The following is a 57,671-nucleotide window of genomic DNA, read 5'->3' as shown; positions in this document are numbered from 1 at the left end:
ATATGGAAGCGTTAGAAATCTTTCAAAACTATACATCGCATTTTGTTACTGTTCCAGTGGATGAACATGGACTCGACACAGAAATGTTAGAAGAAATGCTAGAGGAGAGGAAAAGGAAAGGAGTCACCCTTCCGCAGTTTTTGTACACGATCCCAACGTTTCAAAATCCAACAGGAACAACGATGTCAACGGAGCGTCGCAAGCATGTATTGAAGCTTGCCGACAAATATGATTTTCTTATTGTCGAGGATGATGCTTACCGAGAATTATACTTTGATAAGCCATCGATACCTTTAAAAGCAATGGATCAGGAAGATCGTGTTCTGTATGTTGGTTCTTTATCTAAAGTTGTCGCAACAGGAATGCGGATTGGATGGGTAGCGGCGTCACCTGAATTTATTACTGCATTATCCTGGTTTAAGAAAGATTTAGGTCATCCGTTTGCTCAAGCGACAATGGCTTCGTTTCTAGAGAATACTGATATGGAGAAACGGCTTAAATCGTTAAGAGAAGCGTACAAAATTAAATGTGATGCGTTACTTTCGGCACTGGAACAATACCTCCCACCGTCGGTTTCCTGGTACGTCCCAGAAGGTGGTTATTTTGTATGGGTCAAAACGGAAGGGATCGATACGTCGGAATTGTTAACGGAAGCGCTCTCTGACGGTGTCTCTTATGTACCTGGTCAATACTTCTTCTTAAATCAGCAAGATGGTAAAGCATTTCTCCGTCTTTCCTTTAGTTATGAGAACCCAAAGGAAATAGATGAAGGAATTCAGAAGCTTGGGAACGTTTTAAAACAAATGCTTTCTGGAAAATGAAGTGGGGATAGTTTTTCTCATTGTTGTTTTATTTAGAGATAGGTGCTCGATTTAACTGATCACTATCCTTGATAATTATGAAAGCACTAAGTTTTTTGCTAAAAAGGAAGTTAATGAGTTTCACTGGAGGTAAAAATATGAATGATCCGATTATTATTGTTGGGGCCGGTTTAAGCGGTCTTCGTGCGGCATCTATGCTTATTTCTCAAGGTATCGATTGTAAAGTTCTCGAGGCACGAGAACGATTGGGAGGTAGAGTTTTAAGTAAGGAGGTCGAAAACAGGCATGACCTTGGTAAATTTGATCTTGGACCAACGTGGTTTTGGCCGCAACATGAGCCCGTTATCGCTAATCTTGTCCATGAACTCGGTTTAGAGACATTCGAACAGCACACCGAAGGAGCTATCCTTCTCGAGCGATCTCCACATGAACCGATAGAGCGGCACGTCTTACCAGAAGGAGCTGTGGAAAAGTCGGTTCGGCTCAAAGGTGGTGTTGCGTCATTGATTGATGCGGTAGCTGCAACCCTTCCAGAGGGGATAGTTGAATTAGGCACAAGTGTGACGGAAATAGCTAAGAAGGAAGATGGAACGATCACTCTTGGAGCAAAACTCGCGGATGGAAAAAAGAAAAGGATACGCGCTAGCGCTGTAATCTTAGCATTACCGCCTCGAATCGCGGCAAGTAGGTTAGCATTTTCACCATCTCTTCCTAGCGAGCTAATCACGAGCTTGGTAGACAAGCCTACATGGATGGCAGGACAAGCTAAAGCGGTTGCCATTTATCATCGTCCCTTTTGGCGAGAAGATGGACTTTCTGGTCAAGCGGTGAGTTGGGACGGTCCGTTGCAGGAGATCCATGATGCATCACCCGGTTCAGGCTGCGGTGCGCTCTTTGGGTTCTTCGGATTACCTGCAAAAGTCCGTCAAGAACTGGGGGAGGAAAGAGTTCTCCAACTTGTTATCGTCCAATTAACTCGGCTTTTTGGCCCGTCCGCTGAAAAACCAATCACCATCCTTTACAAAGATTGGTCGAGCGATCCAGAAACGGCGGTTGACGATGACTCCAAACCACTTACCGCATTTCCAAACTATGGCCAACCAACGAATGCTAGTGAGTGGGATAAAAAACTCATTTTTGCTGGGACAGAAACCTCTTCTGAACACGGAGGACATCTTGAAGGAGCCCTTCAGTCAGCAGAGCGAGCGGTTTCTGAAGTGATGGAATTATATAAGTCAAAATAAGAAATGATGTTAGGTATTAAAATGATAATAAGAGTAATTAAGAGTAGTGTTGTATACGAAAATTTTGAAGAGAATAGACCTAGGTTGGATACGTATGTATCGACGCGGAACAAAATAATCTCAACATTGTGATATATAGCAACCAGCTGAATAGAATGCGGACTATTAGCGATGGATCATTTAACAGTGAATGAATTACACTGCCAGTCCAATCTAGATCAAAAGGATGAAATTGATAGTGATCAAAAGAGGTTTTTATTTTTAATGATGCCGATCAAGCATGTGATTTGATTATTCTTGATTACGGTAACAATTATTTCAATAAAGTAAAAGAGATATGTGACTTACTCTTTCCTCTAAATAGAAAATCGATGTCACATATGAAAGCATTGGGGTAGATAAAAGAGAAAAAATGGTAGAAACAAGGTCGTTACATATATGTAATCATTACGTGAATGATAGATTGCATTCATCTTTAAAAATGAAGTGGAGCTGTTTAGAAGATCTTTCAATTAAAATCATATTATTGTATATCAAGGCCTTCATAGGACGAAATGGAAGGTCTTTTGTTATGTTTAAAAAACAAACCTTTAATAAACAAATAGTATCATATAGACTTTAATTATATTCTAAAAGAAATATAAAAATGTAAAATGATTTCTTTATGATAAAAAAACACTTTTATTAATTTCTTTTTGTGATAGTATTAAATTAATTTACTACTTGAAGGAGTGAGGACATTGAATTTTGATCAAGCACTGTATTATCCTTATCGGTCACAGCGAAACACAGTTTTTTCCAAAAAAGGAATGGTTGCTACATCACAACCTTTAGCTGCACAAGCAGGCCTTGATATCATGAAAAGGGGAGGAAATGCGATCGACGCTGCCATTGCTACAGCGGCTTGCCTGACAGTTGTGGAACCAACTTCAAATGGCATTGGTTCCGATGCGTTTGCATTGGTGTGGACCAAAGATAAGCTGCATGGGTTGAACGCCAGTGGCAGATCTCCAGGGAGTATTTCCGCAGCAATCTTAAGAGAAAAGGGATATAAGGAAATGCCTAAGTACGGATTAATTCCAGTAACTGTTCCAGGGACTCCAGGAGCTTGGGCTGAATTATCATCAACTTTTGGTAAGTTGAAACTTCGTGAGGTTTTGGCACCAGCAATTAACTATGCGAAAGAGGGATTCCCGGTTTCGCCAACTCTTCATCATTTTTGGGAGATGGCTTACAAGGAATATGATGCGACTGTCGGACAAGAAGGAGTGTTTGAAGAGTGGTTTAAAGTCTTTGCACCTAACGGAAGGGCTCCTAAAGTGGGAGAAATCTGGCGTTCACCTGATCACGCGAAAACTTTAGAAGAAATCGGTAATACGGAGGCAGAATCGTTTTATAGAGGGAAACTAGCAAATAACATCCATCGTTTTATTGAGGAGAATGGTGGATATCTTTCAAAAGAAGATCTCGGCGATTTTAAGCCTGATTGGGTGAAGCCGATCGGCAGTCATTATCGGGGATACGATGTGTGGGAAATTCCTCCGAACGGTCAGGGGATTATTGCATTAATGGGATTAAATATCATGAAAGGGTTTGAAATTCAACAACATGATTTAGGAAAAGTGGATACGTATCACAAGCAGATCGAAGCCATGAAGCTTGCATTTAGTGACGGCTTGCATTACGTAACACAGGAGAATGCTATGTCAGTCTCAACGAATCAACTATTATCAGAGGCATATGCGGATGAAAGAAGACAGAAAATTGGAAAGGAAGCGATGATGCCCGAATTTGGCGATCCCGTAAAAGGGGGCACGGTCTACCTTGCTACAGCTGATGAAGATGGGAATATGGTTTCATATATTCAGAGCAACTATATGGGGTTTGGTTCAGGTGTGGTAGTACCAGGTACCGGGATCAGCTTGCAAAACAGAGGGCATAATTTCTCCTTAAATGAGGAAGATGCCAATGTTTTAATGCCTAAAAAGAAAACCTATCATACTATCATTCCAGGATTTTTGACGAAAGGGCAAGAGGCTGTCGGTCCTTTTGGTGTCATGGGCGGATTTATGCAGCCACAAGGTCATTTACAAGTTGTGATGAATACGATTGATTTCAACCTCAATCCTCAGTCAGCACTGGATACGCCCCGTTGGTTATGGGAGAAAGGAAAAACAGTAAAAGTGGATCCAACTTTTCCTGCAGATGTTTCCTATGCTCTTGAAAAAAAGGGGCATCAGATTATTCGGGCGAACAATCATGATGAGTTTGGCAGAGGACAGATTATATGGAGGGATCCTAAGACGGGTGTTCTTTGTGGTGGGACTGAACCGCGAACGGATGGGGAAGTGGCTGCCTGGTAAAACAGCTCCTGTTTATCCATGGAGATGAATGAAAAAAAGGAAGGTTTGGGGATACCCTCCGTTTGTTTTAAAGCTTTAATCCAGTACGGCTTTTGAATCTTCTCAGGAGGATATGACTTTCCACACGGGTGATTCCTTCAAGAGCGTATAATTCTTCATTGATGAATTGCTCTAGCTCGTTTGAATCTTCAACTAATACGTGCATGTGCAAAGTGCTGGGCCCAGTCATCTGGTAACAGCTTGCGACTTTAGGGTTTTCGGACAGCGTTTCTGCGACTGAAACAAGGTATGTAGGCTCGCAATCGACTTCAAAAAAAGCGGAAACGTTTTTACCAACTTTTTCTGAATTGATAACGACACTGAATTTTTCAATGATACCTGCATCAACCATTTGATTAATTCGTTCTCGGACGGCAACTCGGGATAAGCCAATTTCTTTGGCTAAGTCAACATATGAAATTCGCCCTTGTTCACTTAGGATTGTTAACATTTGTCGGTCTGTATCATTTAATTTCATTATTATACACCACTCAATTTTGGATTTATATTCATTATAAAGATAATGGAAGGAGAAAGTCCACTTCCATTGTAATAATTGTCTGCACTGACTGATTGAGGAGAGAACGGAACTGGAGGTTTAATATGAATTTACAAAAACTCAGAGAATTATTTTTAGGTTTTTTTCGAGCAGGAATCTTGGGTTATGGGGGGGGTCCGTCATCCATTCCATTAGTGCAGCAGGAAGCTGTGGTCACGTACAAATGGATGAATGATGAAGAATTCAGCGATGTGCTTGCATTAGGGAATACGTTACCTGGACCTATTATTACGAAAATGGCAGGATATATTGGGTATCACGTATCAGGGATTCCTGGGTTGCTTGTAGCCATCGGTGCCAGTGTGATCCCAACTGTGTTTCTCATGGTCATTCTTGTCAGCTTATTATCCACGTTTCGGGAGGTTTCTTGGATTAATGGTATGACAGAAGCGGTAGCACCAGTTGTCGGAGTGATGCTGTTTACACTTGCTTATTCCTTCTATCGTCAATCTACTAAATCATTGGGGTGGAAAAGTGCGGTAATTATATCCGTAGTTAGCATCATCACTTTTGTTATTTTTGACCTGCACCCTGCAATCATCATTGGTACATTAATCGCTTATGCACTGATAAAAAAATGAAGTTGATGGAAATGATTAGAATGAAATGGAGGAGATTGAATGGGACATTATTGGGAAGTATTTCTGGCTTTTTTCATTCCAGGAATTGTCGGTTACGGCGGAGGACCCGCAACCATTCCATTGATTGAATATGAGGTCGTGACCCGATATGGCTGGCTTTCCGTTGAGGAATTCGGTGAATTACTGGCGATTGGAAATTCACTTCCTGGACCAATTGCAACGAAAATGGCAGGGATTATTGGTTTTGGGGTTGCAGGTATTCCGGGATTGGTGATTGCGTTATTTGCGACGGTAGCACCTTCCCTGATTGTCATGATTGGGCTTTTACGTTTGATATACCGATATAAAGATTCTCCGAAAGTAAAGCGTATTTCTGCAATGGTCAAACCAACGGTGGCCGTTCTACTTGCCATTCTGGCCATGCAGTTTTTTACAAGTTCGTTTTCATCAAGCGGGTGGCTTCATTCATTGATCCTTATGATAGGGAGCTTTCTGTTACTTGAAAAAGTAAAACTTCATCCGGCGATTGTTATTTTGATTTCTCTACTATATGGCTCAATCATTCTGTCATGATGTCAAATTTTCTATTAAATTAATCAAATTAAAACTAAAAAATAGTTTGACAATTCAGAATGTAACCGTTATTATCAAAATATATAAAAACGTTATTACAAAAATTATTCAATTTATTAAAGGATATTTTTCTTTTCATTATTGAATTTACTACATTTTGTAAAAACGTTATTATAAAATATTTACAAGTAAATGGGTGTGAGGCAAATGGAAATGACAATTAAAGATGTTGCACGAATTGCCGGGGTTTCCGTTTCGACCGTTTCCAGAGTATTGAATGGAAAAGACCGTGTGAACCCGGAAACTAGGCGTCAAGTTCTAGAAAAAGTGAAAGAACTGAATTACGTCCCTAATAACTTGGCCGTTTCCATGGTCAAAAAGAAAACAAAAATAATTGCTGTCGTTGTTCCGGAAATTCTAAATCCCTTCTATGCCGCTGTTGTTAAAGGAACCGAAGAAATCGCCAAGAGTCGTGGATACGTTACATTAATTCTATTGACGAATGATAACGAAAAGGAGGAGAAGGACTACTATGATGGCATACTTAACAAGTACGTTGATGGGATTATTCTAGTTGGTTCACATAAGAATAGCGAATTCTACCAGAGTATCGAAAAACCAACGATTTTAGTTGACCGTTATATTGAAAATTCTGGAAAAGATGGGGTTGTGATTGACAATATGGGTGGCACTTATCAATTGACGGAGCATTTGATTGAGAATGGTCACACAGATATAGCAATCATAAATGGCATCATGGATTTCAATGATGGAAGAGAAAGGTTTTGGGGATTCAAACAGGCGATGAGCATGCATAACATCGATGTTCATGAAAAGTATGTGAAGCCAGGGAATTGGTTTGAGGAAAATGGTTATCAGTCGACCAAGGAATTATTACAGTCTGACCATCCCCCTTCTGCCATTCTTGCATGCAACAATTTGATTTGTATTGGGGCAATTAAAGCTATTCGCGATCTGGATTTAAAGATAGGAGAAGACATTTCCCTTGTTGGGTTTGACGACCATGACCTTGCACAATTTAACAGACCATCCGTCACTGTTATTGACCGACCAACATATGAAATGGGAACAAATGCAGCAGATATGTTGATCGATCAGGTAGAAGCCAATACAAGTAAGCCTCTTAACCCTAAAAAAGTAAATCTGAGCGTTAATCTGAAAGTCAGAGAATCAGTAAAAAATTTAAATCAGAGTAAACATATCAGCTCGACAAAATAATGCGCTACTTGTTATAGAAGAGGAGGAAGTATATCATGAAAATTCTTTTTTGTGGGGAGTCATGGGTAAAACACATCATTCATACGAAAGGGTTTGATTCTTTTACGAACACTGAGTATGAAGAGGGGATTCAATGGTTTGCAGAAGCAATGAAAGTAGCCGGTATTGAGATGGATTTTCTTCCCGGACATTTAACTCCGGACCATTTTCCAGTAAAGCTGGAGGAATTACAGGCCTATGATGCTGTATTTCTGAGCGATATTGGGAGCAACTCATTATTGTTAAGCAATCAAACTTTTGCGAAATCAGAAGTGGCTGTAAACAGGCTTGATCTTATTAAACAATACGTAGAGCAAGGTGGGGGCTTTGCTATGATAGGAGGTTACTTAACATTTCAAGGAATTGACGCGAAGGCACGCTATAAAGATACATCAGTGGAAGATATTCTTCCAGTTACGATGATGCCTTACGATGACCGATATGAAGCTCCGGAAGGACTGCATGTTCAGATCAACAATTCTGATCATCCGATATTTAAAGGTATTGATGAAGAGTGGCCACATTTTCTTGGCTATAACAAGGTGTATGGGGATGAGGATGCTGAAGTGTTGGCAGAGCATAATAAATATGCCTTTATTGCTGTTAAAGAAGTTGGAAAAGGTCGAACATTTTCTTTTGCGAGTGATTTAGCACCTCACTGGGGTCCACCTGAATTTATAAACTGGAAACACTACAACACGTTTTGGGGGAATGTCGTTAAATGGTTATCAGGAGAATAAATCATGAGTGAAGCAGTGAAAAAACAAAAAAAGATACTCGTGATTGGGAGCTACAATCTAGATATGATCAGCACGATGGCTTATCTCCCGAAACCTGGAGAAACAGTTCTTGGAAACGGATTTTTCACAAGTCCAGGAGGGAAAGGTGCAAATCAAGTTATTGCAGCCAGTTATTTTTTGAAGGAAAACACGTTCATTGACGCAGAGATTTATTTTATTGGAAAGGTAGGCAAAGATTCATTTGGAGATGATGTGGTTCGTCATTTTTCGAGTCTTGGTATACAAATTGATTATTTGAAAAGAGATGATTCTGTAGGTACTGGCACTGCACAAATTTTGGTGGACGATGCAGGTGAAAACAGTATTGTCGTTTCACCAGGAGCCAATTATTTTTTGACACCGGATAACATTAGATCTAGTAAACAAGTCATTCAGGAAGCAGATCTTATACTTGTTCAATTTGAGATTCCGATGGAAACGATTGAAGAAGTAATTCAACTAGTTTCGGAATCAAAAGCCACATTAGTGGTAAACCCTGCACCAGCTTTTGCCATTCGTCAGGATTTGATGCCGATAATTGATTATTTGACTCCGAATATTACTGAGTTATCTAATCTTACTGGGTATGAAGCATTGGACAATCATACATTAATTGAAGAAGCAGCCCGAAGCTTACTGGCAAAAGGTGTCTCCAATATCGTTGTTACGATGGGAGCAGAAGGTGTCATGCATGTTCATGACCATGGAGCAGTCCATTATCCTTCCTATAACGTACACCCGGTGGATACTTCAGGTGCCGGAGATTGCTTTAACGGTGTATTTGCAGCAGCTATTTTATGCGGATATTCCATCAATCAAGCTATAAATTCTGCATCAGCTTCTGCCGCACTATCTGTTACGAAAAGAGGAACTTCGAGTTCTTTTCCTCATCCAGAGGATGTGACTATCTTTATGAAAGAGAAAATGATTTAGGTTAGTTTTTATTTTTTACATTTGTAAAAACGTTTTTACAAATGATAAATTATATCTTTTGTTGTCATTGTTGTTTGTTCGTTTTGCATTTTTTCGAGTCTACTAAATCTAAGGGGTGTTTAAATTGAAAAAGAAATGGATTCTTTCAATCATGATTGTTGCAGTTGTTGTCGCTTTAGTTGCCTGTGGAGAATATGGTGAAGATACGGAATCGTCAACTGGAAATGCTTCTGCTTCAACGAACAACAATGATAACAATAATGAATCAGAGGAAGCGACAGAGGAGCGTTCAGAAGACGCCAAAGTTATTAAATTTGCAAGTGTTGCAGCAGCAGATCAACCAATCAGTCTAGGTGCCGATCGTTTTGGGGAACTGGTAGAAGAAAAAACTAATGGCTCGATCGTTGTAGAAAACTACACAGACGGTGTCCTTGGCGGTGACATGGAAGTGTTAGAAGGCTTAAGAGCAGGAACAATTGAAGCAACGAATATTTCGACAGGTCCAATTTCCTCATTATCTCCGCGTTTCGCCGTATTTGATCTGCCGTTCTTGTTCGAAGATGAAGAAACGGCTTTTGAGGTATTGGATGGACCCATAGGGGAAGAATTATTGGAAGATTTATCAGATATTGATATGGTAGGTCTTGGCTATTGGGATAATGGGTTCCGCTACCTTACAAATAATGTGCGTGAAGTGAAGAATGTTGAAGATGTTAAAGGCTTGGATATTCGTTTGATGGAAGTACCGTTACACCTTGATGCCTGGGAGCAACTGGGGGCAAACCCAACACCGATGTCATTCACAGAATTATTTTCTGCGTTAGAGTCAGGTGTTGTAGATGGACAGGAGGGTACTTATCCTAATATGCGTTATAACCAGTTCTACGATGTGCAGGAGTACTTTACAGATACAGGACACATATACAGCCCAAGTGTCATGCTCATTAGTAGTAGTTTTTGGGATGAACTGACAGAGGACGAGCAACAGGCATTGCGTGAAGCATCAGATGAAGCCCGTGATTACCAGCGTGAGTTGGCGAAAGAAGATAATGAAGAGTCTCATAGAGTGATGGCAGAAAACATGCAGATGACTGAACTAACACCAGAAGCACGACAAGGATTTGTTGATGCACTTGCACCAATTTATGAACAGTACCGTGACGAGATCGGACCAGACCTTATTGACGATGTATTGAATGCCATTGAAAATTAAATGAATAAAAGACTTCAACCTATTATTATCTTAATATTGAAAAAATATCATCGATGAGGAGAGGAGGGAGGAGAAATCCTTCTTCCTCCAATTTATAGAAGCAAAATGGTGGTTATTTACCTTCCATGATAATGCTTCCCTTCTTAAATTAGGAGATGATTACATGAAGTATGTAATTAATATATTCAGTTCTATTGAGAACATCATTAAGGTTTTGATTGCCATAATCGTTTTAGTGATGTTTGTTCTCGTATTTGGCAATGTTGTTTTAAGGTATGTTTTCAATTCGGGAATTACTTGGTCAGGGGAGATATCTCGATTTTTGATGATCTGGCTAATTTTTCTTGGATCCGTTCTAGCATTTAAGGAAAATGCACATTTAAATGTTGATGTGCTATTTAAGAAGTTTAAGCCTAGAATGAAAAAAGCTGTCTATACAGTGAGTTGCATTATCATGCTATTCGTCCTTTATTTAATTTTTGATGGAAGTATCAAAACAGCATTGACGAATATTGAAACCTATTCTCCTGCAGCGGGTATTCCAATGTGGATTATTCATTCCGCTGGAATTGTCGGAAGCCTCGGTATGGGAATTATCATTCTATACAACCTCTATCGTTTATTTATTAAGAAGGAAGAGGTCGAGACTGTGATGGCGAGGGATTTGAATGATGATTAGACGTAAAAGGTGGGGGATAATATGACACTTCTAATTTTTCTGGTTACATTAATGCTGTTTATATTATTAGGGGTACCTATTGCTTTTTCTTTATTAATAAGTGGGATTGCATTAATGATGTATATGGATTTATTCAGTACACAGCTTGTATCACAGAATTTAATAAACGGAGTCAATAATTTCCCCCTCATGGCTGTACCGTTTTTCATTCTCGCAGGAGAATTGATGAATAGAGGCGGTCTCTCAAAAAGAATTATTGATTTCAGCATGACACTTCTTGGTCATGTGAGAGGTGGACTTGGTTATGTGGCAATCCTTGCTTGTCTATTATTTGCAGGGTTATCAGGTTCAGCAGTTGCCGATGTTGCTGCACTTGGTGCTATTCTTATTCCGATGATGGCAAAGGCTGGATATGATCGGAACCGTTCAGCAGGCTTAATCGCAGCTGGTGGAATTATTGCTCCCATGATTCCTCCAAGCGTCTCAATGATTTTATTTGGCGTTACAGGTGGTGTTTCGATTTCGCAATTGTTTATGGCTGGGATTATTCCAGGTATTTTAATGGCTGTTGGATTAACTATTGCCTGGTGGTTGGTTATGAGAAAGGATACATCGGTTGAAAAGTTTCCAAAAAAACCATTGAAAGAAATGCTTATTTCTTCTAGACACGCTGTATGGGCCCTTGTGCTCCCGATGATTATTGTTGTCGGGCTTCGCGGAGGAATTTTTACACCTACAGAAGCTGCAGTTATTGCTGTTGCGTATGCATTTTTCGTAGGTTTTTTTATCTATCGAGAATTGAAACTGAAGCATCTATTTTCAGCATTTTTAGTAGCAGCAAAGATGACAAGTATTGTGTTATTTCTTGCAGCTGCAGCATTGTATTGCGCTTGGTTGATTACCGTAGCAAATATCCCACGTGTCATTACGGAATTTCTTGGTCCATTTATTAATCAACAGCTTTTGTTGCTTGTTTTAATCGTAATCATTGTTATTGTTATTGGGACTGTAATGGATTTGACACCAATGATTTTGATTTTAACACCATTGCTTATGCCGGTTGTGGCTGAAGCAGGGATTCACCCTGTGTATTTCGGAGTTATTTTTATCCTTGCTAATAGTATTGGTTTACTTACACCTCCGGTTGGAACTGTTCTAAACGTAGCGTGTGGTGTTGGTAAAATTGGGATGGTCGATATTGTAAAAGGAGTCTGGCCATTCCTACTGGCACATATTGTGATTTTAATTTTGTTAATACTATTTCCAGGCATTATTCTTGTGCCTCTAGATTGGTTCATTAATTGACGAATAAATGCGAACTCCTTCAATAGGAAACTTTGGGGGAGTTCATTTGTGTACCAGCATATAATTGAGGTAATAATGGGATGAGAGTCATGATTCTTAATCTTTATATTCATCAAAAAATTCGTTCTTGATTACTGATGGAGTGAAGGAGTTTTGGGTTAAAATGTTCAATTGTTTGTTCGTCTCTTTTTTAACATTTATACGCTATTTTGTCGAAGTATAACATTACAATTAAGCACGAATATATCGTGTGAATTTAGGAAAAGTTATCCTTAAGTTAAATTCTATTGGAGGAGGAAGAGAACGGAAATGGTTGGAAAATTGAGATTAACTTCTGCTGAATTAACCTATTTGTGGAATACGTATATGAATGATACTGGTGCCATTTGTCATTTAGAACACGAATTACACAATGCTGAGGATGAAGAAATAAAACCTTTGATCCTACATGCTTTAGAAATATCAAAATCGCATATTAAAAAAATAACAGACATACTAAAAAAAGAAAATTATCCCGTTCCATATGGCTTCAAGTTGAATGAAGATGTAGATGTTCGTGCTCCGAGGTTATTTTCTGATAGCTATGCTTTAATTGCTACAAATATTCTAGGTAAAACTGGTCTGTGTGCATATAGTACAGCATTACCTTTTGCAGTAAGAGATGATGTTTATCATTTTTTTAGTAATTGTTTAAGGGAATCAGATGAGATTATAAGACAAACGAATGAAGTCATGTTATCTAAGGGTTTATATAGTAAGTCGCCCTATCTTCCAACACCTGAAAACGTTGATTTTGTAAAAAAGAAAAGTTTTCTTGCGGGGTACTTCGGGGATAAAAGACCATTATTGGGAACTGAAATTACGAATTTATATGCCAACTTCCAACGAAATGCACTAGGATCAGCCACTATGATTGGGTATAGTCAAGTTGCAAATAAGAGTGATGTCACTGACTATATTTTAAGAGGAAAAGAAATAGCACAAAAGCATTGTGAGATATTTGGAAATTATTTAAATGAACATGATCTGCCAAGTCCTGCGACGTGGGGTGCTGAAGTGACAGATTCAACGACATACACATTTTCTGACAAAAAAATGTTATTTTACGTTACACTCTTAACGTCACTTAGTGTTGGGTATTACGGTGCCAGTATATCAGCGAGTCCAAGAAGAGACATTGGAGTCATGTACAGTAGGCTGATAGGTGAAATCTTAAAGTTTGCTGATGATGGGACTAAAATGATGATTAAGTATGGCTGGCTAGAAGAACCACCGAGGGCGCTGGACCGTGATGAATTAGCAAATAAACATAAAGAATCATTTATTGGAGGTTATTAACTGGAGAATCATTGGAACTGTATCTTACAGTTCCAGAAATATGTGCTGATATGTGAATATATGAAATACCGCGCGAATATTATGATTAAATAAATGGATGGGATAAGCTCCAATGATTTTACAAAAATTTGAAACATCACTATTTTCATATTTAGTTTAGGCATCTTATGTTTCATTGATGCCTATATTTGTTTGCATGTTTTGATGGTGGAGCGTTCGGATTTTACCAAGATGGAGGGTTTATATAATATCAGACTTTATTATCATTTGATCGTCAACGTATTTTATGAGGAACTTGGAACTTGTTTTAGAATCCTTTCCGGTTCTAGCGACAGCCAAGCCAACAATCAACATTATTCTAGAAGAAGGAGAATGAGTAAATCACGATTCCAGTTTATATTTGGTCAGATCAACCTGGGAATGATTTCTAACTTTTATTTCCTTTCCATTATATTGGAGCATGTGAACCGTCATTATTTTCTAAGAGTAGTAAACAAGACACGGAACTCCATAACGCATTGGATTTTTCACGGTGAAAATCTTATGTGTTTTTATTATTGTATTAATAATTTATTTTGAAAGTCCGAATATATGACTAACAAAAAACACCACTCCACCTATGGGATATAATTCGATTCCTGATATTTTTTTAGAATGAATGGACTGATCACTCTTTAGAAGATTCCTATATTTTATTTCCATTTAGTTACATTGATGCGTGAGAACCGTCCTCATTTCACACACCCATTTCAGACATTGTATATGTAAAAATATTGAATTAGTGGAACTTATAAGTGTTTTGTTCGTAAATCAAATAGAGATAGAAAAATAAGTTATAAAAGGTGGAGATTTAATGCAATTAGAAATTATTTTATCTATAGTAATTGGAATTATTATCATAGGGATGGGTTATTTGGTAATTAAGAAAAAAGCACTATTTCTAATAAATTTTAATTCATGGACTGTTTTTGGTGAACACCAAGGTTTGTTTGCTAAAATTTTTGGAACAATCTTAATAATTATAGGTACTGTAGTGGTATTACTACCATTTCTATTAGGGACTGAAAACATAAATCCGTTGTAATGGTGAGATAATTTAAAAAATAAACACCAACATATCTAAAAAATAGTTAGGAATAGGGGGAGGTTTAAGTTTTTTCTTTCTCTAATTATTGTTTTATTAGATTCATAGATCTTGTTAGCACTAATTGAATCGCAACTAGATGAGTCCGCTACTATGTCCTGGTGGCTTAATATCGATTAGGGACGACGTAATCGCCCCAGAATCTGAGAATTAAATTAATTTCTAGCAAGCCCTCTTTCAAATGCTGCTAAATGGTTTATAGAGGCATTTCGTAGTTGGGTAAAGACAACTCTTACATCATTAGGGATACTTACGGATAAAAATCGATCGTACATAGCTATGTTTTCTATTTCTCCTTGAACGCCTTCAGCATAGGCTGCCTTAATATTTTCTGGAGTTGAAACAAAGGATTGAGAAATATCATTTGGTAATGGTACTTGATAACGATCGAAAAGTGGTAATAATGCACGTATATGTCTCATTTCTGCATCTCTAATTTGTACAAACGTTCTTATGTTGCCAAATGTTTCGATTATGTTGTTATATCTTGCTTGGGCCAAGTATTCGTCCTGAAGGGCATACGTCAACATTTGAGGTAAGGATAGTGTTGAAGCACTTAAAGCTCCTTCAGCACCATAACTTTCCATTTGTCGGTGGTGATTAGCTACATTTGAATGTTCTGTTAAAAAAAATAAAAACCAAACAGCGTGATTTTGTTCATCTAATGCTGCACGCCGAAATCTATCTTTAATGGTCATATCCTGTGCTTTATCCGAGATGTCTAAATAAAAATCGACTGCTTCTTGTTCATCTTTAAAGGCAAATTCAATACCTTCTCTATATTTTTCTGGGCATTCTTCAGTCATTTGATAAGATGGCTGACTCCCTGATAAATTTGTATAAATTTTACTGAATTCCTCAAGATGTCTTTTATCATCTGTTTGTATTTCAAGTATGGTGCTCCTTTCCTCTGGTGATGGTGCAAGGTTGGCTAATTTATCATAACAAGTAACAGCACTATACTCAGCATTCATAGCTTTTTGGATATCATTCAATAGTTGACTATCCGACGCCGTCCGATAAAAATGATAATTATACGGCACATCAAATGGTTGATTTGAGTACATGATTGTCCTCCTTCAGTTTAGCAGTCAAGTTATCATATGTATCCAAAGTAGGTTAAAGTGCATGGACTATTTTATTCATTGGGTACTTTTTATACAAATAACGATTAAGCAGAAGAAAGTTGAAAACGTCAGTACTCGTTTTGTTCTTAAAAGATTTTTATCGTAAATTCCCATATCATTCCAATGATACATGAGAACCGTCCCCATTTAACACGAGTTTGTTTAATCACAAATTCAGCTGGGTAATAATTACATATATTGTTTTTATGAAAGGAAGGTTTTAATGTCGGAGGAATATAAAAATAATGACGGGAATAGCAAAAAGGAACAGTTGGAAAAGTTTACAACAGACGATCGAGGAAAAAAGCTAACAACCAATCAAGGTTTAAAAGTGTCTGAAGATGAATTTTCCTTGAAAGCAGATGAACGCGGGCCAACGCTTATGGAAGATTTTCATTTCCGTGAGAAAATGACTCATTTTGATCATGAGCGTATCCCTGAACGCATTGTTCATGCACGCGGTTTCGCAGCCCACGGCGAATTTCAAGTATACGAGTCAATGAAGAAGTACACGAAAGCTGGATTTCTACAAGATCCCTCCAAAATAACACCTGTTTTTGTCCGTTTTTCGACTGTCGCAGGTTCACGTGGATCTGGAGAGTTGGCAAGGGATGCTAGAGGATTCTCTACAAAATTTTACACAGAAGAAGGAAACTACGATTTAGTAGGAAATAATATTCCGGTATTTTTCATTCAAGATGCAATTAAATTTCCAGATCTGGTACATGCATTAAAGCCGGAACCACATAACGAAATACCTCAAGCAGCATCAGCACATGACACTTTTTGGGATTTCATAGCAAACAATCAGGAATCGGCTCATATGGTGATGTGGGCGATGTCTGACCGAGCGATACCGAGAAGTTTTCGAATGATGGAAGGATTTGGTGTTCATACTTTCCGTTTTGTTAATGAGGAAGGGAAGGCTCATTTTGTGAAGTTCCATTGGAAACCTGTGCTTGGAACGCATTCAGTCGTATGGGATGAGGCACAAAAAATCAATGGAAAGGATCCAGACTTTCATCGGCGAGACTTATGGGAATCTATCGAAAACGGTGAATATCCAGAATATGAGTTAGGTGTACAGATCCTTTCGGAAGAAGACGAATTTAAATTTGATTTTGATATCCTAGATCCTACAAAGCTTTGGCCGGAAGAGGATGTGCCGGTAAAACTAATTGGAAAAATGACGCTCAATCGTAATGTTGATAATGTATTTGCTGAAACGGAACAAGTGGCCTTTCATCCAGGGAGTGTCGTGCCAGGTATTGATTTTTCCAATGATCCGTTACTACAAGGACGGTTGTTTTCTTATACGGATACGCAATTAATTCGTCTTGGTGGTCCTAATTTTCACGAGTTGCCGATTAATCGCCCTGTTTGTCCTTTCCATAATAACCAGCGTGATGGATACGGCCGTCAAACGATTAACAAAGGTCCTGTTAGCTATCATAAAAATTCACTTGCCGCAAACACACCGGAGCCAGCAAGTGAAAGTGAAGGTGGATTTACACATTATCAAGAAAAAGTGGAAGGTCACAAAGTGCGTGCACGAAGTGATAGTTTTAAAGACCACTTTTCTCAAGCTACTTTATTCTGGAATAGCATGAGTAAACCGGAAAAAGACCACATCATTAATGCGTTCAGTTTTGAACTTGGGAAAGTGGAGAGTGAATTTATACAGCAACAAGTAGTTGATATGTTCGGCAAGGTAAGCAAGGAATTGTCTACAGCATTTGCAGAGGCGATTGGAGCCAATTCTCCGCAAGGGGAAGATAGTGTAGTTACGAAATTTTCCCCTGCGTTAAGTCAGGAAAATACGAAGAAAAAGCCGGAAACTCGTAAAGTTGCAGTGATCATTTCCAGTGGTTTCCAAGGAGATGAAGTAAGAACCATTTTAGATGCTTTGAAAGAAAAAGGCGTTCAGTCAGAGTTATTAAGTGATAAATTAGGCAAAGTAAATGGGAATGATGGAACAGAGTTAGAAGTTAATCATACGTTTCTAACGGCTGATTCTGTGTTGTTTGATGCTGTATATGCAGTTAGTGGTAGTGAACAGCCCACTTCTTTCCAGAAGAAAGCGACTTACTTTATCGATGAGGCATTTTCACACTTCAAACCAATAGGTGCTACACATGAAGGGAAGATGTTGTTTAAAGACAATATGGAAAATAGCCCAGGTGTTATTTATGATGATGGAAAGGGATTTGCTGAGCGATTCATTGAGGCAATTTCTGCTCATCGACACTGGGATCGTGAAGTTTAATAGAATGATGAAAAGGCTCTTACAAAAGCCCTTACTAATGAGAAACCCTGTTGTGATTTTGTCACAACAGGGTTTTCTGTATGGAAAACCTAAGTAGTTTTATTATCTGGTTTGATCAATTGCTGTCTCTATTCGGAAACCAAGACCCCACTAAGGTTTAGGGGTAATCATTACATACATCTTCTGTCTCATGGGACATTCTTCTCTTCTATCGAGTATTCCTCCCTTTAATCGTAGAAATTTAATTTATCATAATCTTAAAACCTTATTTAAGTGAATTTTCTTAATATCAACCTATGAATGGTATACATTTCACTTCCATTTAATTACAATGGGGAATGAGAACCGTCCCCATTTAACATTTAATAAATAATTCCAAATAATATTATATTAATCTATTTTTTACATTATAATAAAGGGAAGAAGACCACTATTTTAATAGGATGTGGAGACAATGAGAACGTTATTTAAGGATGCTTACCACTCAGATCATGCACTTGAAATTATTTTTTCCTCTTTGCGCTGGTTTTTCTTACTATTGTCCGTCGTAGTCTTCTTTGTTCAATATATTGAAAATCCAAGTCTCATCAAACTTTACCTATTTATATCGTTGGTTGTTTTTGGGCTGTTCTATATGGGTATTTCAGATTATTATTTACATAAATCAACAGAAGGATCGAGAATGTATACGTTAATGACTAAAGGTGGACCATTCTTTGACTTTATTGCCTTTTCTGCTCTTGTCCCACTAACTGGTGGCATCGAAAGTCCGTTGTTTCCATTAGCATATTTAATCATTTTACATGTGGCAGTTTATTGGAAATTAATAGGTGGTATGATAGCTGCTTTTCTGTTTATTTTGTTATACTCTATCGTTTTTTTCTTACAGGGTGATATCTTCTCACTTACTAGTTTTATTAGTTATATTGTTCAGGTTGTATTTTTGTTTCTCATGGGTTTCATAGGGGGAATTATTGTTTCAAGAGAAAGAAGGCAACATTCAGAAAAAAACATGTTCGAGAAAGCTGCAAACCAGGATTATCTCACGAATTTATTAAATCACCGTTCTTTTCAGGAACATTTACGGAAGGATTTAGAAAACGATAAAGATTTTTACATTGTACTTACTGACATAGATAGGTTTAAGTTAATAAATGATAAGTACGGACATGTATCTGGAGATAACGTATTACGTCAAATTGGAACAATTCTACAATCTATTATTCCAGAAAAACAAGGGAACGTTTTTCGATATGGAGGAGAAGAATTTGCCATCATCTTATATAATAATGACCAAGAGGAAGTGAACAAGTTAATTCTTGAAATGAAAGAATCGATTTCCAACCATGTTTTTTACTGTGAAGGAGAAGCTTTTTCGGTAACGATGAGTTTTGGAAGCTGTAAACAAAATGGCGAAAATCCAGACCAGTTAGTTGAAAAAGTCGATAAATTACTTTATACAGCAAAAGATAAGGGGAGAAATCAAATTGTTTATGGATAAAAACAACTATGAGTAAGGCGACTCAAGAAACCATCACTCTCTCCGAAAATCGGTCGAAATGACCCGTGTTCATGCAAAAGTGGAAAAAATATAAAAAATGCTGTGCTGGTTGAATTTCTTTTATTACAGACATTTGAATGTCAATAAAGCCCAAGCTAGTAAACTTTTTTGTGACTAGCTTGGGCTTTATTTCTTTAATAAAGGTATTAATAGGATGCTTCTAGAAGTTCTAGATAGATAATGGTAAATGAGAATCGAGATGACGATGGAGTCAAACGAAGGTAAGTATCAAAAGAATGTGTTAGAAATGAAGGACCATTGTTTTCAAAGAATGGATCAAGAATTTCTCCAGTGATAACTGTACGACTGAATTTAACGGAATATTATGAAAACGAAGTTGCGATCTTTAACTAAAAATGGAAAGGAGCTTGGAGGCAAAGCATAGAGTGAAACAGAGTCATAAATACTAAAACAGGAGTGAAAGAAATGAAAATTCTTCGGCTAGGTCATGCGATGTATGTCTTTACAAGTGCAGCGGGGAATAAATATTTGATTGATCCATTTTTTGATATGAATCCAGGGTGTCCAGAGGAATACACGAGAGAGTCTTATTTGAAAACGATTGACTGTGTATTTCTTACTCACGGGCATTTTGATCATACGAGTGGGTTGGATAAATTAAAGGAAGCGAATCCTGAAGTGATGGTCGTTGCATCATACGAATTGGCGCTTATTTTGATGCAAAAAGGAATGAAAAATATCATGCCTATCAATTTGGGAGGTTGTGTGCCTTTTAGTGATGTGAATGTGACGATGGTGCAGGCGAGACATTCTTCTTCGTATGGGGAGACGGAAGGGGCACCGATCTATGCAGGGGAATCTGCGGGGTATGTCTTCGAATTCGATAAGGACCAGACCATCTACCATTCTGGGGATACGAATATCATGTTGGATATGGAATTGATTCAAGACCTTTATGAACCAACAGTTGCGATTTTATCGTCTGGTGGCCATATGACGATGGGACCTAGAGAAGCAGCATATGCGGTGAAGCATTTATTGAATGTTGGAATCGTCATTCCTAGTCATACGTTTACTTCGAAAGAAAAGGCAGTTCGACCGAATGTTTTGGATCATTTATTAGAAGCGTTTCCTGTCATCAGTAAAATGATGGATAAAGACAATGATTTGAAAGAATTGTTAGAGGATTATGAGCAAACGGATGTGGTCGTATTAGAATGCGGGGAGGAGAGGAGGTTTTGATGAAAGGTTGAGAATTAGTTTAGTTGTGAATGCCTAGGTGAGATAGGGATGTCACCTAATCAATGAATTACAAGTTCAAACTGTACAAAATATAAAAACCTTCTTTTCCGCTGTCATCTAGGAAAGAAGGTTTTTTATATTTCTTCTGATTCATATAATCTTTTTTCGTTTTTGTTGTTTTTGAATTCATATTGATAAAAATATACGGACTTCGATCCCGTTCAGGATTTCTCCTTCCTTCGCGTACTAACTTGTTTCGCTGCTTTTTGGCATTCGATTGGGCCATGAAAATCACTCCTACCTTTTTTAACACTAGCTTTATTATATCAGATTTGCTCATATCGGATGATCCAGCGTTTATTACATCAAGGGTAAGACACATTTTTTGAAAAAGAATGTGTCTCATATGTTTTGTCATATAAGGTGGAGTCCAAAGGAAATGCACATATACATCCTTACAACAAGTAATAATTAAAAAAACGGAAGAAAATATTATTCTGAGTTTTGTGCTTATTTAAATAGATTAATTATGAAAGTGATTCTTGTATTAGTAGGGATGTTCTTCTGCTTAACCAAGTAGGTGTTTCAGTTACTTTTATCGGATGTATCGAATAAATATATGATCCGAGAGTAACACTACACATAAATTAATGAGGGGAGATTAATTACATGAAACAGATTATTCTCTGGTTACTCTTGATATTGCCTTGGGCGTCTTTGTTTTTTTTGAAAATGGATACTGTGCGCAGGTATATGCCGGTCGCTCTATTTATGACCGTTATTCATACCTTATCTTATCAAGCGGCTTACCATTACGGATGGTGGAATGAGGCAAATTCTAGTCTTTTCGGGTGGGATAAAGTCGTCCCAGTTCCTTGGGTCTATGGACCATATTTGGTTATAGTTATCTGGATATTCCACTTTACTTTCGGGAAATTTTGGATGTACTTGATTGTCAATATACTTTTGGATGGGGGATTTATGTACATCGTTTACCCGGTATTGCAACGGGTCGGACTTGTTTCGAGTGATTCGACTATGTCTACAATAGTTATTGTTGCTATGATGATCGGTTTTGCGCTTATCATCTATCTGTATCAACTGTGGCAGGAGAAAGAGTTCAAACAGACCAGCGAAACTTATAAATGATTAAGAACTGACTTGATGCTTTCATTTGAGAAGGAAAGCGAAGTAATGGAAAACATAGACATCGCTGATTCAAAGACTTGTCCATTTTGATTTTATGAAAGCGATTACCTTGCTCCTCAAACTGTACGAAGTAGTAGATTCCGTAAATTCTAAAATGGTTTGGCCTGCACCTTGTTAGTTCTTTTTATCGCTACAATCAGTTACAAAATCGTAATCCCTATAGGGGGACTCCAAAAATCATAACCCGATGTTACGATCGTATGCATCTGCCATGGTCCTTGATCATCCGTTGTATGGAAAAGATTAGTGAAGTAAAACGCTTGATTAAACGTTTAACACTAACCTTTTGGAACGTCAAAGTAGGAACCCTTAATTTTAAGGAGTTCTCTTCTTGCTTTGAAGGCTCATTACGGAATAACCCTTTTTCATTTCTTAATAAATAGTACTTATAAAATTGTTTTTGCCATCGATTCAGTTTCTCTATGGATGCTGACTTTATCTAAAAAGGGAAAATCGTTTGGTGAGTCTAATAATTTCGCAAGTGTTTCACAGAACTATTTATCGTTCTTAGGCGAGAAGACTCCTTCCTCAAGTGCTTTAGAGGGAGGGGGTAGTTCAATATGAGAGGGTTCTATTTTTTGATTTGCAAAGAGTACATATGGTTACATTTAATTAATATCTACTTAAGATAATGGATTCCAAATTCTTTACTCGTGCCTTATAATAGAGAAAGAAATTCTGACTCACAAACTACTTTTCATTTATTAAAAACAGGAACTTTAAAAACAATGTAAAAGAGTTACACCTATCGAAGGAGGAACATGCATTGAGTGTTAATGGAGAAACAATGGTTGTGGAAGTTAACCATTTAGATAATAGAGGTTCAGGCCGAGCGGCTACGTGGCGGAAAAATGAATTAGGAAATGAAAAAAAGTTAAAACTGACGATCCCACGGACGCTACCAGGAGAAAAAGTAAAAGTGACGGTAGATCAGCCGGAACGTAAAAGAAGAAAAGCAGTCGCTGACGAAATCATAGAATCTAGTTTAGAAAGAGTAGAAGCGCCATGCCCTCATTTTGATAAATGTGGAGGGTGTGTTTGGCAGCATTGGTCTTATGATGGGCAGTTACATTATAAGACAGACCATGTAAAACAACTACTAGAGGAACAAGGTTTTGATCCAACTCTCGTGAAAGAAACGATTGGGATGGAAGAGCCTTGGCGTTATCGAAATAAGATGGAATTTACGTTTTCGGAAGAGGGAGATCTTGGCCTTCATGAACAAGGGAATTGGCGAAAAATTATCCCTTTAGAAACGTGCTTGATAGCAGGAGAAGGCATGGTAGAAGCTACGATGGCTGTCTCTCAGTGGGTGAAAGATCATCAGTTACCAGGTTACATTAAAGATATGCATGAAGGGTTACTAAGACACTTAATGGTGAGACAGTCTTTTGCAACAGGAGAAATCATGCTCGCTATTGTTGCAACGGAATCACCTGACGGCCGTCTTCAAACAGCTGTTGATGATTTAGTCGAGAGGATCGGACGTTTTCCTAACGTAAAAAGCTTGTTATGGCTTGAAAACACCGATTGGGCTGATCGAGCGCAGGCTGAAAAAATTCATCTTTTAGCTGGACGAGATTATATTTATGATGAAATGGCCGGGTACCGTTTTCGTCTTTGGTTCGATACATTTTTCCAAACGAATCCAGCTCAAGCCGAAAAATTAGTGGAACTGGCTCTAGAGTTATCTCAACCGAGATACTCGGAAAAGATGATTGATTTATTCTGTGGTGTAGGCACGTTTTCCCTGCCATTTGCCAGCAAAGTAAAAAAACTTGCAGGTATTGAAATCGTGGAAAGTTCCATCGAATCAGCGAAACGTAATGCACAAGACAATGGTCTTTTGAACACGACTTTTTTAGCAAAAGATGCTAGAAAAGGAATTGATCAAATGTTAGAGAGTTTTGGCAAACCTGACCTCCTTATGCTTGATCCACCGCGTTCTGGTGCAGGTGGGAAAGTGATGAGAAGAATTGGACGTGCTGTGCCAAATCGCATCGTCTATGTATCGTGTAATCCAGAAAGTTTTGCAGAAGATATTAAAGAATTAGAACCGTTTGGTTACACCTTAAAGGTCGTTCAACCTGTCGATTTATTCCCACATACGGTTCACGTGGAGATTGTTGCTATCCTCGAGAAGTAATGATTAGGTAGTTTAGTGAAAAGAAGGTTCCAAGCCCAAATGCTTTTCTACTGCATAGGGGATTGGAACCTTTCTTTAATTATGCGATTCACTATAAACTTTACTTTTTCATACAGCACTTTTTATATATTTTCCCGCGACGTTTTCGGGAAGTAAAGAAAGCATATAGTGCCCGAAGCGAGATAGCGTTGAAGATGAAAGGCAGTAAGCGAGATAGATAGCGCCTTTTAGTGGTGTTCTTCTGCTTCCATGGCAATCGCTTTTGTTTCATGAACGGTACCAAATGGATGTTCAGGTGGGGCATAGATAGAGTAGAGTTTGATAGGTTCATTTCCTGTATTCGTTAGATTGTGCCACCTTCCGGCAGGAACAAAGATCGCATAATCTGCATAGACATGTTCTTCAAAATCTACATCATCTTCACTGTCACCCATTTGCACGAGTCCTTGCCCTTGTTCTAAACGTAGAAATTGATCAAGATTAGGATGCACTTCTAAACCGATGTCGCCGCCAACTTCGATACTCATTAACGTCAATTGCAAATGTTCACCTGTCCATAAAGCCCTGCGGTAGTTATCGTTTTGTTTCGTAACATCTTCCATGTTAACGACAAAAGATTGTGACCCATAGTCTCCATGTGTTTGCTCGTTTGAAGCATCCGCATTTAAATATTCCAACCTTGAAGCAATCTCTCTTTGCGCATTGGAAGCGATTAAAAAGGCGTGTTGAACTTGAGGATATGGAGTAGATAAACCACTACGTTGAAATTCTTCATATCCTTCCATATCTGCTTGGTAGGCCTTTTCTAACCCTTCACTATAGCTATCAAAAGTTTCTGTTTCGGTTTCGTACTCAGGTTGTTTTCCAGTAAGTGAGAAATATAGATTGGTAAATTGATTTAAATGGCCTCTTTTGTTTTCTAAAGCATGAAGAATGTCATTCTTATGGCTTTCGTTAGGCGCGGCATCGGCTAATTGGCGATATAGATCAATGGATGATGCTTCTCGTTTAATGCCATCGAGAATATCTTCAATTAATTGTTTGTCGCTACCTTGGCTGTTTCGCGACATCCCGTTTGTGTTATAAACTGGGGTGTTTACATGAGGGTAATAAGGGTTTGGATACGTTATTGGAGCATAATACATCTCAGTCATTCCCTTCCTTTGGATTACAACATTATCCTATGCCTATGTTTGGATTTTGTACGTCGATTCCTATTTAGTGATTTAAAATGGGCATTTGTCCGAAGAATGGTTGGATGAAACCACGATTATTTGGTTACCTTAACGATTCAAAGACTTATAATGTTGGAGGGCTAAGATGAATAATAATGATAAAAAACAGCAAAAAACGGTATTTAAAGATAATCAAGAGATGGTTCCAGAAGGAAGGCTTCCAGGGAATAGGGAAGATCGTAGTGATAAGTTGGCAAAAGCGAATTCTGAAGACATTCGATTCAAGAATGCGGACGATATATATGAGGAGTATTAAAGGAAGAGGCACAATTCACAGCTTTTGATTCGTTTTCGCTTTTCTGTCGGTGCGATAATAATAGAAAAAAAGCCCAATTTTCTCTTATTGAGATTGGGCTTATGATGCCGATATTTTATCGAAAAAATGAACGTTTTTTGTTATGTTATTCCTCGATATTTTCTTCAATGAAATCGGTTAATCGTTGTTGGTATTCTGTCGTTGCAACGGTATAGGCTTTGACGTGACCAGCTTCCGGAACTGTCCATAACGTTTTATCACCGCTCGCTGCGTCATATAGTTGATGGGACATAGATTCAGGTACGAGTTCATCTGCTTCTCCATGAATGATAAACAAAGGCACGTTATTTTTGGCAACTTGGTCCACGGCAGATGCTTCAGTGAAGCCAAATCCAGCTCTTGCCTGAGTCAGTCCACTTGTGACTTGCATAATAGGAAAGGAAGGGAGGTTATATAAATGTTCGAGCTGATAGGTTAAGATATCTTCTGCGGATGTATAACCACTGTCAGCAATAATGCCGTTTACTTGTGAAGGGAGTTCTTCGCCACTGGTCATTAAAACGGTAGCGGCACCCATCGAAACGCCGTGAAGAAATATACTGCTGCTGTTTTTTTCCTCTATGAGTTGTTCTGTCCATTGTTTTAAATCAAGACGATCATGCCAGCCGAAACCGATATAGTCACCTTCGCTTTCTCCATGTCCTCTTAAATCGGGAATGAATACATCAAAACCTTGGTCATAATAAAATTGCACAAAGTCAGCCATATTTTCTCTCTCATTTCGAAAGCCATGAGCGAGTAGTACCGTTTTATCAGCAGAGTTTTCCTGTTCTAGGAAATGACCTTCTAGTAAAAGATCGTCATAAGAAGTCATTGTTAACGTTTCAAACGTCTGGTTCTCATACCATTCTGTTGCTTCCTCAATCAGCCGTTCATTTTCGCGATCCACCATCACTGGGATCGCTTCGTCTTCTCTGTGAAGTTCTGTTGCTGTACCGCGCTTCACGGCTTCATTATAGAAATAATCTCCCGCAAATGTTAAAGCAATAACTGCTAAAACAAGGAAACTGATTAGGATCGTAATTATTTTTTTCACAACTCTCTCTCCCCGCTTTAAAAATCTAGTAAAGGTACTCCTGTCATATTATGCCACAAAAGACTAACTTTTTGGGAGTGAGAAGACTTAGGAGCAGGAAGATTTAGTTAAGAATGGAGCCTATTTTAAATAATGAGATTAAGATATAGCTGTTTATGGCATTTATACGTCTTGCCAATGAGGTATAAATAAGTGTAAGTAGACGATAATGTGGATGAAGATTCATAGTAAAGGATGAGAAAAAATGAATCAATATTTATCCATTATATCGGAGTTAGTTTTTGGTTTTGTCTTATTATTTATCGTTATACGACTGTTAGGGAAAACCCAGTTTGCACAAATTACTCCTTTTGATTTTATATCGGCGATTATTTTAGGGGAACTAGTAGGGAATGGTGTATTCGACGACCAAGTGAAAATTAGTCAAATAGCAGTGGCGATACTAACTTGGGGAGCGATTATTTATACGGTAGAGATGTTGACGGAAAAGTTTATGAAAACGAGAAAACTGCTTGTAGGGGAGCCGAATATTGTTATACGTGAAGGGAAGATTGAAAGAGATGCCTTAAAAAAAGCCAAATTAGATATGAATAGTTTACAAAGTCTAATCAGGCAAGAAGGCTACTTTTCTTTGCAAGAAGTAGAATATGTCATCATGGAATCTAATGGTAAAATTAGTGTTTTGCCTAAATCAGAATATGACCTGCCTAAAACGAGTGATTTCAATATGCCACCTAAACCTGTTCATTTACCGACTGGTTTGATTTTAGATGGGGAAGTTGTTCCGGACAATTTAACGGAAATTGGATTTGATGAACATTGGTTACAAGCGCAATTAGCGATGCAAAACGTTGCCACTTTTAAAGAAGTCCTTTACGCGGAGTGGAGCAAAGATAGAGGCTTATATGTGGTGAAGTACGAAAAGAAATCGAGTTAAACGATAACGGCTTTTTTCATGCGTAACGGAGTGGGAGACGACAGGAAGATAAATCAACATGGAGTTAAAAAAAATGGGCAGTTTTTTAATGTAAGAAAATTATCATGAGCACTCGTCATTGATTTCTATATTTTCACCATTATATTTCCCTTTACTTCAGGCAACTTTTAGTATATGATTTGTTCCTTCAGATGTCTTTTTCAAAAATTGAGCGGACGGTCATTTATTTCAGTTGTTGATCATTTTTTTGCAACACGAGAACCGTCTCCATCAACCAAAAGGGGTTACTTTCTTCATGGCGAAACTTCCATTTACGATTTCAAAAACAGAAAATTTCTTTCAAAAACTCGGGGATTATGTGGGGGATGTCTTTTACGACATTTTACCTGAGCAAGGGTATGAACTTCGAGATGAACAAATATATATGGCTTTTCAGCTTGAACAGGCTTTTAAAAATAAATCAACGATGTTTGCGGAAGCGGGAGTTGGTACAGGTAAAACGTTTGTCTATTTGCTCTATGCTATTTGTTATGCCCGTTATCACCGCAAACCAGCGATTATTTCTTGTGCTGATGAGACGTTAATTGAACAGCTTGTGAAAGAAGAGGGAGATATTAAAAAGTTAGAACGAGCGCTTGGCATCTCTCTGGATGTTCGATTAGCTAAATCACGTGAACAGTATGTATGCATGAAAAAACTAGATCCGCTAGCACATAAAACAGAAGATGAAGATATTTTGCAAGTTCATGATAACATTCCTGATTTTGTTTATGACCAAGGTTCTTCTATGCAATCATTTGAGCGTTACGGAGATCGAAAAGAATATCCTTGGGTACCAAATGATGCGTGGGAAAAAGTTTCTTGGGATCCTCTTCAACAATGTTCCACTTGTGATTGGCGTCATCGATGTGGTCAAACGTTAAACCGTGATTATTATCGACAGTCGTCCGATTTGATTATTTGTTCGCATGATTTTTACGCGGAACATGTATGGACGAAAGAATCCCGACAACGAGAAGGCCAATTACCTTTGTTACCGGAAGCTAGTTGTGTCGTGTTTGATGAAGGGCATTTGTTAGAATTTGCGGCGCAGAAAGCGTTGACGTACCGGTTTGAGTCGACAACGTTATCTACCGTGCTGACGGAATACATGAGTCAAGATGTCCGAGAAGAATCGTTAGTCCTCATCGAAGATATTTTAGCTCTTCACGATGAGTGGTTTGATTTAATAACCGATTCAGCTTCTTTAGTAGAAGGATCAAATCGAAAAGAAGTACCGAGGTCTAAAAAAATGATGGACCTTGCTTCCAACATAAACGATAAAGTTCACTTATTACTAGAACAACTCGTTTTTGACACGGAAATGTTTACGATAGATGATTACCACGTGAAAATCATTGAAGAGTATTTAGAGTTTTTCTCTTATGGGTTAGGCGTTTTATTACAAGGCAATCAAGGTGTCTTTTGGCTAGAAGAGAACGAGTCGCAAAGCTCCTTTGTGATTATGCCTCGTTTAGTGGAAGATGTTCTAAAAAATGACGTGTTCTCTCAAAATATCCCGTTCATTTTTTCATCAGCAACGTTGTCTCAAGCAGGTGATTTCAGCTATATCGCCGATAGTTTAGGCATTGAAAAATATGAGTCCTTTGTTGTTCAATCGCCATTTGATTACGACGAGCAAATGAAAATCTATGGTCACGTTCAGGAAACGGAATCGGAAAAATGGCAAGGTGTTGCAAACCAACTGAAAAAGAGCAGTGGGGAATCGTTAGTGTTATTTTCGTCAAAAGAGGAAATGGATCGCTTCCGCAATTGGGCCGACCAGAACTCTTGGGATTTCCCGGTATTTTATGAAGGAGATCAGGAGATTAGTGGCTTGGTGAAGAAATTCCAACAAGATCAATCTTCCGTCTTTTGTTCTTATAACTTATGGGAAGGGTTAGACGTTCCAGGTGAGTCATTGTCACAAGTCATTATCGCATCTTTACCATTTCCACCTCATGACCCAGTATTTGAGGCGAAGCGAAAACATACGGACAATCCTTTAGAAGAGGTAGACACTCCATACATGATTCTTCGTTTACGACAAGGGATTGGTCGCTTGATCCGAACGAGTCAAGACAATGGAACAATCAACATTTGGTTCGATCAATGGCAAAAAGATGTTTATGAAAAAGAAATTCAACAAGTACTTCCTGTCGAAATAAAATGGGGAATGACGATAACGAAATAGATCGAACGAGACGATCGTGTACGAGTTATGTGGTTTTTAATGAGGACGCTTGGATGATTGCTATCCAAGCGTTTCTTTTTGATGTTGGAATAGGCGCTTTTTTACGTTGGTGTAGTTTGTGATATCATTTAATTAATGTGGAGGGAATAGTGAGGGGGCAAGATAATTTGCAAAAAAGAATAAGAGATTATGGCGTGAAAATTGGTAAACTGAAACCGGGGCTTCGTAATAAAATAACAGACGTCAATGGCGTCACGGTTGGCCATGCTACGATTGATGACGGTGCGATCAAAGCGGATTGACTGCGATAATAACACTTGGAGGCAATGTTTTTCATTAGAAGAATATATCGATAATTTCATATAGTTCGTGACGTTGTAACTGTGAGAGGATTATAATTGGGAGAGTCTACTTATTAAATAGATGCTAGAGAAGAGAACGGTGAGGGATTGTGTTTCACGGTTTAAATGTAGGAATGCCGCACAAGAACCGTCCCCATTTTTCATTACATAGAGGTGAATGGATATGAAGGATATATTAACGAAGGATGAAAGAGATAGCTATTTAAATAGTGTTACGGAAGAGCAGAAGGAATTTCTTAACCATCATGTGAGACGTGGGAAGAAAACGATATTTGCTAATTTGATGGCCAAAGATAAAGGGATTGTTCTACCAGAGGACACAGATAGTGCAGAAATTGAACATTTACTAGAAGGATGGATATTGATAGATTATATTGATAATGGGTTTGTGAATGAGGAAACGCCGTGCGAATGTGGGCGACCTCTTCGGTATCAGTATATTGTCAAACACAATGTTACGAATGAAATCCGAACATTTGGCATCAATCATTTTGAAGAGCACACAGGGTTGCCTGCTGAGATCGTCAAAGATATTAAAAGTGGTTTCTTGAAGATTGATTATGAGATGGATGAGCTACTCCTGAAACTTCAGCAACACTGGAAATTAGAGGATGTGATTCCATTTATCCCTGAGGATTTCACGTATCCGAATGATATAGAAAAACATTTAGCTGCAAATGTTCCGTTGTTAGACCGCCAAATACATCGGTTAAAACAACAAATAGCCTCCATTGATAGAGGCTATGACATCCCTCGAAGAGATGATGATGAGGTAGATGAAACAAAAAGAAACCTTTCTCATATGGATCGCTTTTACGAGGCGCAAGAACCTGATCCACTCAATTTATTTAGTGAAGAAGAGATGCCATCACCGAAAAATGAAAAAGACTTGCAAGCGTATGTGCTTCCGAACGAATATCGGGATGCAGTGATTAAATATTTAGAGGAAGGCGTAACGAGTGCGAGAGTAATCTGTGAATTGCTCATTAAAAACAACCGCGCTCCTAACGATAGGTATTACTTTTCAGAGCGTCCGAAAATCTATGTGCCTGTTTGCTTTTACTTAGATTTGCTTGTCAGTAGAGGCAAAGCAGCCCATATTGGAGCACGAGATCTTGATGATCGGTATTATCAGTTGGTATAGAGTACCGAACGTGTGCCGAACGGGGACGGTTCTCATGCATCAATGCTTAGCCGAATGCCGAACGGGGACGGTTCTCATGCATCAAAATTTGGTGCCGAACGGGTTTTGATTTAAAAGAACATGTAAGAGTGATGATGAATCTAACAAGTTCTGTTTTTATCGTAAACATGATAAATATAGCTTTAAATGCCTAGCAAATGAGTATGTTCATTTGCTAGGCATTTTTGTGATTTATAAAAAATAAATGGTTAATGATGTTAAAAATTATTCCAAATAAATTACAAAATACAAGTATTGACCCGTTCAAATCTTTCGACAGATATTACAAAGGTAGGTCTTTACGCTTAAAGATAGTTATTCCAATAAAATATAGGACAACAGTTAATCCAACAAGAAGGATTAATTGACCCCCATAGCTCTCATTTTGAATAATAGCATTGGAGTCAAAGAAAGTTATAATAGTTACGTTTTTAAGAAATTCTAAGCTGTCACTCATTCCAGAAAGCATATTTGTAGCATAGAAGAACACCGATAGTCCTGCACCAAGGGCGAGAGAATTACTTGAACGGTTGAATAAACAGGATGCAAGAAAAGTGATTCCACTGAATGTCAAATGCAATAATAAAGAACCTAGCGTAAGGGCAAAGAATTCCTTTACAGGTAACTCACCAGGCTGAACGAACTCAGCCACTCCGTAACCTACAACAAACACCAACCCGAACATGAGCAATAGGGAGGAAACAAAATAGATGGCACTTGTAAAAGTGTACTGTGTCCTCGTGATTGGAGTGGACAGGTGATAGGCCATGCTACCTTTATCTACTTGATCCGCTATTAGCTTATTTCCAATAATAATGGAATAAATAATGCCAAAGATGAGGGCGAAATTCCCGAAATATTGATTCGCCACAAAGGAAATTAGGGTCGTTATATCACCTAATGGATTAACAGGAGCATCCATGTTTGTCTTTGCAATTTCATGCATCGTTTCTGGAGTGAAAATGCTCATAACAATCCCGATTAATAAGGAAAGTGATCCTGCAATAATTAAGAATATTTTCAGATTCGTTTTTATTAAGTGGATAAATAAGGTTTTATTAAACATGGTCATGATTCCCTTCTTTATAAAAATTCATAAAATATTCTTCTAGTGAGTACTTTATTTCACGAATGGATGTCACATCTCTTTTCGACAGAGCATCAATGAGCTCGTTGATTTGAAGATCTTCTATGTCTAACATGATCGATAAATCTTCCTCATGAATATCCCTAAAAGTAAACCCTTCCTTCTGAATTGCATGAAAGTTCTGAAGGTCTCCAAACGTTATCTTATATGTGGTTTTATCAAAATGCTTAAAGTCTTGAGAGTTCATGACAGAGATTAATCTCCCTTGCTTTATCATGGCGATACGATCGCATGTCCCTTCAATTTCTTCAAATAGGTGAGAAGACATAAGGATACTTTTTCCCTTTTGTTTTTCTTGGTGAATAAGCTTTACAAATACCGATTGCATAAGCGGATCAAGGCCTGTTGTCGGTTCGTCAAGAATGAGAATTTGTGGATCATGCATAAACGCACAAACAATCCCAACCTTTTGTTTCATCCCTTTGGACATACGCTTAATAAGTGCTGATGGATCTAAGTCGAACATCTCTATTAATTGTTGGGCAATCGTCATATCACGGACACCCCTCATGTTAGCAACATGCTGAATGATTTGTGTACCAGTCATGTTTGCTGGAAAAGCAATCTCTGCAGGTAAATAACCAAGATGCTTTTGAATCTCTTTCGATTGATTCCATGAATCTAAATTTAAAATAGTAGACTTTCCACTTTGTGATTTAATAAATCCCATTAAATGGCGGATTGTCGTTGTTTTCCCCGCACCGTTAGGACCTACAAAGCCAAATACCTCACCTTCTTCAATTTGAAATGAAATATCAAAAATACCCTTATTGTTTCCGTAATCCTTTGTAAGATGTTGAATTTTTATTGCTGTCATTTAAAATCACCCCACCAGTCCTTCTTTATTTATCCGACAACATGTCGTATGATATAAGTGTATGACGGACTAACGCCTTTATCAACCGACAATATTACTTCAAATGTCGGATAATAGACATCCAGTAGGAGGAGAAAACATGAAAAAAAATTCAAAAATGACTGTACAAACAAAACAAAATTTAATGGATGCCTTCTGGGAACTATATTGCACTAAGCGAATAGATAAAATCACAATTAAGGAAATTACTATGAGAGCGGGATATAATCGGTCTACATTTTACGAGTACTTTACCGATGTCTATGATGTGTTAGAGCAATTGGAAAACGAATTAATTTCACAGCTACAAGAGTTGCCTATGCAGCAGCTATCTTCATCAGACGATCCATTCCCGTTTGAAGTTCTTATCAGTCTTTATTCACAGCACAGCAAGTATCTTATGGTACTTCTAGGAGATCACGGAGATCCAGCCTTTCAAGGCAAAATGAAAGCGTGCATGAAGCCGATGATAAAAGAAACGCTTGTTGCACAGGGAGCAAAAGACGACGTTGAATTAGACTTTACATTGGAATATGCTCTGTCAGCGATGATAGGCATTCTAAGCTATTGGTTTAGCCAGGAAAATGCTCCATCTATTGAAAAATTAATAGAGTTAATAACAGAAATCTCCAATGACGGTGTTATGAAGAAATTAATGTAAGGTACCGGGTGGGATGCCGAACGGGGGCGAATGGGGACGGTTCTCATGCATCAATGCTGAGCCGAGTGCCGAATGGGGACGGTTCTCATGCATCAAAATTTCGTATTGAACGGGTTTTTTGACCATTGCACAGTGATTTCGTTTTTTTCGTGTGGCAATTTAGGGATATTTGATCGAATCGTGAGGCTGATTTAGTAATAATGATTCTAATTTCACCATAGAACAGTGTTTTTCCACCCTAGAGGTCCAATTTTTATCCATAGCGGCCCTCTTTTTCACGATAGACAGACAAGTTTTCTCCATAGAAGTCCTGTTTCTCCGAAGATAGGTACTTTGTCACCATAAAAATCTGTTCTCACGCACATAATCAGATTCTCACGCACCAACAAAAGAAAAACACTGGATCATGAGAATTTCCTGATCCAGTGTTTTCACTTTTAGTAACGCATATAATTTGTTTTGACATCATCTAATTGTCGTTGGATTTTCTGGTTACGCAATTCTTCGTGCATACGTTCTTTTGTAGGACGTTTTTTAATAATTACTGTAAAAAATATCATATTTAGTTTCAATTAAGATTTCTCCTTCCTTGCTATGTTCCAATATTTTCGCTAAGCGCTATCTCTCTCCGTATTTAACCATTCCATAAATTTAATTGTATTGATCATCATTTATCATCCTTTCTATCATTTTTTTAATCCGTTTTTTAATAGTGGAAATGCTCTAACTTTAGCTTATCCATACGCCGTTTAATCTCTTGTTGTCGTCTTTCGCGTTTAAATTTTTCTTCTTTTGATTGTTTTATAATAACAATAGCGAATTGGTTTACATTAAATCTCATATGATTACCTCCCTTCCTTAAGGGGCTCTGTTAATCCGAATCAACTTGCTCTTCTAAGTAACTAACGTTTAACATCATAAACCTCCTTTATTAATGGACTTCTTAGAATTTTGATAGATACGTCATTTTTTCCATAAACCATTCTTGATCTGGTGTCTGTTCTTCGTATCTAGGATCTTTTGCTTTTGTTCTCTTACCTCTTTTCTGTTTTTCAATCGTAATCGTATAAGTGAAAAATGGGACAGTCATACTATCACCTCCTTATAATGTCATATTTATATAAAAGGATGGCTCTGTTTTCGTTCGATGTTGATCTTAAAAAAATCTATGAGATTCCCGCAGAAAGCGAGTGTGATTAATCAACAGAATCAACAGGATTTCATAAAGCCAAAAGGATAAGAAGCCACCCTTTTAATCGCAACAAAAAAGCCACAGGACGCTCCTGTGGCTTTTAAAAAGATACTTTATCCCTGTATAAATAGGCGATAAGTATACCTAAAAGATCGCAATAAAAAAACCACAAATCAGTCCAATGACCGACCAGTGGCAGTATATACAGAATTACTCATCATTTAGCATATAAAAATTCAACTATTTCTGCTGAGGTCGATCATAAAAATATATTCAATTGGCTTATGTAAAACTTTTCCTTTTTTCATTTCATTCGACCTCGCTTTCTGTTAAATTTTTCTTTCAAAATTATCATATACGAAGTCGAAAGAAAAGTAAAGTTATTTTTTCAAAAAAGTCAAACATTTTGCCTCAAAATACTATTGGTAATTTGTGGGGTGTTGAATGGGGACGGTTCTCGTAAGGCATTAGTGGTCATAAGAGTGCACAAAAATCCGCTGGATATTTATCTAAACAGTAAAATAATCGTTTAGTTATCGGAATTCAACAAAAAATCATAGGTATAATGGTATAAGTCCATTGTGGAACACTTTCTTTATTATAATCTGTTAGCTGGTGTTTTACGAAAGAGAGTGGTGCCTAAAACACCACCTCTGTATGCATCGAATTTAAGGGAAGATGGTAATCTGATTAGGTTAAGTGGTATGAAGGGCTCGAATCTTTTTCACCTATCCTTTTGTCTTGTTTTCATTTTATTTTTTGATTCGACTTTATTTAGTTGAACGTATTCGAAGATTTTAGACACGAAAGCTACGATCATTCCTACGCCTACAAAGATATATATGATTGTAAACACTTTCCCAAAATCAGTTTGAGGAGAAAAATCACCATACCCAACAGTGGAGAGAGTAGTTACACTGAAGTAAAGGGCGTCTAGTACTCTTAAATTTTCCACAGTACTGTAAAATATAGTTCCAGATAGTAATGTGAAGAATGTCAATGTTAAAAGAACTTGAAATTCAGGTTCCTTTAATCCGCGTATGATTGCACGGACCATTCGTTGAAACGTAATTAAGAATGAAATCATCGAGCTCCCACCTTTCACTGATAATCTACTTGTTTTATAACACGAACGCTGCGAGAACGTTGCTGCGTTTTTCTTATTATACCTTTTGTGGTAGAACATCTCTATCATTAAAATGCAACTTTATTCCAAAAATAGATAGTAGATTCGGAAAAATAATTTTCTATTGTTTGTGTCATTTCGTATTCATGTAAAATAGGGGAGACAGAATTTTTACGAAAGTGGGGAGGTTTGAAGTGTTGATTAAACATATAAAAAATGGGGGAAATGATACACTTTATGCAATAAAGGCGATCATGACTTTGGATACAAACGATGTCACTATAGGAAAGTTAGGGTCTTTTTCGTTTCAAAATGGGGTTTATGTTTATGTTGGTAGTGCAAAAAGAAATATACAATCTAGAATAGAAAGGCATATCAAACAAGATAAAAAATTTCGCTGGCATTTTGATTACCTGCGACCTTTTGTTGACATTGTTGAGATTCAAACGTATCCAGGTGATGAGGGAGAATGCCATCTTTTTCATAGACTAATGAAAGAATATAACGGGCGGATCCCTGTGAAAGGATTTGGCTCGTCCGATTGTAAGTGCACCTCTCATTTGTTTTATACCGATTTAACCGATGAAAAATAGGGAGTTGGTTCTAATGCTAAGAATGACGTTGTCAAATGTTAAGGTTAGAAAGGTGACTGATTTTTTTAGAAAGGAGGTGATGGGTGATGAGGCAAAAATGGGGGATTGTTGGTATTGGGAAATTAGGAAATGCGATCCTTACTCAATTTGATCACTATCAGTTGGAAACGGGAGTTTATCATCCGGATTTACAAAAAGCAGAAGGGATAACGGAAACCTATCGTCACACGAAGTCATTACATAAAGAAGAGTTAGCTTCTTTGGATTATTTGATTATGGCACTGCCTGCCAATCAAATAATTCCTTTTATAACGGACTATGAAGCAAATGGCCTCACGTTACAAAATACGACCCTGATTAATGTGGCTACAGCGATGCCAACGGAAACGTTGCAATTAGAATTTCCAGAACGAACATGGGTAGGAATGAAGTTTGTCGGTCACTCTGAGAGTTTAAAAAAATATGGAGAAGGCCTTTTCATAACTGACGAGGGTGTTTTGAAAAATCCAGCTTACCGTGAAGTCTATTCACGATTCTCTTATCTTGGGCAGGTGATGGCAGAAGAGGAGTCTGTTGTAGAAGAAGTCAACAAATTAGCTACCTACCATGCCATCAAAGCTGCGAGAGAAATGGAACAAAAAATGATCGAACAAGGATTTTCTGATTTGTTTGAAGATCAAACTTTACGATCGATTATGCCAGAAGTCATTCGTGCCTATTCCAAAGGGCAAATAGGTCACTTCGCTAAAGAAATCGTTAAAAAACTAGATCAGGAGTGAAACGCGGGTGAAACACGGGTGAAACACGGGGACGGTTCTCATGCGGCATTTTACGGTTTGCCGCAGAAGATCTGTCCCAGTTAATTCAAGGTGCCCTCTTCCTAAGTGAAGAGATTTGGCACGAGAAAGTTTCGCCTTTTAAGTGGATCTATGCTTTTTGGCGCACTGTTGATTACAGTAGACTCTTTCATTATCTTTGATATAACAAGATGAACACACTGGTCGTCCGCAATTTCCACAAAGTGCAGATGCAAACTTCATACAAAATTGGCACTGTATATTGCATTCCTCCTCTCATTATCTTTTTCTAGGTGCCTTTCATAAAACACGTTCGTGAGATTTAACATGATAGAAGTTTCATGAAAATTTGTTTCTATCCTAGTTATTCTATTATATGAAGCATAAATGGCTTGTATGATGATAGGAATCTTTTGAATAGTGATATTAAAAATTTTCGTGAAACGCGGGCGTCATGCTGCATCTTAAGGTAATTGCCGCATGAGAACCGTCCCCATTCACCACCCACCACTACTCTCCATCCATTATTACTAAAAAGTGGTTTAATAGTTGTTTTTTGAGAGGAATACTTAGTAGTGATAAACGTTACTAATGAAACGATGGAGGGTTATGATGAGTATGTATAAAAAAATGCCTAAAGAGGAAGGTCTCGATCATAGTTTTAAGCTATTAAAGGAAGGTTATGAGTTCATTATCAATCGACGTGACACGATGGAATCGAATGTCTTTGAAACAAGGCTACTAGGAGAAAAGGCGATTTGTTTATCCGGTAGTGAAGCGGCAAAAGTGTTTTACGATAATGAAAAGTTTAAAAGAGAAGGAGCGGCTCCAAAACCTGTTCAAAAAACATTGTTCGGTGAAGGCGGTGTGCAAGCATTAGATGGGGAAGCACACCGACATCGAAAAGCCATGTTTATGTCTTTAATGTCTAGAGATGATTTAGCAGAAATTCGTGCGTTAACGAAAAAATACTGGGCAGAAGCTGCAACAAATTGGGAAACCGAAGAAGAGATCGTTTTATATGAAGAAGTGAAAAAGATATTAACGAAGGTTGCTTGCGAGTGGACTGGTATACCATTAAAAGAGGATGAAGTGGCTCACCGAGCGGAGCAACTAAGTACGATGTTTGAAACACCTGCAGATGTAAGTCTAAGCCATTTTAAAGGTTGGCGCGCTCGTTCGAAAGCCGAAGACTGGATGAAAGAATTGGTAAAAGAAGTTCGTGATGAGAAGCGGATCGTTGATACAAACAGGGCTTTATATGCTTTTTCATGGCATAAAGATCATGAAGAAAAATTATTGGATGAACATGTAGTAGCTGTTGAATTGTTAAATTTACTACGTCCAATTGTTGCTATTTCCGTCTATATAGCATTTACGGCGTTAGCCGTACACCAATATCCAGAGAAGGCTAAAGAATTGAAAACAGGTGATGATAACCGACTTCAATGGTTTAGTCAGGAGGTACGGCGTTTTTATCCGTTCTTCCCATTCACGGCGGCAAAAGTAAGAAAAACGTTCACATGGAGTGGCTATGAATTTGAAAAAGACACGCTTACTTTGCTTGATTTGTATGGAACAAATCACCACCCGGATGACTGGGAAAACCCTAACGATTTTGAACCGGAACGCTTTGCTGCATGGGATGGTAGTCCTTTTGATTTCATACCACAAGGTGGTGGCGAGTTTGATATCGGACACCGCTGTGCCGGCGAATGGATAACGATTGATATTCTGAAAGATAGTCTCGATTATCTCGTAAACCACATGAGCTATTCCGTTCCTGAGCAAGATTTCTCATATAGCATGACAGAAATACCAGCGATACCAAAAAGTAAACTAAAAATAAGAGATGTGAAGCGAACGAAAATGTAACTACCCATTTTGCTGTCTATAAACGAACCGTGCTAAGCGCGGTTCGTTTTCATTTGTATTTAGAAAAAATGATGAGGGAGAATGGAAGATTGTATATAAGAATACATATCGATAGAGCACATAAATGAATAACGATCACTCTCCCTCGATTTTTACCTGTACTCTACGTACATCTCTTTTACTAAATGACAGCAGTCTAATCGAAAACCATTCGTTAAAGAATATTTGATACACTATAAAGAGAGGTAAATGAATTTATGAATAGATGGTGACCTTATTTTTGCCGCATGAGAACCGTCCCCATTCATCACATTCATCACACCATTTACCTTTCATCACTCACCTTGAGGAGGGATTAAATGAGCGATTTGATTTGTGATAGTAACGTTAGAGAAGTTTATAAGTCATTGATGGTTAATCCGCTTGTGAAAGAGAGTCTTACCTTTATTGAAAAAGAAAATGAGCAAACGTTAAAGGAACAAATAGAACTGACGGAGATTCCAGCACCGACATTTCAAGAACAAGTGAAAGGATTGGACTATAAGAAAAGGTTGGAACAATTGGGATTAGAAGATATACATACGGATGAAGTTGGCAATGTGTTTGGGGTAAGACGGGGCAAAGGACCAGGACCGAAACTTGTAGTCTGCGCCCATTTGGATACGGTATTTCCTGAAGGAACGGATGTAAAAGCGCAATTCAGTGATGGGAAAGTTTATGCACCAGGGATCGCTGATGATGGAAGAGGTTTAGCGGTTGTGCTTACTGTGTTAAAGACATTTCAAGAGTATCAGATAGAAACGGAGGGGGATATTTTATTTGGAGCAACAGTAGGCGAAGAAGGATTAGGTGACTTATATGGTGTGAAAGCTTTCTTTTCGAATCATCACGATATTGATGGGTTTATTTCTATTGAACCTGGATCGCCATCGAGAGTAACCTATTTAGGTACAGGAAGTAGACGTTATTCTGTGACTTATCGCGGTCCTGGAGGCCATAGCTTTGGAGAATTTGGTTTACCAAGTGCGATTCATGCATGTGGCAGAGCGGTAGGCATCATTTCTAAATTGGAGACTCCTGATGATCCAAAAACAACGTTTACTGTTGGAACTATTTCGGGAGGAACTTCCGTTAATACAATAGCAGCAGAAGCGAATATGGTTATCGATTTGCGATCGACATCTCAAGATGAGCTAAAAAAATTAGAAAATGATGTCTTAGCAATCATCGATGAAGCGGCAGTTGAGGAAAACAAACGTTGGAATAGCGAAGCCATGATTAAGGTGGAAATAAAACTTGTGGGAGATCGACCTGCAGGAACGCAACGTTCGGATACACAAATTGTGCAAGCAGCATTAGCTTCAACAGAATCGGTCGGTTTTGAACCCAAGCTAGCTGATTCTAGTAGTACCGATTCTAATGTTCCGATTAGCCTAGGCATTCCAGCTGTTACATTAGGTGGAGGTGGCGAATTTGGAGGAGTCCATACCCTCAACGAGTATTTTGATCCGACGGACTCTTATTATGGCGCGCAACAAGTTTTCCTAACCGTTTTAGGACTTGTCGGTATGAAAGGTGTTAGTCAACCTCTATTAGAGAAAAAGAACTGATAAGTGGGTGATAAGTGGGGACGGTTCTCATGTCTCATTATTACTCGACGAAACATAAGAGAAACGTGACATTTGTTAGAAGGTCTTTGCGGATTTTGCCGAACGAGAACCGTCCCCATTCCCCACTCATTCCACATTCAATTATGAAGCACTCGACAACGTATTATGTCGGGTGTTTTTGGTGTGGAAAGAGTTTTCTTTATGCGATAAGGATTGTCTGCCGCATAAGAACCGTCCCCATTCCCCACCCATTCCCCACCCACTCCATCTTGGAACGTTATCATATAATAATAAAAAAATTAGAGGTGAGAGAGTATGCTGAAAATAAAGTGGGTTAACGCAAGGGAAGGTGTGGATATATATTTACCTTTAAGCTTTCGGCGTAAATATAAACTTTTCTCCAATAAGATTACCTTTCATTTTGGCTCTTTTAACAAAAAACTGACAGTTAAATTTAAGAAAAAGCTTTCAAATAATAAAGTTTGCTTGTCAGATAAATGGAAAGGTAATGTGTTTATTCCAGAAGATCTCACTTATGAGTTCAAGGTGGCTAAAAATTCATTGCATATAGGGCCGATGATATTGTGGGTTGCTGCGAATAATGATGAAAGATTAGACAAAAGACTTTATAACTTACAACGTCGAATAGAACAATATGTGCCGAAAAGAGGGATGATTTGTGTTTGCTCTGAAGAGGGGATTGATATGAAAAAACAGAAAATACGAGGATACTATTTTCAACCGAATGTGACAAATGATCATCAATTAAAATGGAAAAAAGCAACGTTTTCCTCTCCAGGTGCCGTGTTCAAACGTGTACCTTTATCGAAAAAAACGAATCAGTTCTTGATGGAATCGACCAATGATAAAATGTTTAACTCGTATTTTTTCAACAAATGGGAAATGTGGGAGTGGTTATCGCCTGACTCTTATCTCAAAAAACATCTTCCTGAAACAAAAAAGTTGGAAAAGCTGAAGCAAATAAATAAAATGCTTCGTGAATATCCTATCATCTACGTAAAACCTATTAGAGGATCAGAAGGGAAAAAAATAATAAATTTGAAAAAAAGTAAGTCAAAAATTCATATAAAGGATGATGTTAACACTAGAAAGTCTGTTCATCGTCTTAAAGAGTATTCACTTTTGCAAAAGAGGATAAACGGCTCAAGACAGTACATGATTCAACAAGGTGTACCTACAAGATATCAATCAAGACATGTTGATTTTCGCATTTACATGCAAAAAAATCAATATCATAAATGGAAGTCTTCAGGTATGACAGCTCGAGTATCTAATAAAGGAAGTATTATTACGAATTTGAGATGTTTGGATTATTGGTTGAATGGAAGAAAAGCGTTGCAACAGATTTTTAAGTTAAGTAAAGAAGAAGCCATCGCTCAAGAACGAAAAATTATTCGAATCTGTAAACGAGCTTGTCGAAAAGTAGATGAAATTGGGCATTATGGGGATATTACGATCGACTTTGTCGTCGATAAAAAACGACATGTGTGGATTCTGGAAATGAACTTAAGAAATGTGTATCCTGTTGAAGATCCTAGCTTAGCTGGGAAGGTAAAAGGTACTCCATTTAAGTATGCAATGAGTATAGCAGGCTTCCCTGAACCGAGGAAAGGTAAAAAAATAAAAGGTATTCGTTGATTATGGTCCCATTTTTATTCGGGGCCTTTTTTGCGTATTCATCTACTATCCTGTTATTTCATGGTGAAGTGGTTTAAATGAATGAGAGATAACTATAGGACAACGTTTGATTTAAACGAAATTCTTCTCAATCGTGTTCTAAGCCGTTACTGACGCACTCTTTATTAATACACTATCAGTAAAATGGAAAAGAAAGGATGAGAAATCTTGATCTCACAAAAGGATTTATCAGGTTATTTTGGGGTTTTAATTTCTAGTAGAGCTTGGAGAGAAATGTCAAAAAATCAACCCCATTATCGGTTAGTTCAGTTAGCAGAAGCGAATAAAGAAGTATATTTTAATGTGTATTTTTTTCCTGTGAAAAATATCGATTTAATAGAGGAATCCATTACAGGCTATTATTATGATTTTATAGAAAAAACATGGAAGACAGGATCGTTTCCATATCCGGATGTTCTTTATAGACGCGGGGGGCCATCGAGAAAATTTAGAGAACATTACCATACGTTTCTAGACCAATGTCATAAGAGAGATACCATCATGTTAAATCCCGTCCCGCTAGGAAATTGGGAAATATACGATTATTTTGGCAAGGTTAAACGGTTGAAACCTTATTTGATGGAAACGATTTTATATCGACGACCAGATCATTTATTTAACATGTTGAAAAAGCATCAGAACGTCTACATGAAGGGGGTTACGGGTAGAAAAGGAGAGCAAGTTGTTCGTGTTGAAATTGTTCGCGATAATTTATACAAATGTAAATATTATAACCACTCGAAACAAAGAATTCGAACGAAGAGATTTAAAACGATGGATGACATGATTCCTTTTATTAACAAGTTTTATAAAGGTAAAAATTTTATGGTTCAAGAAGGGATCGATCTATTAGAGCTAGATGGTAGAAGGTTAGATTTACGAGCAGAATTACAAAGAAATAAGAAAGGTGAAATTGATATTACTGGAATTAGTGCAAGAATGAGCAAGAAAAACTCACCTGTGACGATTCATTCAGATGCCTATAAATTAGAAAAATTATTTGATTTATTGAAGTTTTCAAAGGAAAAAAAAGTAGCATTAAAGCAGGAAATTGAGGATTTTTTATATATGGTTTATGAAGATACAGAGAGGAAATATGGTGTTTTTGCAGAGATCGGCATTGACTTTGCATTAACGAAAGATCTTGAAATTAAATTTATAGAATGTAATTCCCAAAGTGCAAAAGTATCCCTCCAAAAAGCTTTTGGTGAGCATGCAATTCATCACGTCATGATTAATATCCTTTCATACTCAAAATATTTAGTAAATAAAAAGGAAGAAGAGAAAAAGGAACAATCATCAGAAATAATGGCAACGGATTTAAAAAAATGGGAAGATTTCAAACGATGGTCGAAAGAAAAATGGGAAAAATTGAAGGAGAAAGGGTGAGGGAGAGTGAGACTATGGGGAAGAAATAAATATAAAATGTACTTAGCTCTGAAAAGAAATACGTTATTACGACCATATCTCCCTGATACCGTGATGTGGAGTAAAGAAAATTTCACGAAAATGTTAACGAAGTATCATTCCATCGTAGTAAAACCAAATAATGGTAAACAAGGTAATAGTATTTATTTTGTGGAAATAATGGAGCCTGATTATTGCGTATATATTAATAAAAAACAAAAGACGTTTCAAACACAAGAACAACTTTATCATTATTTGAAAAAAGTAGTTGGTGATAGGAAGTTTATTATCCAACGTGAAGTAGCTCTAGCGAGAATAGATGGCAGACCATTTGATTTTAGAATCATTGTCCAAAGAAAATCGAAAAAAAAGCCTTGGCAAATTACTGGTATTCTTGCTCGTAAAGGAGGCGATGGGTACAAAGTTACTAATCGTCGTCGTGAAGGCACTGCCTTGACACTAGATGAGGTTTTGAAAAAAGTAGATATGCAACAAGAAATGAAAGGGGCAGTGGAGGAAGACATAAAGCAAATTTCTCTAGCAGCAGCAGAAACGTTAGGGAAGTGCTTTCCGGAACAAAAAATATTTGGTGTAGATATTGGTATGGACCAACAAGGTGCTTTTTACATTTTTGAATTGAATCGATGGCCTCTTTTAGGGGGCTTTAGGAGTTTGAAGGATCCAACTCAGATTAATCGAATTATGGAGATGAAAGGAAAGAAGTAACGATGTCTTCCTTTCACTCTTGAATGATTTATGCGGCATGAATTGCTGATGAAGGGAAAGGAGTCAATCATATGATTGGGGTTATTTTGTCTTCCAAATTAATAAGGCAAGCTAAGAAAGGAAAACCTGGTCCTATCGTAAGATTTTATGAAGATATAGCAGATGAAAATAATGTGAACATTTGTTTTTACAGTATAACGAGTATGTCGATAAAAAAAAGAACAGTCAACGGAGTCGTTTACTACCATACAAGTGGTAAACGGAAAAATGAATTAGTCCAAGTCCCACAAGTGAATTTGTACCGAGGATATTCTTATCTACAGAAAAAAGACAGCATAAAAAATATAAATCATTTCACAAAAAAGAATGATGTGATGTTCTTTAATGTCATGACGAATGCTGCCAGAGGTAAATATAAGATTCATGATTATTTAGCATCAGCGGATGAAACGAAAGCTTTATTACCCGCCACAGCAACGTTATCCTATGCTAGATTGACGAAAATGTTGGAGCGTTATCATAAACTTTACATTAAACCAAAACATAGTAGCAAAGGGAAAAACATTTATGTTTTAGAAAAAACAAACAGAGGTTATCGAATGACGCATATTAACCGTGCAAAAGAAACAATCACCGATATTTCTGAAAAAGCACTCAAGCCTTACTTCACTTCTAGATTTCCGAAGCCAAAAAGATTTATTGTGCAAGAAACGATAGACAGTAAAAAGTATAAAGGGAAAAAGTTTGATTTCAGAGTTTTTACGCAAAAAAATAAACGAGGTCGTTGGCAAGTTACAGGGATGTACGCAAGAATGGCTGATAAATGTTTAAATGTAACGAATAAGGATCAAGGTGGAAAGCTTAAATTTAACTTGAAGCCGTTAATTAATGACGCGACGAAAAAAGAAATAAAACAAACATGTAAACAAGTAGCCAAGGTTATGGAAGTGAAATACCCTCAAATGATAGATCTTGGGCTGGATGTTGCCGTAGATAAAAATAATAATATTTTGTTGATTGAAGCTAATTTTAGACCTTATAGAAGCAAGTTCAACAGTAAGCATTATCGGATCCTTTTTGAACACGCCGTTTGGTTTCATAAAAGAAGAATAGCATCATGAGTTTAGCTGACTGATGAATGTGACGGTAAATTGATTTATTTATTTTGTAATCCGGTGTGATTCGCCCATGCAAATAGCTAGTTGTTCCCATACGTTATAAATGACTCTAATTTGAAGGGAGGCATTTATAATGGGGATGCCGGAATTACCTGATTATTCACCATTTATTGATCTAGAACGAGAAGACGTTATCAATCTTATTTTAGTTTCTATTGCGTTGGAGGAAATGGCACTAGCTCATATTATAAATACAGAAGCGGAGAAGCTTTCTTGGGTCATTAAAAATGAGGACACAACAATAGAAGATTTATTAGATACGAATCGAAGTGTAGAAAGAATGTTGCGAAATGTGATTAAAAAAGAAATGCTACTTCAATTCAAGCTTGAAGATACGCTTGATTTCATTGAAGAAGAAATCACCGATGAAATGTAGATAAAAGCTATGAAATTTTCTATGCGCTGTATGTATATCGCAACCTGTGCATGAAGGGAAAGATCATTTCCCTTTCATGCAAAAGTGCGGTCGTATATTACTGTTTTTTCTTTCTAGATTTATTTGTAACAGAACGAATGTTTAATAAAGGTGGGGCTGGTTCCGGGCAAGTTTGTTCTTCATAGAGATATATCGTTTGTTTTTTATGTTTGTAGTATTCAAGTAATTGTTCTAGTTGGTCTGTAAGTAACTGCATTTCTTGATGGAACGGAAATTCGTTGAAAATGACATCAAGATTTCTTTGTACATAAGTGATAAGTTTTTGTTGGTTTAGTAAATTTTTTTCCTTTAATTTGTCAGTTTCGAATTCATCAACGGGATGGTCTTGAGAAAGGTTAAAGATAATCACCGTTCTTTTTTGTGAAAGCAAGTTTTGTAGTTCTCTTAAATGACGGAAAAAAGCGTTTAAGCAGAGAACAATTTTCATAAGTTTCTGTTTGTCTGCTTTATTTTGGTCGCTTCCAATTGATTGCGCTGCATGAATAAGTTTTTCTGATACCTCGAAATAATGGACAATGGACGTTTCAAGTTCCTCGATTGACTTCAACAGAAGTTCTCTCGTTGGACAGTTATTTTGTAACGCATTCATGATATTATGCCTCTTTGCAATGTTCACAATTGCAACCAGGCGGACAAGGTGGCGGACATTTTTTCTTTGGTGGTTTAGGCTTTTTATCTTTTTCAGGTTTTTCCTTGTCATCGGTGATCTGTAACGTTGTTTCTAATTTACGTAGCAATAAAAATTCTTTCATGACAATCGTACTTAATGTACTATTCACCGTTTTGTTAAAGGAAATGAGTTCCTTGTGATTTGTGTGTTCACATTTAAGAAATTTACACAGATAAGTCTGGATCTTTTCAGCTTCAGCATTTAGTAAGTGAGATAATGCTATTTCTTCAAGGGCAATGGATTCAAGAAGATCAATGACTGTTTGATCCAAGTCAGGACGATAAGGTTGTTTCGGTACATTTGGCATACTCATTATTTATCCACCTCCACAGTATCCTATGGGCATTATCATCAAATGGTGAACATTTTTTACAGATAAACCTGATACTTTTTCTCATGACATTTCGATTATTAAAGCTCTGTAAAAGCATGGAATGATAAGAGAACCATTATTTTTTTAAAATAACGGTTACTTTTATCATAGATTTGCTATTGTTGAAATTAAGACTTATGAAGGAGTTATAGAAGGCATTTAAAAGGGGATACCTTCAATAGCTGCCTTAAACTGTATCTATAAATCTATCTTAGAATATTAACAGAATGAAGAAACGGGGTAATAACTATGAAAAAATTTGCAATTAGTATCGCATCGTTAGCAATCGCGTTAAGTGCTTGCGGTGATGTAGAAGAAAATAATAATGAAACAAATAATGAGCAAGTAGAGGAAGAACCAGAAGCAAACTTAGCAGAGAATGAAGATGAGAATAACAATAATGGGATGGATTCAGATTTAAATAATGATACAGATAATGGTATGGACAATAATGGTTCAGCAGATATGAATTCCGATGAAGAGACAGAGGCAGTGATGGATCAAGACTTTGATCATTTCGAATTGAATGTCACTTTAGTTGATGACACGGAATGGAACTTTATGTATTCACCATCTGATGATGAAGCATCTGTTTCTGGAGATGATTTGGATCTTGAAGGACAAGCAGCAGTAGATGAAATGGAAATCTATCTTGCTGATTTCCGTGTGAATGCAGCTAGTGAACAAGATGAAATTTTATCTGAACTGACGACATTCGACTTCCGTGAATCAGATATTCAAGAATTCGATCTGACAATCAATTTCACAGAACAAGAAAATGAAACGGAGTGGACATGGAGCCAAGACGAAGGTGAAGGCAACGACGAGCAACAAGATGATGAAGAAAACAATGATAACGAATAGTTAGGCAGTAAGGATAGTCAGATCACAGATATTGGCCAAAATGCAAAAAAAATAATTGAAGATACTTTCATGTGCGATTGTAAATTAATCCTCGCATAGAGTCATGACTAACGGACGTCTCCTATGAAGGAGGCGTCTTATTTATTAAGTGATTTAACGTTAGTGTGATGAATTTATAAGGAGTTAATGGAGTTTTTTATAAAAAATTTTCTTTTCTTAGTTTATCTAAAATTAGCTGATCTGTTTCAAATGCGAGCTCAGGTAATCTATCAAATGAAAAATAATCAACGGCACTCAAATCGTCATTTGCTGAAAGTTCACCCCCGATTGCCTCGGCTAAAAACCAAGTGCCGACAGTATGCTGAGCAGGGTTATGAAAATTTGAATGTACGTCATAGATTCGTTTTATTTTGATGTGTAATCCTGTTTCCTCAAGAAATTCTCGTCTCGCTGCAGCTCTAATTTCTTCATCGTATTCGACATAACCGCATGGGATACACCATTTATTTGAATAGCTAATATTTCTTTTTCCGAGCAATATCTTCCGATCATAAATCACAATTGCCGCAACACCAACAATCGGATTTTGGTAAAAAATAAAGCCGCAGTTCTTACAATGTGGTTTATTTTCATTTTCTTCCGCTATTAATCTTCCTCCACATTTTGGGCAAAACGAATAACGCACGCTAACACTCCTCACTTTTTTTGGTCGGTGGTTGGTGGTGAATGGGTGGTGAATGGGGACGGTTCTCATGCATCATTGGGATAAAAAATTTATTTATGAGTGGATTAACGTTCCACAATATAAAGCATTCTTTAAGACGGGATTAAGAAAGATTATAGCTACTTATGTTTGTATTTGCAACACGAGAATCGTGCCCATGTTTCCCTTAAAGGTTGTAATAAAAAGAGTAATATAAACAAAAGTGTTGAATTTGTGACGTTGTTCATATACCATAAGGGGTATAATGTTAATTGCTCATATATGTGAAGTGTTAATGTTTTTCCGTTGTTTGAATGACAGAAAGGAGCTTACTCAATATGACACTAGAAATTATGCTAACATATGCCGTCTTACTTTTAGCTATCACGCTATTTGTGACTGAAAAGCTTCGTACAGAACTCGTTGCCGTCCTTATCATGGTTATTCTCCCATGGACCGGTGTTATTACGGTGACTGAAGCATTTTCAGGATTTTCGTCAAATGCTGTAATATCTGTTATCGCCGTTATGCTGCTCGGCTACGGTGTTGATCGATCAGGAATTATGGCAGTGGTTGCTGCATTTATTACAAAACATGTTGGTAATAAAGAGAAAAATGTGATGGCTACAACGTCTGCAACAGTTGGTATCATTTCTTCTTTTATGCAAAATATCGGGGCAGCAGCTCTTTTCTTACCTGCGCTTCGAAAAATCGGTAAAAATGCAAATATTCCTGCTTCAAAAATTATTATGCCAATGGGGTTTGCCGCTATACTCGGTGGAACGATCACCATGGTTGCATCAGGTCCTTTAATCATTTTAAATGACTTGCTTGCTGAATCTGGAAATGAACCGTTTCATTTATTTGCGGTTACGCCAATTGGTATCGCATTGCTTGCATCAGGTGTTCTATACTTTTATTTGTTAGGTAAATGGGTATTACCTAAAGCTACAGGCGAATCGAAGCCAAGTTTAACAGAAGAGATTCGAAAAACGTATGAATTGCCCGAGCAAATTTTTGAAATGGATATTCATGAAAATAGTTCATTAAATGGAAAGTCTATTGAAGAATTGGGGATATGGACAACATATGCGATCAACATCCTTGCACTAAGTGAATCAGGAAGTCATCTCTATAGTCCTTGGAGAAAATCGCGTCTGCAAAGTAATCAAACAATCGCTGTCCTTGGTAGTCATGAGGATGTGACTATTTTTGCAAAGGATCATGACCTACAAGTGAAAAATTCATTAGAAACATTCTCTAATCTAGAAAACGAAGACCGTGCCGGTTTCGCAGAAATTATTATTCCGCCAAAATCTCGTTTTGTAGGAAAAAAACTTGAAGAAATAGCATTTAGAAAAAATTATATGCTTGAACCGATCGCTTTTGTGACGAGGGAAGGGGAAAAACAAAATCTTGCAGAAGTCCCTCTTGAATCTGGTATGGAAATGATTGTATTCGGTCGATGGGAAGATATCATCAGATTGAAATCATCGCGTGATTTTGCGGTTCTAACAGAGGTTAATCCTCCTGATCCTGAGGCGAAAACAGACAAGAAGAAACATGCCATGTTATCAATTACTGTTGCCATTGGCCTTGTCTTATTAGGTTTTCAGCTTTCTCTTAGTTTCTTCACAGGTGCAATGCTCATGATACTTCTAGGTGTTATTCCGAAAGAGGAAATTTATCCTGCCATCGATTGGAAAACTGTTTTTCTTTTAGCTGGTTTAATTCCTATGGGGACAGCTTTTGAAAATAGTGGTGCTGCGGAATTTACCGCTGGTGGAATTATTAATCTTGTTGGAGGATGGGGAACCTTTGGCATTTTACTTGTCATCGGGATTATTTCCATGTTCTTTTCACTGTTCATGTCTAACGTAGCGGCAACTGTTTTATTAGTTCCACTTGTTATTATGATGGGGAATTCCTTTGGTATCGATCCTACAGGACTGGCTTTATTAGTAGCTGTATCGGCATCTAACTCTTTCATCTTGCCAACTCACCAGGTAAACGCCTTTATTATGAGTCCCGGCGGATATAGAAATGCCGATTATTTAAAAGCAGGCAGTCTTATGAGTGTGATTTTCCTCTTCGTTTCCGTCACAATGATTTATTTGTTCTTCATATAAAGTGGTGAATGGATGGTGAATGGATGGTGAATGGGGACGGTTCTTATACATCATTGGAATACAATAATTAACAAATCACTAGTATTAAGTAAGGCTAAGTTTGCCGGATACTTTTGATTTTACTGTATGTTTGCCACACGAGAACCGTCCCCGTGTGGCATTCGGTGTTTCAAATTCACACTTTTCTAAATTTGTATTTTATGCTATTGTTAACTTTGATAAATATAAGTTAACAATAGAGAGGGGAATAAACATTGATAGAAAATGGAAATAGATTGAGGGCAATTATTATATGTGGAATGTTTGCGGCAATTACTGCTGTTTTATCACAAATGGTCATCCCAATACCTATTGTACCCATAACTGGACAAACGTTAGCTGTTGGTCTTACAGCAACAATTATTGGCAGTAGACTAGGAACAGTGGCGATTACTTGTTATGTCCTTATTGGTGCATTTGGAATGCCAGTTTTTGCTCAGGCAAAAGGAGGTATCCAAGTATTGTTTGGACCTACAGGAGGATATATTATCGGTTTTATTTTAACTGTCTATGTAACAGGTCTTATTTTAGAAAAAACGTCATTTAATTTAAAGATGGCGATGATTGCGAATACTGTTGGCATGTTTATCACGCTTTTATTTGGGACAGTTCAATTAAAATACATATTAGCTCTTGATTGGTCAGAAGCGATCTTAGGCGGTGCTGTGCCATTTATAGCGGTTGGACTCATCAAAGCGTTCCTAGCTAGTTGGATTGGCATCAATGTTAGAAAACGACTTGTGGATGCTAATCTTCTTAAGGGGATAAGAACAGCAGCATGATTGGTGAATGGGTGGTGAATGGGGACGGTTCTTATACATCAGTAGAATACAATAAATCACAAATCAAAACCATCAATCAAGGCTAAATTTGCTGGTCATTCTTGATTTTAGTGCATGTTTGCCACACGAGAACCGTCCCCATGTGGCAATGAGTCTATCAGTTTAATCTATGTGTTTGCTACTAATTTCCTCAATTAAATCTCGCATTCGGTCCGCTTCGTCAGACACTTCGTCGCGTTTGTTTTCATAAACTTCATCAATATGATCGGCAATAAGTTCTTTTCTTTCTTCATGAAGGGATTCAAGTTCTTCTACAACAGAGTCATCAACTTCGTCTTGCGAACGAAAAGCTTGAATGGATTGATAGATTCGAGTGTCCTCTTGGTTACGAATTTCTATAGTTTTTCGATATAGTTTATCAACATCTAGTCCTTTGAACGCAGAGCCAAAATTGATATTTGCCCCTTTAAGCCCGCTCCAGAATCTCCATGAGGTTATGCTAATTTGATCCGACCACTGCTCAGTAACTTCATCGTTTAATTCTTGTTTCGTATATACAGATGTATATGTTCCATCCATCACGTCAGCAATTTGTTCAAGCTGTTCATGCTCATCATCTTCCACATCAAAACCAACGATATAAAATTCAATATCAATGCCAGAGTCTTTCATCGCTTTGGCTTCTGCGACAGGGTCGCCACCACATGTTTCAATCCCGTCACTTATCACATAAACATAATTTGTGTCGTCTTCACTAGATTTCTCAAGTAAATCTTCTTTAGCTTTAGCAATGGAGGCAGCTAATGGTGTGTATCCGTTGGCGTCAAATGAATCCAATGCATCTGAAAAAGCGTTACTATCAAAAGGGGATAATCCATACACATTTTCAATTCCAGAACAGGATTCTTCTTTGCCATCTGTTTGGTTTGTTCCTTTATGTCCATAGACCTGAAGCATGACGTTCACTTCAGATGGAAGATTCCCCGTAAAGTGATTGATAGAATCTTTAGCGAGGTCCATTTTTCTCTCGTCATCAACGGACGCTTCCATGCTTCCACTGGCATCGATCAAGATTGCTACATTTACGTCCGAGTCCATCTCTTTTTCAATTTCATCATCTTCTATTTCCTGAAGAAGACGTCCGTCAGGCAAGACAAGGTCTTCATAAATGACTTCGTAGTCTTTTATAATATGAATAGCTTCGTCTAAGTCGGCGCCAACTTCATCGATGATAAATGCAAAAGCCCTTTCAGCACTCCATTCGTTGAATTTCTCCTCCTCAATAGCTGCCTCAAATAGATTCATGTCAAAACTTTTTTCTTCTTCGTGGAGTTGCTTTGTAATTCGTCCAGGTTCTCTCGTAAAAATCGCGTTGACATCCATTTCAACCTTGTTGAACTCTTCTGAATCACTTGTTTCATTAGGTTCATTGATCTCATTCTCGGGATCCAATTTGTTCTCATTAGCTTGATGATTCTGATTATCAGCGCTTGTAGCCTCAACGTTATTTTCATCTTCAGAGCAACCAGATACCAACAAAATCATTGTACCTATGTAAAATATACCGCGCCATGTCATGATCCTTGCCACCTCTTTTTGTCATAGATTTGTCACATACCTATCATTTTAAGGGGAGGAAATGTGTTTTTCTACCCAACTATAGTCATATTAAGAAAAAAATGGATGTAAAGAGTATTACCTGCAAAGTGAGAGCAGATTGGGCATAATTGTCTTCTATGAGAGGGACCATTACGTAACTTATAAAACCTCTCTTTCTAGAAAGGGATAAGGAAGAAATTGAAGGTTTCAAGGGAATGAAAGTTAACTAATGCCACACGAGAACCGTACTCGCTAACGAGCCACTTATCAATATTTTAAGATAATAAAATCAGGTTATTTCATGATTAAATATGATGTTACACACTTTTACAATATGTATGTTGTTTACTAAATTTATTTAAATGATTGAAATGGTAAAACCTCCTATAAACACTGATAAAATGGTGTTTTACGTTGTTGTTTTTGTGAAACAATGAATACATATTTTTATAGTCATAAAGGTTGTTTATCTTAGATGATTACTTTGAATCTCGTAATGGTTTTACAACAAGTTACGATATGGTAGAATAACCACCAAGTTGATTATAGAAAGGGGAATGACATTGAAGAAAACATGGCTACTAAGTTTATCTCTTGCAACGTTAACTGTAATTGCGGCTTGTGGAGATAATAATGAGACAAATGAAGGTAATAATGAAGGAATGAATAACGGGGGACTAAATAATCAGGAGGAAGAACCTGAGGGAAATAATGAAGCAGCGCTTGAAGGCGGAGAAACTGCAGAACAACCAGAAATGCCTGAACCTGATTTAGAAGGTGTTCCTGATGTTGTCGCAGAAGTAAATGGTGAAGAGATACCTAAAGATGAATTTGAAGCTACTTATACAGGGCAATTTGAGCAAGCTACCATGCAATCTCAGATGACTGGAGAAGAAGTTAACCAAGATGAATTGAAGCAATTGGTTGCTGATAACATGGTAAGTACAGAACTTCTCGTACAGGAAGCAAATAACCAAGGTTATGATGCTTCTGAAGAAGAAATCAATGAAACATTAGACGAAATAGCAGTACAAAATGGACTAGAATCTGCTGATGAATTTATGGCTGCACTACAAGAACAAGGCATGGATGAAGAAGAAATCATGTCTCAAGTTGAATTACAAGTGAAAGTAGATCAGCTTATTGCTAGTGAGTCTGGTGATATGGAACCTACAGAAGAAGAGCTTGAACAAGCTTATGAACAAATGGAACAACAGCAAGAACAAATGGGTGGAGACGAAGAAATGCCATCTTTTGACGAAATTAGACCAGAGCTAGAACAACAAGTTCGACAGCAAAAAGAAGGCGAAGCATCTCAAATGCTAATTGATGATCTTCGTGAAGATGCAGACGTAACGATTCATTTGTAAAATAGGAACTCTTTGTCCGTCAATAACTATGCACCAAGCTTGAATCGGATCGTTTACGAATGTTTGTTAAAGAATCACACTTTAAATCATTAAATGTTTGATACGCCTCATCTATCGGTGGAAATTCCGGTAGATGAGGTTTTTTATGCTTTGAGAACGAATTTCCAGAGAGCTCTATCATTAGACGTTTCAAATCAATTTTAAAGGAATTTTGATCGTTTATGTTGAATTAATTTCAAGGTAAACGTTTTTTGTGCATCTGTGCACAATATTTATCATAAAATACGAGGTGAATCGAAAAAGAAATGGGTGGATTTCTATGAAAACAAGCAGCAAATTGATTCGCATGTCCAAGGTGCTTCGGATGGCATTTGTTATTTTCATTCAAATTTATTGGTATAAGTTTCGAAAAAAATCGGATGCGGATTGGGATAAATTATGGGAGAAAATAGGTAGAAGGTTCAGGAAAACACTCTTTGAACTAGAAGGACTGTTAATTAAAATCGGACAAATATTAAGCATCCGTGCTGATTTACTCCCTCAAGCATTTATTAACCAAATTCAAGATCTTACAGATAACGTTCCTCCATCTGACTGGGAAGACATCGAAGCCATTTTAGAGGAAGAATGGGGCAGACCGATCGAAGAAGATTTTTATTCGATTGAAAAAAACGCCGTTGCTTCTGCATCAATAGGGGAAGTGTATAAAGGGGTTTTAAAAGATGGAACAGAGGTTGCTATTAAAGTGCTGCGTCCAAATATTCATTCCATTGTTCAAACAGATTTTCGAACGTTAGGGATCATTATTTGGTTCGCTCATCATTTCATTCCGATGCCGAAAGGGTTTATTAACTTAAAAGTATTGTTTAAAGACTTGAAACAAGTGATTGAACGAGAGCTAGATTTTGCGAAAGAAAAGGATACATTGCTTTTTTTCAAAAATAGATTTAAAGATGATGAGATCGTTACCATTCCTGATGTGTATTCGGATTTAAGTACACCAAAGGTGCTTGTCATGGAATGGGTAAACGGAATAAGACTGACAGATGACACCGAATTGGATCAATTAGAAATAAGTCGTCATGAATTGGCTCAGCGGCTGCTTCAGTTGTTTTTGCCTCAATGGCTTGAGCCTGGATCGTTTCATGCTGATCCCCATCCTGGAAACGTCCTTGTATCAAAAAATGGTCAATTAATCTTATTAGATTTCGGGATGACAGCAGACATTTCCAAAAAGGATGCGACGTATTTCCAAGGATTAATAGAAAGTATTCTCGCAAAAAATTATCGTAAATCCGTTGAATGTTTAACACAACTAGGCTTTCTTCTACCTGAAGCTGACTCGAGAACGATGGAAAGGTTATTAGCTGAATTGATGGCTTTTCGTCCTACTGATATAAAAAACATGGATATGATTGCTTTGAAATTGGAAATAAATGATATGATCCAAGCGCTGCCGATTCAAATTCCAACGAAATTTATTTTTTTAGGTCGATCTTTTATCACGATAGAGGGAATTATTCGCCGGTTAGTTCCTGAGGAGGAACTGATTGAAATAAGTAAACCGGTATTTATGGATTGGTTAAGTAATCAAGGGAATAACAAGTGGTCCTATGTTTGGTACTGGATGCAATCACAACCTGTATTCAAAGTTCTCCATTCTGCGGCAGAGTTTTTGAAAATGCCTGATAAGCTTGAATCTATCAAGGAAATAGAACAGAAAAGACAATTTCAATTTACGATTTACGAAAACTATAAACAACATTTGTTTCATTTATTCATGTTAGGCATGATTGGTGGTGCATTAGGTGTCTACACTTCTCATGACTTTATTTTTCGTTTTTCGATAGGAATTTCTGTCTTTTCAGGAATCGGTTATATTCTATTTAATATGAAGTTAAAAAAATGGATGAAGTATATGCACGAAAAACGCCGGTGAATGAACGTTTCATATCTGAAAAAAGCTGTTTTTTTAGATAAAAAATCTACTGGAAATTACTTGAATCAAAGCTTAGAAACTTACAACCCTCATGGAAAACAACACCTTCCCTGGTTAAACTGGACCCTATAAAACAGACACGGATAAAAAACTACTTATCCGTAAGTTTTATAGGGTTCTTTGTCGTATACTTATTTTATAATGATTATAATCGGGAGTTGATAATATGGGGGGGCAT

52 protein-coding genes (1 of these 52 running past the window's edge) are annotated in these 57,671 nt (G+C 37.5%); 38 read left to right on the top strand and 14 right to left on the bottom strand.

Annotation, left to right across the window (positions count from 1 at the left end):
* From QDN89_RS19080 to QDN89_RS19070, 3 genes are all read left to right on the top strand, one after another.
* Nucleotides 1-821, top strand: the 3' portion of a protein-coding gene (locus tag QDN89_RS19080; protein WP_280771767.1) for an aminotransferase-like domain-containing protein. It extends 379 nt beyond the left edge of the window; the window shows 821 of its 1,200 coding nt (coding positions 380-1,200); its start codon lies off the left edge, out of view; the stop codon is at nt 819-821.
* Between the two features lie 137 nt (nt 822-958).
* Nucleotides 959-2,065 carry a flavin monoamine oxidase family protein gene (locus tag QDN89_RS19075; protein WP_280771766.1) on the top strand — a complete coding sequence of 369 codons (1,107 nt, stop codon included), beginning with the start codon at nt 959-961 and terminating at the stop codon, nt 2,063-2,065.
* Nucleotides 2,066-2,874: 809 nt separating this feature from the next.
* Nucleotides 2,875-4,428 (top strand): gamma-glutamyltransferase family protein, encoded by a 1,554-nt coding sequence (locus tag QDN89_RS19070; protein ID WP_280771850.1) that lies wholly within the window; start codon nt 2,875-2,877, stop codon nt 4,426-4,428.
* A gap of 67 nt (nt 4,429-4,495) precedes the next feature.
* On the opposite strand, the gene QDN89_RS19065 is transcribed toward QDN89_RS19070, so the two are convergent.
* Nucleotides 4,496-4,945, bottom strand: coding sequence for an Lrp/AsnC family transcriptional regulator (locus QDN89_RS19065; RefSeq protein WP_280771765.1), 450 nt, complete (start codon nt 4,943-4,945; stop codon nt 4,496-4,498).
* A 125-nt stretch (nt 4,946-5,070) separates the two neighbouring features.
* Between QDN89_RS19065 and QDN89_RS19060 the strand changes: the two genes are divergently transcribed.
* The 10 genes from QDN89_RS19060 to QDN89_RS19015 all read left to right on the top strand — a co-directional run bounded on the left by QDN89_RS19060 (nt 5,071) and on the right by QDN89_RS19015 (nt 14,789).
* Entirely contained in the window at nt 5,071-5,607 is a 537-nt protein-coding gene (locus QDN89_RS19060) for a chromate transporter (RefSeq protein ID WP_280771764.1), read from the top strand.
* A gap of 39 nt (nt 5,608-5,646) precedes the next feature.
* A complete protein-coding gene (locus QDN89_RS19055; protein ID WP_280771763.1) occupies nt 5,647-6,180 on the top strand; it encodes a chromate transporter in 534 nt (177 codons plus the stop codon).
* Nucleotides 6,181-6,387: 207 nt separating this feature from the next.
* Nucleotides 6,388-7,419: a LacI family DNA-binding transcriptional regulator gene (locus tag QDN89_RS19050; protein ID WP_280771762.1), complete on the top strand. Its 1,032-nt coding sequence runs from the start codon at nt 6,388-6,390 to the stop codon at nt 7,417-7,419.
* A gap of 35 nt (nt 7,420-7,454) precedes the next feature.
* Nucleotides 7,455-8,198 (top strand): glutamine amidotransferase, encoded by a 744-nt coding sequence (locus QDN89_RS19045; protein ID WP_280771761.1) that lies wholly within the window; start codon nt 7,455-7,457, stop codon nt 8,196-8,198.
* A 3-nt stretch (nt 8,199-8,201) separates the two neighbouring features.
* Entirely contained in the window at nt 8,202-9,170 is a 969-nt protein-coding gene (gene rbsK, locus QDN89_RS19040; protein ID WP_280771760.1) for a ribokinase, read from the top strand.
* A gap of 124 nt (nt 9,171-9,294) precedes the next feature.
* Nucleotides 9,295-10,383, top strand: a complete 1,089-nt coding sequence (locus tag QDN89_RS19035; protein WP_280771759.1) for a DctP family TRAP transporter solute-binding subunit — start codon at nt 9,295-9,297, stop codon at nt 10,381-10,383.
* Between the two features lie 163 nt (nt 10,384-10,546).
* Entirely contained in the window at nt 10,547-11,062 is a 516-nt protein-coding gene (locus tag QDN89_RS19030; RefSeq protein ID WP_280771758.1) for a TRAP transporter small permease, read from the top strand.
* Between the two features lie 21 nt (nt 11,063-11,083).
* Entirely contained in the window at nt 11,084-12,367 is a 1,284-nt protein-coding gene (locus tag QDN89_RS19025) for a TRAP transporter large permease (protein ID WP_280771757.1), read from the top strand.
* A gap of 309 nt (nt 12,368-12,676) precedes the next feature.
* Complete coding sequence (locus QDN89_RS19020; protein WP_280771756.1) at nt 12,677-13,705, top strand: DUF3231 family protein; 1,029 nt, start codon at nt 12,677-12,679, stop codon at nt 13,703-13,705.
* Between the two features lie 853 nt (nt 13,706-14,558).
* A complete protein-coding gene (locus QDN89_RS19015; RefSeq protein WP_280771755.1) occupies nt 14,559-14,789 on the top strand; it encodes a hypothetical protein in 231 nt (76 codons plus the stop codon).
* Between the two features lie 215 nt (nt 14,790-15,004).
* Here QDN89_RS19015 and QDN89_RS19010 read toward each other — a convergent pair whose 3' ends face one another.
* Nucleotides 15,005-15,916 (bottom strand): ferritin family protein, encoded by a 912-nt coding sequence (locus QDN89_RS19010; protein ID WP_280771754.1) that lies wholly within the window; start codon nt 15,914-15,916, stop codon nt 15,005-15,007.
* Between the two features lie 283 nt (nt 15,917-16,199).
* On the opposite strand from QDN89_RS19010, the gene QDN89_RS19005 reads away from it, so the two are divergent.
* The 3 genes from QDN89_RS19005 to QDN89_RS18995 all read left to right on the top strand — a co-directional run bounded on the left by QDN89_RS19005 (nt 16,200) and on the right by QDN89_RS18995 (nt 21,006).
* Nucleotides 16,200-18,242 carry a catalase gene (locus tag QDN89_RS19005; protein ID WP_280771753.1) on the top strand — a complete coding sequence of 681 codons (2,043 nt, stop codon included), beginning with the start codon at nt 16,200-16,202 and terminating at the stop codon, nt 18,240-18,242.
* Between the two features lie 454 nt (nt 18,243-18,696).
* Nucleotides 18,697-19,743, top strand: a complete 1,047-nt coding sequence (locus QDN89_RS19000; RefSeq protein WP_280771752.1) for a GGDEF domain-containing protein — start codon at nt 18,697-18,699, stop codon at nt 19,741-19,743.
* 486 nt (nt 19,744-20,229) lie between these two features.
* A complete protein-coding gene (locus QDN89_RS18995) occupies nt 20,230-21,006 on the top strand; it encodes a metal-dependent hydrolase (protein ID WP_280771751.1) in 777 nt (258 codons plus the stop codon).
* 67 nt (nt 21,007-21,073) lie between these two features.
* On the opposite strand, the gene QDN89_RS18990 is transcribed toward QDN89_RS18995, so the two are convergent.
* Entirely contained in the window at nt 21,074-21,292 is a 219-nt protein-coding gene (locus tag QDN89_RS18990) for a hypothetical protein (RefSeq protein ID WP_280771750.1), read from the bottom strand.
* Between the two features lie 383 nt (nt 21,293-21,675).
* On the opposite strand from QDN89_RS18990, the gene QDN89_RS18985 reads away from it, so the two are divergent.
* Nucleotides 21,676-22,155 carry a hypothetical protein gene (locus QDN89_RS18985; RefSeq protein WP_280771749.1) on the top strand — a complete coding sequence of 160 codons (480 nt, stop codon included), beginning with the start codon at nt 21,676-21,678 and terminating at the stop codon, nt 22,153-22,155.
* An 847-nt stretch (nt 22,156-23,002) separates the two neighbouring features.
* Nucleotides 23,003-24,361: a 23S rRNA (uracil(1939)-C(5))-methyltransferase RlmD gene (gene rlmD / locus QDN89_RS18980; RefSeq protein WP_280771849.1), complete on the top strand. Its 1,359-nt coding sequence runs from the start codon at nt 23,003-23,005 to the stop codon at nt 24,359-24,361.
* Between the two features lie 227 nt (nt 24,362-24,588).
* Here the strand turns inward: rlmD and QDN89_RS18975 are convergent, their stop codons facing one another.
* Complete coding sequence (locus tag QDN89_RS18975) at nt 24,589-25,506, bottom strand: cupin domain-containing protein (protein WP_280771748.1); 918 nt, start codon at nt 25,504-25,506, stop codon at nt 24,589-24,591.
* 175 nt (nt 25,507-25,681) lie between these two features.
* On the opposite strand from QDN89_RS18975, the gene QDN89_RS18970 reads away from it, so the two are divergent.
* Complete coding sequence (locus tag QDN89_RS18970) at nt 25,682-25,852, top strand: hypothetical protein (protein WP_280771747.1); 171 nt, start codon at nt 25,682-25,684, stop codon at nt 25,850-25,852.
* A gap of 145 nt (nt 25,853-25,997) precedes the next feature.
* On the opposite strand, the gene QDN89_RS18965 is transcribed toward QDN89_RS18970, so the two are convergent.
* The gene (locus QDN89_RS18965; protein WP_280771746.1) at nt 25,998-26,948 is read right to left on the bottom strand and encodes an alpha/beta hydrolase; all 951 of its coding nucleotides are present in this window, start codon (nt 26,946-26,948) and stop codon (nt 25,998-26,000) included.
* Between the two features lie 244 nt (nt 26,949-27,192).
* Here QDN89_RS18965 and QDN89_RS18960 point away from each other — a divergent pair, with 244 nt between their 5' ends.
* From QDN89_RS18960 to QDN89_RS18945, 4 genes are all read left to right on the top strand, one after another.
* A complete protein-coding gene (locus QDN89_RS18960) occupies nt 27,193-27,885 on the top strand; it encodes a DUF421 domain-containing protein (protein ID WP_280771745.1) in 693 nt (230 codons plus the stop codon).
* Nucleotides 27,886-28,180: 295 nt separating this feature from the next.
* Nucleotides 28,181-30,118 carry an ATP-dependent DNA helicase gene (locus tag QDN89_RS18955; RefSeq protein WP_280771744.1) on the top strand — a complete coding sequence of 646 codons (1,938 nt, stop codon included), beginning with the start codon at nt 28,181-28,183 and terminating at the stop codon, nt 30,116-30,118.
* A gap of 167 nt (nt 30,119-30,285) precedes the next feature.
* A complete protein-coding gene (locus QDN89_RS18950) occupies nt 30,286-30,420 on the top strand; it encodes a hypothetical protein (protein WP_280771743.1) in 135 nt (44 codons plus the stop codon).
* A 223-nt stretch (nt 30,421-30,643) separates the two neighbouring features.
* Complete coding sequence (locus QDN89_RS18945; RefSeq protein ID WP_280771742.1) at nt 30,644-31,624, top strand: DUF3895 domain-containing protein; 981 nt, start codon at nt 30,644-30,646, stop codon at nt 31,622-31,624.
* A gap of 322 nt (nt 31,625-31,946) precedes the next feature.
* On the opposite strand, the gene QDN89_RS18940 is transcribed toward QDN89_RS18945, so the two are convergent.
* Entirely contained in the window at nt 31,947-32,729 is a 783-nt protein-coding gene (locus QDN89_RS18940; protein ID WP_280771741.1) for an ABC transporter permease subunit, read from the bottom strand.
* A complete protein-coding gene (locus QDN89_RS18935) occupies nt 32,722-33,627 on the bottom strand; it encodes an ABC transporter ATP-binding protein (RefSeq protein WP_280771740.1) in 906 nt (301 codons plus the stop codon). The genes QDN89_RS18940 and QDN89_RS18935 overlap by 8 nt, the downstream gene beginning before the upstream one ends.
* Before the next feature lie 139 nt (nt 33,628-33,766).
* Here QDN89_RS18935 and QDN89_RS18930 point away from each other — a divergent pair, with 139 nt between their 5' ends.
* Nucleotides 33,767-34,327 carry a TetR/AcrR family transcriptional regulator gene (locus tag QDN89_RS18930; RefSeq protein WP_280771739.1) on the top strand — a complete coding sequence of 187 codons (561 nt, stop codon included), beginning with the start codon at nt 33,767-33,769 and terminating at the stop codon, nt 34,325-34,327.
* A gap of 706 nt (nt 34,328-35,033) precedes the next feature.
* Here the strand turns inward: QDN89_RS18930 and QDN89_RS18925 are convergent.
* The 3 genes from QDN89_RS18925 to QDN89_RS18915 all read right to left on the bottom strand — a co-directional run bounded on the left by QDN89_RS18925 (nt 35,034) and on the right by QDN89_RS18915 (nt 36,606).
* A complete protein-coding gene (locus QDN89_RS18925) occupies nt 35,034-35,168 on the bottom strand; it encodes a hypothetical protein (protein ID WP_280771738.1) in 135 nt (44 codons plus the stop codon).
* Nucleotides 35,169-35,270: 102 nt separating this feature from the next.
* A complete protein-coding gene (locus QDN89_RS18920; RefSeq protein ID WP_280771737.1) occupies nt 35,271-35,417 on the bottom strand; it encodes a hypothetical protein in 147 nt (48 codons plus the stop codon).
* 826 nt (nt 35,418-36,243) lie between these two features.
* Complete coding sequence (locus tag QDN89_RS18915; RefSeq protein ID WP_280771736.1) at nt 36,244-36,606, bottom strand: potassium channel family protein; 363 nt, start codon at nt 36,604-36,606, stop codon at nt 36,244-36,246.
* A 236-nt stretch (nt 36,607-36,842) separates the two neighbouring features.
* On the opposite strand from QDN89_RS18915, the gene QDN89_RS18910 reads away from it, so the two are divergent.
* From QDN89_RS18910 to QDN89_RS18870, 9 genes are all read left to right on the top strand, one after another.
* Nucleotides 36,843-37,238, top strand: a complete 396-nt coding sequence (locus QDN89_RS18910) for a GIY-YIG nuclease family protein (RefSeq protein WP_280771735.1) — start codon at nt 36,843-36,845, stop codon at nt 37,236-37,238.
* A gap of 86 nt (nt 37,239-37,324) precedes the next feature.
* Nucleotides 37,325-38,017 carry a Rossmann-fold NAD(P)-binding domain-containing protein gene (locus QDN89_RS18905; RefSeq protein ID WP_280771734.1) on the top strand — a complete coding sequence of 231 codons (693 nt, stop codon included), beginning with the start codon at nt 37,325-37,327 and terminating at the stop codon, nt 38,015-38,017.
* A 630-nt stretch (nt 38,018-38,647) separates the two neighbouring features.
* Nucleotides 38,648-39,910, top strand: a complete 1,263-nt coding sequence (cypC, locus tag QDN89_RS18900; RefSeq protein ID WP_280771733.1) for a CYP152 family fatty-acid peroxygenase CypC — start codon at nt 38,648-38,650, stop codon at nt 39,908-39,910.
* 359 nt (nt 39,911-40,269) lie between these two features.
* On the top strand, nt 40,270-41,520 hold the full coding sequence (locus QDN89_RS18895) for a M20/M25/M40 family metallo-hydrolase (RefSeq protein ID WP_280771732.1): 1,251 nt from the start codon (nt 40,270-40,272) through the stop codon (nt 41,518-41,520).
* A gap of 315 nt (nt 41,521-41,835) precedes the next feature.
* On the top strand, nt 41,836-43,179 hold the full coding sequence (locus QDN89_RS18890) for a YheC/YheD family endospore coat-associated protein (RefSeq protein WP_280771731.1): 1,344 nt from the start codon (nt 41,836-41,838) through the stop codon (nt 43,177-43,179).
* 207 nt (nt 43,180-43,386) lie between these two features.
* Nucleotides 43,387-44,607 carry a YheC/YheD family endospore coat-associated protein gene (locus QDN89_RS18885; RefSeq protein WP_280771730.1) on the top strand — a complete coding sequence of 407 codons (1,221 nt, stop codon included), beginning with the start codon at nt 43,387-43,389 and terminating at the stop codon, nt 44,605-44,607.
* 6 nt (nt 44,608-44,613) lie between these two features.
* Entirely contained in the window at nt 44,614-45,351 is a 738-nt protein-coding gene (locus QDN89_RS18880; RefSeq protein ID WP_280771729.1) for a YheC/YheD family protein, read from the top strand.
* A 71-nt stretch (nt 45,352-45,422) separates the two neighbouring features.
* A complete protein-coding gene (locus QDN89_RS18875; RefSeq protein WP_280771728.1) occupies nt 45,423-46,472 on the top strand; it encodes a YheC/YheD family protein in 1,050 nt (349 codons plus the stop codon).
* 130 nt (nt 46,473-46,602) lie between these two features.
* Nucleotides 46,603-46,905 carry an alpha-helical endospore appendage domain-containing protein gene (locus QDN89_RS18870; protein WP_280771727.1) on the top strand — a complete coding sequence of 101 codons (303 nt, stop codon included), beginning with the start codon at nt 46,603-46,605 and terminating at the stop codon, nt 46,903-46,905.
* A 97-nt stretch (nt 46,906-47,002) separates the two neighbouring features.
* Here QDN89_RS18870 and QDN89_RS18865 read toward each other — a convergent pair whose 3' ends face one another.
* Entirely contained in the window at nt 47,003-47,554 is a 552-nt protein-coding gene (locus tag QDN89_RS18865) for a hypothetical protein (protein WP_280771726.1), read from the bottom strand.
* 4 nt (nt 47,555-47,558) lie between these two features.
* The gene (locus QDN89_RS18860) at nt 47,559-47,948 is read right to left on the bottom strand and encodes an alpha-helical endospore appendage domain-containing protein (RefSeq protein ID WP_280771725.1); all 390 of its coding nucleotides are present in this window, start codon (nt 47,946-47,948) and stop codon (nt 47,559-47,561) included.
* A gap of 309 nt (nt 47,949-48,257) precedes the next feature.
* Here QDN89_RS18860 and QDN89_RS18855 point away from each other — a divergent pair, with 309 nt between their 5' ends.
* The gene (locus QDN89_RS18855; protein WP_280771724.1) at nt 48,258-48,872 is read left to right on the top strand and encodes a YusW family protein; all 615 of its coding nucleotides are present in this window, start codon (nt 48,258-48,260) and stop codon (nt 48,870-48,872) included.
* 196 nt (nt 48,873-49,068) lie between these two features.
* Here QDN89_RS18855 and QDN89_RS18850 read toward each other — a convergent pair whose 3' ends face one another.
* Entirely contained in the window at nt 49,069-49,557 is a 489-nt protein-coding gene (locus QDN89_RS18850) for an NUDIX domain-containing protein (protein WP_280771723.1), read from the bottom strand.
* 356 nt (nt 49,558-49,913) lie between these two features.
* Between QDN89_RS18850 and QDN89_RS18845 the strand changes: the two genes are divergently transcribed.
* Together QDN89_RS18845 and QDN89_RS18840 are read left to right on the top strand one after the other, a co-directional pair.
* Nucleotides 49,914-51,704 carry an SLC13 family permease gene (locus QDN89_RS18845; protein WP_280771722.1) on the top strand — a complete coding sequence of 597 codons (1,791 nt, stop codon included), beginning with the start codon at nt 49,914-49,916 and terminating at the stop codon, nt 51,702-51,704.
* Between the two features lie 254 nt (nt 51,705-51,958).
* Nucleotides 51,959-52,525, top strand: coding sequence for a biotin transporter BioY (locus QDN89_RS18840; protein WP_425335427.1), 567 nt, complete (start codon nt 51,959-51,961; stop codon nt 52,523-52,525).
* Nucleotides 52,526-52,687: 162 nt separating this feature from the next.
* Here the strand turns inward: QDN89_RS18840 and QDN89_RS18835 are convergent, their stop codons facing one another.
* Nucleotides 52,688-54,103 carry a vWA domain-containing protein gene (locus QDN89_RS18835; protein ID WP_280771721.1) on the bottom strand — a complete coding sequence of 472 codons (1,416 nt, stop codon included), beginning with the start codon at nt 54,101-54,103 and terminating at the stop codon, nt 52,688-52,690.
* A 578-nt stretch (nt 54,104-54,681) separates the two neighbouring features.
* On the opposite strand from QDN89_RS18835, the gene QDN89_RS18830 reads away from it, so the two are divergent.
* Both QDN89_RS18830 and QDN89_RS18825 read left to right on the top strand, forming a co-directional pair.
* On the top strand, nt 54,682-55,494 hold the full coding sequence (locus QDN89_RS18830) for a SurA N-terminal domain-containing protein (RefSeq protein ID WP_342394393.1): 813 nt from the start codon (nt 54,682-54,684) through the stop codon (nt 55,492-55,494).
* Nucleotides 55,495-55,813: 319 nt separating this feature from the next.
* On the top strand, nt 55,814-57,433 hold the full coding sequence (locus tag QDN89_RS18825) for an ABC1 kinase family protein (protein WP_280771719.1): 1,620 nt from the start codon (nt 55,814-55,816) through the stop codon (nt 57,431-57,433).
* Nucleotides 57,434-57,671 lie beyond the last annotated feature (238 nt).

This window comes from Salipaludibacillus daqingensis (assembly GCF_029891575.1).
Taxonomy (GTDB): domain Bacteria; phylum Bacillota; class Bacilli; order Bacillales; family Salisediminibacteriaceae; genus Salipaludibacillus; species Salipaludibacillus daqingensis.
The sequence above is the reverse complement of the archived record's forward strand: the minus strand, read 5'-3'. Positions and strand labels throughout refer to the sequence as shown.

Bases quoted from the DNA above. Each gene is read 5' to 3' on its own strand.
- QDN89_RS19030 (WP_280771758.1), top strand. From the start codon at position 10,547: ATGAAGTATGTAATTAATATATTCAGTTCTATTGAGAACATCATTAAG.
- QDN89_RS18870 (WP_280771727.1), top strand. From the start codon at position 46,603: ATGGGGATGCCGGAATTACCTGATTATTCACCATTTATTGATCTAGAA.
- QDN89_RS18935 (WP_280771740.1), bottom strand. From the start codon at position 33,627: ATGACAGCAATAAAAATTCAACATCTTACAAAGGATTACGGAAACAAT.
- QDN89_RS19020 (WP_280771756.1), top strand. From the start codon at position 12,677: ATGGTTGGAAAATTGAGATTAACTTCTGCTGAATTAACCTATTTGTGG.
- QDN89_RS19010 (WP_280771754.1), bottom strand. From the start codon at position 15,916: ATGTACTCAAATCAACCATTTGATGTGCCGTATAATTATCATTTTTAT.
- QDN89_RS19025 (WP_280771757.1), top strand. From the start codon at position 11,084: ATGACACTTCTAATTTTTCTGGTTACATTAATGCTGTTTATATTATTA.
- QDN89_RS19045 (WP_280771761.1), top strand. From the start codon at position 7,455: ATGAAAATTCTTTTTTGTGGGGAGTCATGGGTAAAACACATCATTCAT.
- QDN89_RS19050 (WP_280771762.1), top strand. From the start codon at position 6,388: ATGGAAATGACAATTAAAGATGTTGCACGAATTGCCGGGGTTTCCGTT.
- QDN89_RS18875 (WP_280771728.1), top strand. From the start codon at position 45,423: ATGATTGGGGTTATTTTGTCTTCCAAATTAATAAGGCAAGCTAAGAAA.
- QDN89_RS18925 (WP_280771738.1), bottom strand. From the start codon at position 35,168: ATGAGATTTAATGTAAACCAATTCGCTATTGTTATTATAAAACAATCA.
- QDN89_RS19075 (WP_280771766.1), top strand. From the start codon at position 959: ATGAATGATCCGATTATTATTGTTGGGGCCGGTTTAAGCGGTCTTCGT.
- QDN89_RS18915 (WP_280771736.1), bottom strand. From the start codon at position 36,606: ATGATTTCATTCTTAATTACGTTTCAACGAATGGTCCGTGCAATCATA.
- QDN89_RS18835 (WP_280771721.1), bottom strand. From the start codon at position 54,103: ATGACATGGCGCGGTATATTTTACATAGGTACAATGATTTTGTTGGTA.
- QDN89_RS19060 (WP_280771764.1), top strand. From the start codon at position 5,071: ATGAATTTACAAAAACTCAGAGAATTATTTTTAGGTTTTTTTCGAGCA.
- rbsK (WP_280771760.1), top strand. From the start codon at position 8,202: ATGAGTGAAGCAGTGAAAAAACAAAAAAAGATACTCGTGATTGGGAGC.
- QDN89_RS18825 (WP_280771719.1), top strand. From the start codon at position 55,814: ATGAAAACAAGCAGCAAATTGATTCGCATGTCCAAGGTGCTTCGGATG.
- rlmD (WP_280771849.1), top strand. From the start codon at position 23,003: ATGGTTGTGGAAGTTAACCATTTAGATAATAGAGGTTCAGGCCGAGCG.
- QDN89_RS19070 (WP_280771850.1), top strand. From the start codon at position 2,875: ATGGTTGCTACATCACAACCTTTAGCTGCACAAGCAGGCCTTGATATC.
- QDN89_RS19015 (WP_280771755.1), top strand. From the start codon at position 14,559: ATGCAATTAGAAATTATTTTATCTATAGTAATTGGAATTATTATCATA.
- QDN89_RS18905 (WP_280771734.1), top strand. From the start codon at position 37,325: ATGAGGCAAAAATGGGGGATTGTTGGTATTGGGAAATTAGGAAATGCG.
- QDN89_RS18985 (WP_280771749.1), top strand. From the start codon at position 21,676: ATGAAACAGATTATTCTCTGGTTACTCTTGATATTGCCTTGGGCGTCT.
- QDN89_RS18860 (WP_280771725.1), bottom strand. From the start codon at position 47,948: ATGAGTATGCCAAATGTACCGAAACAACCTTATCGTCCTGACTTGGAT.
- QDN89_RS18865 (WP_280771726.1), bottom strand. From the start codon at position 47,554: ATGAATGCGTTACAAAATAACTGTCCAACGAGAGAACTTCTGTTGAAG.
- cypC (WP_280771733.1), top strand. From the start codon at position 38,648: ATGAGTATGTATAAAAAAATGCCTAAAGAGGAAGGTCTCGATCATAGT.
- QDN89_RS18920 (WP_280771737.1), bottom strand. From the start codon at position 35,417: ATGACTGTCCCATTTTTCACTTATACGATTACGATTGAAAAACAGAAA.
- QDN89_RS18990 (WP_280771750.1), bottom strand. From the start codon at position 21,292: ATGGCCCAATCGAATGCCAAAAAGCAGCGAAACAAGTTAGTACGCGAA.
- QDN89_RS18945 (WP_280771742.1), top strand. From the start codon at position 30,644: ATGAAGGATATATTAACGAAGGATGAAAGAGATAGCTATTTAAATAGT.
- QDN89_RS18995 (WP_280771751.1), top strand. From the start codon at position 20,230: ATGAAAATTCTTCGGCTAGGTCATGCGATGTATGTCTTTACAAGTGCA.
- QDN89_RS19065 (WP_280771765.1), bottom strand. From the start codon at position 4,945: ATGAAATTAAATGATACAGACCGACAAATGTTAACAATCCTAAGTGAA.
- QDN89_RS18940 (WP_280771741.1), bottom strand. From the start codon at position 32,729: ATGTTTAATAAAACCTTATTTATCCACTTAATAAAAACGAATCTGAAA.
- QDN89_RS18845 (WP_280771722.1), top strand. From the start codon at position 49,914: ATGACACTAGAAATTATGCTAACATATGCCGTCTTACTTTTAGCTATC.
- QDN89_RS18895 (WP_280771732.1), top strand. From the start codon at position 40,270: ATGAGCGATTTGATTTGTGATAGTAACGTTAGAGAAGTTTATAAGTCA.
- QDN89_RS19005 (WP_280771753.1), top strand. From the start codon at position 16,200: ATGTCGGAGGAATATAAAAATAATGACGGGAATAGCAAAAAGGAACAG.
- QDN89_RS18930 (WP_280771739.1), top strand. From the start codon at position 33,767: ATGAAAAAAAATTCAAAAATGACTGTACAAACAAAACAAAATTTAATG.
- QDN89_RS18955 (WP_280771744.1), top strand. From the start codon at position 28,181: ATGGCGAAACTTCCATTTACGATTTCAAAAACAGAAAATTTCTTTCAA.
- QDN89_RS18970 (WP_280771747.1), top strand. From the start codon at position 25,682: ATGAATAATAATGATAAAAAACAGCAAAAAACGGTATTTAAAGATAAT.
- QDN89_RS18855 (WP_280771724.1), top strand. From the start codon at position 48,258: ATGAAAAAATTTGCAATTAGTATCGCATCGTTAGCAATCGCGTTAAGT.
- QDN89_RS18960 (WP_280771745.1), top strand. From the start codon at position 27,193: ATGAATCAATATTTATCCATTATATCGGAGTTAGTTTTTGGTTTTGTC.
- QDN89_RS19055 (WP_280771763.1), top strand. From the start codon at position 5,647: ATGGGACATTATTGGGAAGTATTTCTGGCTTTTTTCATTCCAGGAATT.
- QDN89_RS18975 (WP_280771748.1), bottom strand. From the start codon at position 25,506: ATGTATTATGCTCCAATAACGTATCCAAACCCTTATTACCCTCATGTA.
- QDN89_RS18830 (WP_342394393.1), top strand. From the start codon at position 54,682: ATGACATTGAAGAAAACATGGCTACTAAGTTTATCTCTTGCAACGTTA.
- QDN89_RS18890 (WP_280771731.1), top strand. From the start codon at position 41,836: ATGCTGAAAATAAAGTGGGTTAACGCAAGGGAAGGTGTGGATATATAT.
- QDN89_RS19000 (WP_280771752.1), top strand. From the start codon at position 18,697: ATGAGAACGTTATTTAAGGATGCTTACCACTCAGATCATGCACTTGAA.